The 57,671-nt window shown below is 37.2% G+C and carries 51 protein-coding genes, 1 tRNA gene and 1 pseudogene (1 of these 53 running past the window's edge); 37 read left to right on the forward strand and 16 right to left on the reverse strand.

From position 1 onward, the window contains the following. Positions 1–296 precede the first annotated feature (296 nt). From HLX49_RS04100 to HLX49_RS04140, 9 genes are all read left to right on the forward strand, one after another. On the forward strand, positions 297–1,331 hold the full coding sequence (locus HLX49_RS04100) for an NAD(P)H-dependent flavin oxidoreductase (protein WP_077702296.1): 1,035 nt from the start codon (positions 297–299) through the stop codon (positions 1,329–1,331). Positions 1,332–1,618: 287 nt separating this feature from the next. Further along, positions 1,619–2,620, forward strand: coding sequence for a TAXI family TRAP transporter solute-binding subunit (locus tag HLX49_RS04105; protein WP_077702297.1), 1,002 nt, complete (start codon positions 1,619–1,621; stop codon positions 2,618–2,620). A gap of 204 nt (positions 2,621–2,824) precedes the next feature. Further along, complete coding sequence (locus HLX49_RS04110) at positions 2,825–3,361, forward strand: DUF1850 domain-containing protein (protein ID WP_077702298.1); 537 nt, start codon at positions 2,825–2,827, stop codon at positions 3,359–3,361. Further along, positions 3,354–5,354, forward strand: a complete 2,001-nt coding sequence (locus HLX49_RS04115) for a TRAP transporter permease (RefSeq protein WP_077702299.1) — start codon at positions 3,354–3,356, stop codon at positions 5,352–5,354. Before HLX49_RS04110 ends, HLX49_RS04115 begins: the two co-directional genes overlap by 8 nt. Positions 5,355–5,763: 409 nt before the next feature. Further along, complete coding sequence (locus HLX49_RS04120) at positions 5,764–6,939, forward strand: amino acid deaminase/aldolase (protein WP_101933286.1); 1,176 nt, start codon at positions 5,764–5,766, stop codon at positions 6,937–6,939. Then, positions 6,939–8,282 carry a D-arabinono-1,4-lactone oxidase gene (locus HLX49_RS04125; protein ID WP_296360888.1) on the forward strand — a complete coding sequence of 448 codons (1,344 nt, stop codon included), beginning with the start codon at positions 6,939–6,941 and terminating at the stop codon, positions 8,280–8,282. The genes HLX49_RS04120 and HLX49_RS04125 overlap by 1 nt, the downstream gene beginning before the upstream one ends. A 107-nt stretch (positions 8,283–8,389) precedes the next feature. Then, positions 8,390–8,812: a hypothetical protein gene (locus tag HLX49_RS04130; RefSeq protein ID WP_296360889.1), complete on the forward strand. Its 423-nt coding sequence runs from the start codon at positions 8,390–8,392 to the stop codon at positions 8,810–8,812. A gap of 24 nt (positions 8,813–8,836) precedes the next feature. Next, on the forward strand, positions 8,837–9,445 hold the full coding sequence (locus HLX49_RS04135) for a lysozyme family protein (protein WP_296360890.1): 609 nt from the start codon (positions 8,837–8,839) through the stop codon (positions 9,443–9,445). Positions 9,446–9,482: 37 nt separating this feature from the next. Next, entirely contained in the window at positions 9,483–9,863 is a 381-nt protein-coding gene (locus HLX49_RS04140; RefSeq protein WP_101933289.1) for a RidA family protein, read from the forward strand. Between the two features lie 168 nt (positions 9,864–10,031). Here HLX49_RS04140 and HLX49_RS04145 read toward each other — a convergent pair whose 3' ends face one another. Then, the gene (locus HLX49_RS04145) at positions 10,032–10,277 is read right to left on the reverse strand and encodes a YuzB family protein (RefSeq protein WP_073006865.1); all 246 of its coding nucleotides are present in this window, start codon (positions 10,275–10,277) and stop codon (positions 10,032–10,034) included. A gap of 77 nt (positions 10,278–10,354) precedes the next feature. Beyond that, the gene (locus tag HLX49_RS04150) at positions 10,355–11,716 is read right to left on the reverse strand and encodes an MATE family efflux transporter (RefSeq protein WP_296360891.1); all 1,362 of its coding nucleotides are present in this window, start codon (positions 11,714–11,716) and stop codon (positions 10,355–10,357) included. A gap of 690 nt (positions 11,717–12,406) precedes the next feature. On the opposite strand from HLX49_RS04150, the gene dhaK reads away from it, so the two are divergent. The 3 genes from dhaK to dhaM are packed head-to-tail and all read left to right on the forward strand — an operon-like array spanning position 12,407 to position 14,418. Continuing rightward, on the forward strand, positions 12,407–13,402 hold the full coding sequence (dhaK, locus tag HLX49_RS04155) for a dihydroxyacetone kinase subunit DhaK (protein ID WP_077705603.1): 996 nt from the start codon (positions 12,407–12,409) through the stop codon (positions 13,400–13,402). Between the two features lie 12 nt (positions 13,403–13,414). Further along, positions 13,415–14,041 carry a dihydroxyacetone kinase subunit DhaL gene (dhaL, locus tag HLX49_RS04160; RefSeq protein WP_077705600.1) on the forward strand — a complete coding sequence of 209 codons (627 nt, stop codon included), beginning with the start codon at positions 13,415–13,417 and terminating at the stop codon, positions 14,039–14,041. Beyond that, positions 14,038–14,418, forward strand: a complete 381-nt coding sequence (gene dhaM / locus HLX49_RS04165) for a dihydroxyacetone kinase phosphoryl donor subunit DhaM (RefSeq protein WP_073012906.1) — start codon at positions 14,038–14,040, stop codon at positions 14,416–14,418. Before dhaL ends, dhaM begins: the two co-directional genes overlap by 4 nt. Before the next feature lie 152 nt (positions 14,419–14,570). Here dhaM and HLX49_RS04170 read toward each other — a convergent pair whose 3' ends face one another. The 4 genes from HLX49_RS04170 to HLX49_RS04185 all read right to left on the reverse strand — a co-directional run bounded on the left by HLX49_RS04170 (position 14,571) and on the right by HLX49_RS04185 (position 20,104). Continuing rightward, on the reverse strand, positions 14,571–16,025 hold the full coding sequence (locus HLX49_RS04170) for a carbon starvation CstA family protein (protein WP_101932435.1): 1,455 nt from the start codon (positions 16,023–16,025) through the stop codon (positions 14,571–14,573). Positions 16,026–16,536: 511 nt separating this feature from the next. Continuing rightward, positions 16,537–17,265, reverse strand: a complete 729-nt coding sequence (locus HLX49_RS04175) for a LytR/AlgR family response regulator transcription factor (RefSeq protein ID WP_077705594.1) — start codon at positions 17,263–17,265, stop codon at positions 16,537–16,539. A 473-nt stretch (positions 17,266–17,738) separates the two neighbouring features. Next, positions 17,739–19,484 carry a sensor histidine kinase gene (locus HLX49_RS04180; RefSeq protein WP_077705592.1) on the reverse strand — a complete coding sequence of 582 codons (1,746 nt, stop codon included), beginning with the start codon at positions 19,482–19,484 and terminating at the stop codon, positions 17,739–17,741. Between the two features lie 170 nt (positions 19,485–19,654). Further along, the gene (locus HLX49_RS04185) at positions 19,655–20,104 is read right to left on the reverse strand and encodes an Lrp/AsnC family transcriptional regulator (protein WP_296360892.1); all 450 of its coding nucleotides are present in this window, start codon (positions 20,102–20,104) and stop codon (positions 19,655–19,657) included. A gap of 464 nt (positions 20,105–20,568) precedes the next feature. Here HLX49_RS04185 and HLX49_RS04190 point away from each other — a divergent pair, with 464 nt between their 5' ends. The 3 genes from HLX49_RS04190 (at position 20,569) to HLX49_RS04200 (ending at position 23,511) form a co-directional block, all read left to right on the forward strand. After that, the gene (locus HLX49_RS04190) at positions 20,569–22,182 is read left to right on the forward strand and encodes a gamma-glutamyltransferase family protein (protein ID WP_077705586.1); all 1,614 of its coding nucleotides are present in this window, start codon (positions 20,569–20,571) and stop codon (positions 22,180–22,182) included. Positions 22,183–22,405: 223 nt separating this feature from the next. Continuing rightward, complete coding sequence (locus HLX49_RS04195) at positions 22,406–22,987, forward strand: chromate transporter (protein WP_077705585.1); 582 nt, start codon at positions 22,406–22,408, stop codon at positions 22,985–22,987. After that, the gene (locus tag HLX49_RS04200) at positions 22,984–23,511 is read left to right on the forward strand and encodes a chromate transporter (protein WP_296360893.1); all 528 of its coding nucleotides are present in this window, start codon (positions 22,984–22,986) and stop codon (positions 23,509–23,511) included. Before HLX49_RS04195 ends, HLX49_RS04200 begins: the two co-directional genes overlap by 4 nt. 451 nt (positions 23,512–23,962) lie before the next feature. Here the strand turns inward: HLX49_RS04200 and HLX49_RS04205 are convergent, their stop codons facing one another. Next, the gene (locus HLX49_RS04205; RefSeq protein WP_296360894.1) at positions 23,963–24,751 is read right to left on the reverse strand and encodes an HAD family hydrolase; all 789 of its coding nucleotides are present in this window, start codon (positions 24,749–24,751) and stop codon (positions 23,963–23,965) included. Positions 24,752–25,120: 369 nt separating this feature from the next. Here HLX49_RS04205 and HLX49_RS04210 point away from each other — a divergent pair, with 369 nt between their 5' ends. Further along, positions 25,121–25,405, forward strand: a complete 285-nt coding sequence (locus HLX49_RS04210) for a hypothetical protein (protein ID WP_296360895.1) — start codon at positions 25,121–25,123, stop codon at positions 25,403–25,405. 98 nt (positions 25,406–25,503) lie between these two features. Here HLX49_RS04210 and HLX49_RS04215 read toward each other — a convergent pair whose 3' ends face one another. After that, the gene (locus HLX49_RS04215) at positions 25,504–26,367 is read right to left on the reverse strand and encodes a CvfB family protein (RefSeq protein ID WP_101932432.1); all 864 of its coding nucleotides are present in this window, start codon (positions 26,365–26,367) and stop codon (positions 25,504–25,506) included. Positions 26,368–27,121: 754 nt separating this feature from the next. Here HLX49_RS04215 and HLX49_RS04220 point away from each other — a divergent pair. Further along, complete coding sequence (locus HLX49_RS04220; RefSeq protein ID WP_296360896.1) at positions 27,122–27,913, forward strand: SDR family oxidoreductase; 792 nt, start codon at positions 27,122–27,124, stop codon at positions 27,911–27,913. A 406-nt stretch (positions 27,914–28,319) separates the two neighbouring features. Here HLX49_RS04220 and ytaF read toward each other — a convergent pair whose 3' ends face one another. Next, positions 28,320–29,045 carry a sporulation membrane protein YtaF gene (gene ytaF, locus HLX49_RS04225; protein WP_367112723.1) on the reverse strand — a complete coding sequence of 242 codons (726 nt, stop codon included), beginning with the start codon at positions 29,043–29,045 and terminating at the stop codon, positions 28,320–28,322. A 245-nt stretch (positions 29,046–29,290) separates the two neighbouring features. Here ytaF and HLX49_RS04230 point away from each other — a divergent pair, with 245 nt between their 5' ends. The 3 genes from HLX49_RS04230 (at position 29,291) to HLX49_RS04240 (ending at position 33,504) form a co-directional block, all read left to right on the forward strand. After that, entirely contained in the window at positions 29,291–31,471 is a 2,181-nt protein-coding gene (locus HLX49_RS04230) for a DNA topoisomerase III (protein ID WP_077705566.1), read from the forward strand. 435 nt (positions 31,472–31,906) lie between these two features. Continuing rightward, positions 31,907–33,103 (forward strand): M20 metallopeptidase family protein, encoded by a 1,197-nt coding sequence (locus HLX49_RS04235; RefSeq protein ID WP_077705563.1) that lies wholly within the window; start codon positions 31,907–31,909, stop codon positions 33,101–33,103. Between the two features lie 161 nt (positions 33,104–33,264). Further along, positions 33,265–33,504 (forward strand): ferredoxin family protein, encoded by a 240-nt coding sequence (locus HLX49_RS04240; RefSeq protein ID WP_077705560.1) that lies wholly within the window; start codon positions 33,265–33,267, stop codon positions 33,502–33,504. A gap of 281 nt (positions 33,505–33,785) precedes the next feature. Here the strand turns inward: HLX49_RS04240 and HLX49_RS04245 are convergent. The 3 genes and pseudogenes from HLX49_RS04245 to HLX49_RS04255 all read right to left on the reverse strand — a co-directional run bounded on the left by HLX49_RS04245 (position 33,786) and on the right by HLX49_RS04255 (position 35,208). After that, positions 33,786–34,238 (reverse strand): annotated as a pseudogene (locus HLX49_RS04245) (ASCH domain-containing protein). Between the two features lie 105 nt (positions 34,239–34,343). Next, positions 34,344–34,490, reverse strand: a complete 147-nt coding sequence (locus HLX49_RS04250; RefSeq protein ID WP_164085266.1) for a hypothetical protein — start codon at positions 34,488–34,490, stop codon at positions 34,344–34,346. A 505-nt stretch (positions 34,491–34,995) separates the two neighbouring features. Then, positions 34,996–35,208, reverse strand: a complete 213-nt coding sequence (locus HLX49_RS04255) for a hypothetical protein (protein ID WP_101932430.1) — start codon at positions 35,206–35,208, stop codon at positions 34,996–34,998. A 246-nt stretch (positions 35,209–35,454) separates the two neighbouring features. On the opposite strand from HLX49_RS04255, the gene HLX49_RS04260 reads away from it, so the two are divergent. The 6 genes from HLX49_RS04260 (at position 35,455) to purU (ending at position 41,340) form a co-directional block, all read left to right on the forward strand. Then, positions 35,455–36,387 carry a phosphate/phosphite/phosphonate ABC transporter substrate-binding protein gene (locus HLX49_RS04260; RefSeq protein ID WP_077705554.1) on the forward strand — a complete coding sequence of 311 codons (933 nt, stop codon included), beginning with the start codon at positions 35,455–35,457 and terminating at the stop codon, positions 36,385–36,387. A gap of 100 nt (positions 36,388–36,487) precedes the next feature. Then, positions 36,488–37,258, forward strand: a complete 771-nt coding sequence (phnC, locus tag HLX49_RS04265) for a phosphonate ABC transporter ATP-binding protein (protein WP_296360897.1) — start codon at positions 36,488–36,490, stop codon at positions 37,256–37,258. After that, a complete protein-coding gene (phnE, locus tag HLX49_RS04270) occupies positions 37,255–38,055 on the forward strand; it encodes a phosphonate ABC transporter, permease protein PhnE (protein WP_101932429.1) in 801 nt (266 codons plus the stop codon). The genes phnC and phnE (HLX49_RS04270) overlap by 4 nt, the downstream gene beginning before the upstream one ends. Continuing rightward, entirely contained in the window at positions 38,052–38,819 is a 768-nt protein-coding gene (phnE, locus tag HLX49_RS04275) for a phosphonate ABC transporter, permease protein PhnE (RefSeq protein WP_077705546.1), read from the forward strand. Before phnE (HLX49_RS04270) ends, phnE (HLX49_RS04275) begins: the two co-directional genes overlap by 4 nt. A 529-nt stretch (positions 38,820–39,348) precedes the next feature. After that, on the forward strand, positions 39,349–40,065 hold the full coding sequence (locus HLX49_RS04280; RefSeq protein ID WP_296360898.1) for a gamma-glutamyl-gamma-aminobutyrate hydrolase family protein: 717 nt from the start codon (positions 39,349–39,351) through the stop codon (positions 40,063–40,065). Between the two features lie 375 nt (positions 40,066–40,440). Then, entirely contained in the window at positions 40,441–41,340 is a 900-nt protein-coding gene (purU, locus tag HLX49_RS04285; protein WP_296360909.1) for a formyltetrahydrofolate deformylase, read from the forward strand. 92 nt (positions 41,341–41,432) lie between these two features. Here the strand turns inward: purU and HLX49_RS04290 are convergent, their stop codons facing one another. Continuing rightward, positions 41,433–42,137 carry a hypothetical protein gene (locus HLX49_RS04290; protein WP_296360899.1) on the reverse strand — a complete coding sequence of 235 codons (705 nt, stop codon included), beginning with the start codon at positions 42,135–42,137 and terminating at the stop codon, positions 41,433–41,435. Positions 42,138–42,277: 140 nt separating this feature from the next. Between HLX49_RS04290 and HLX49_RS04295 the strand changes: the two genes are divergently transcribed. The 3 genes from HLX49_RS04295 (at position 42,278) to HLX49_RS04305 (ending at position 46,781) form a co-directional block, all read left to right on the forward strand. Further along, positions 42,278–42,478 carry a DUF6366 family protein gene (locus HLX49_RS04295; RefSeq protein ID WP_101932428.1) on the forward strand — a complete coding sequence of 67 codons (201 nt, stop codon included), beginning with the start codon at positions 42,278–42,280 and terminating at the stop codon, positions 42,476–42,478. A gap of 299 nt (positions 42,479–42,777) precedes the next feature. After that, positions 42,778–44,820, forward strand: coding sequence for a hydantoinase/oxoprolinase family protein (locus tag HLX49_RS04300; RefSeq protein WP_296360900.1), 2,043 nt, complete (start codon positions 42,778–42,780; stop codon positions 44,818–44,820). Further along, positions 44,820–46,781, forward strand: coding sequence for a hydantoinase B/oxoprolinase family protein (locus HLX49_RS04305; RefSeq protein ID WP_101932426.1), 1,962 nt, complete (start codon positions 44,820–44,822; stop codon positions 46,779–46,781). Before HLX49_RS04300 ends, HLX49_RS04305 begins: the two co-directional genes overlap by 1 nt. Positions 46,782–47,094: 313 nt before the next feature. Here HLX49_RS04305 and HLX49_RS04310 read toward each other — a convergent pair. Next, positions 47,095–47,167, reverse strand: a tRNA-Thr gene (locus tag HLX49_RS04310). Positions 47,168–47,265: 98 nt separating this feature from the next. On the opposite strand from HLX49_RS04310, the gene HLX49_RS04315 reads away from it, so the two are divergent. Genes HLX49_RS04315 through HLX49_RS04325 form a run of 3 tightly spaced genes read left to right on the forward strand, consistent with a single transcriptional unit; the run spans position 47,266 to position 47,857 of the window. Further along, positions 47,266–47,493, forward strand: coding sequence for a hypothetical protein (locus tag HLX49_RS04315; protein WP_296360901.1), 228 nt, complete (start codon positions 47,266–47,268; stop codon positions 47,491–47,493). Continuing rightward, positions 47,490–47,711 carry a hypothetical protein gene (locus HLX49_RS04320; protein ID WP_237342767.1) on the forward strand — a complete coding sequence of 74 codons (222 nt, stop codon included), beginning with the start codon at positions 47,490–47,492 and terminating at the stop codon, positions 47,709–47,711. Before HLX49_RS04315 ends, HLX49_RS04320 begins: the two co-directional genes overlap by 4 nt. 11 nt (positions 47,712–47,722) lie before the next feature. Further along, positions 47,723–47,857, forward strand: a complete 135-nt coding sequence (locus HLX49_RS04325; RefSeq protein WP_296360902.1) for a hypothetical protein — start codon at positions 47,723–47,725, stop codon at positions 47,855–47,857. 87 nt (positions 47,858–47,944) lie between these two features. Here the strand turns inward: HLX49_RS04325 and HLX49_RS04330 are convergent, their stop codons facing one another. Next, a complete protein-coding gene (locus HLX49_RS04330) occupies positions 47,945–49,726 on the reverse strand; it encodes a glycoside hydrolase family 13 protein (RefSeq protein WP_296360903.1) in 1,782 nt (593 codons plus the stop codon). 267 nt (positions 49,727–49,993) lie between these two features. Between HLX49_RS04330 and HLX49_RS04335 the strand changes: the two genes are divergently transcribed. The 5 genes from HLX49_RS04335 to HLX49_RS04355 all read left to right on the forward strand — a co-directional run bounded on the left by HLX49_RS04335 (position 49,994) and on the right by HLX49_RS04355 (position 56,998). Then, a complete protein-coding gene (locus HLX49_RS04335; protein ID WP_296360904.1) occupies positions 49,994–51,274 on the forward strand; it encodes a sugar ABC transporter substrate-binding protein in 1,281 nt (426 codons plus the stop codon). Between the two features lie 113 nt (positions 51,275–51,387). After that, complete coding sequence (locus tag HLX49_RS04340; RefSeq protein ID WP_296360905.1) at positions 51,388–52,686, forward strand: sugar ABC transporter permease; 1,299 nt, start codon at positions 51,388–51,390, stop codon at positions 52,684–52,686. A 5-nt stretch (positions 52,687–52,691) separates the two neighbouring features. Beyond that, positions 52,692–53,534 carry a sugar ABC transporter permease gene (locus HLX49_RS04345; protein WP_296360910.1) on the forward strand — a complete coding sequence of 281 codons (843 nt, stop codon included), beginning with the start codon at positions 52,692–52,694 and terminating at the stop codon, positions 53,532–53,534. Positions 53,535–53,581: 47 nt separating this feature from the next. Then, entirely contained in the window at positions 53,582–55,930 is a 2,349-nt protein-coding gene (locus HLX49_RS04350) for a glycoside hydrolase family 31 protein (RefSeq protein ID WP_101932422.1), read from the forward strand. A 51-nt stretch (positions 55,931–55,981) separates the two neighbouring features. Beyond that, positions 55,982–56,998, forward strand: coding sequence for a LacI family DNA-binding transcriptional regulator (locus HLX49_RS04355; RefSeq protein ID WP_101932421.1), 1,017 nt, complete (start codon positions 55,982–55,984; stop codon positions 56,996–56,998). Positions 56,999–57,119: 121 nt separating this feature from the next. Here HLX49_RS04355 and HLX49_RS04360 read toward each other — a convergent pair whose 3' ends face one another. After that, positions 57,120–57,671, reverse strand: the end of a protein-coding gene (locus tag HLX49_RS04360; protein ID WP_296360906.1) for a 6-phospho-beta-glucosidase. 765 nt of this gene lie beyond the right edge of the window; the window shows 552 of its 1,317 coding nt (coding positions 766–1,317); its start codon lies beyond the right edge, outside the window; its stop codon occupies positions 57,120–57,122.

The following is a 57,671-nucleotide window of genomic DNA, read 5'->3' on the forward strand; positions in this document are numbered from 1 at the left end:
TATAAAATTTTGCAGCTGTGGATAAACTAACTAAGTTATTTAGCCACGTCCGGCTCCAGCGCCCAGCAACTAGGCGACTTCACGAAATCGCCTTACGATAAGTCATCATCGGTTCGTTCCTCACCGTAATTCCTAAAACTTTAGTTGATTCGTTCCACTCGCTACGTTGCTAACCGGGCGCCCCGAGCCTTTGTTCTCCATAACTATGGTGCAAGAATTGGAGCACTATAGTATGCTTGATATAGTGCAAGCCAAGTTTTCGAATAAAAAAGGTATTTTATGGGAGGGAGTTAGGTATGAATCGTTTTTTAGAAAAGACGAAAGTGAAGCTACCGATAATACAAGCAGGGATGGCTGGCGGAATTACCACCCCTGAGCTTGTTGCAACCGTGGCTAACGAAGGGGCACTGGGGACGATAGGGGCAGGCTATATGAATCCAGAAGCATTGAAAAAGTCCATTCAGCAAGTAAAACAATTAACGAAGCAACCGTTTGCTGTCAATTTATTTGCAACGAATTTACAAGCTACATCAAATGACTTAGAGCCAATGCAATCAGCGTTAAATGTGTTTCGAAATCGTTTAGGAATAGAATCTGGAAGCAGTCAAGTTCAAGTAGATGATTACTTAGAGGAAAATATGGAGGTTTTGCTTGAAGAAAAAATTCCCATTATAAGTACTGCTTTTGGTATGCTTTCAGACGAGCATATTATGAAATTGAAAACGAATCCAGTTACGTTATTGGGAATGGCAACGAATGTGGAAGAAGCAAAACAGTTAGAGGAGGCTGGATACGATATTATCGTTGCCCAAGGAAGTGAAGCTGGCGGACATCGAGGCACATTTCAAATTGCCGACTATCCAGAGGGGTGTAATATTGGCTTAGTCGCTTTGCTAAGCTCTATAAAACAACAAATAAAACTCCCGGTTGTTGCTACAGGTGGAATTGCCAGTAAAGAACAAGTACAAGGACTATTCAAAATGGGAGCGGAAGCAGTGCAAATTGGCACACGTTTTCTCCTAGCTAAAGAAGCCGGGACAGCACCTTCTTATAAAGCAGCCCTTCTTTCTGCAAATGGAGAGGACACGATGATTACTACCTTTTTCTCTGGTAGACCAGCAAGAGGAGTTGCCAACACATTTACTAGAGAGTTAGAGAAAAAACAAATGAAAGCATTGCCGTTTCCGATTCAAAATGCGTGTACAAAGGATATACGAAAAGCGGCTAAAGAACAAAATAATGCCGCTTATCAGTCATTATGGGCTGGGCAAGGCGTTGGTCAATTGAACCAAGAAGAAACCGTGAAAGATATTTTGGTTTCTTTGCACTAAAGTAAAACATTTACGGTTCATTGTATAAGAAAAACTCCGGCTTTTGTCCTAAAAGTTTGGAAAAGCAGCGTTGTTTATTCAAACGAACTAGTGAAATAGAACAGAATAGATTGTTTCGTGCTCCCGCAGTTTTAAAATAGTGGGAGTTTTTATCGTTTCCATCTATTTTCTAAAACGAAACTTAAAAGTTAATTTTACTTTTATTAGTTCTATTGCTAATAGTTTGACAATAAATTGTATAAAAAGTTAAAATATATTTTATACAAGGTTTATAAGGGGGAGTATGTGTGAAACGTACAAAGTGGATTTTGTTAACGGTTACCTTATTTATCTTTGCATTATTACTAACTGCATGTGGAGGGGAAAGCGACAAAGATAATGCAAATGAAGGGGATAACGAAGATGGGGAAAAGCCAGAATTTTTAAGCTTACTTACAGGAGGAACAAGTGGCACATATTATCCTTTAGGTGGAGAGATGGCAACAATTATAAAGGCCGAGACGGGAATTCAAACAGATGCTCAATCGTCTAATGCTTCTGCTGATAATGTAGCTGCTTTAAGAGATGGCGATGCCCAACTAGGATTTGTCCAAACAGATGTGATTTCGAATGCTGTTGAAGGAATCAATTCATTTGAAGGAGAGCCTGTTGATAATGTGCAAGCAATCGGTTCTCTTTATCCAGAAACCATTCAAATTGTAACGACGAAGGATTCAGGTATTACTTCTGTCGAGGACTTAGCTGGGAAAGCAGTATCTGTTGGTGCGCCTGGATCTGGAACATTTGTAAATGCCGAGCAGATTTTAGAAGTTCATGGTATGTCAATGGATGATATTGAAGAACAAAATCTTGATTTTGGAGAGTCTACAGGTGGAATTCAAGACGGAAACATTGATGCAGCATTTATAACAGCGGGAACGCCGACTGGGGCTGTTGATGGATTAAAAGCTCAAGTAGATGTGAACATCGTTCCGATAGCTGAAGATAAAATAGATGCCTTAGTAGGAGACTATCCATATTATGCAAGTGATACGATCAAAGCTGGAACATACGGCTTAGAAGAAGATGTCCAGACAGTAGCCGTTTTAGCAATGCTTGCTGTAACAGATAGTCTTTCTGAAGATGTGGTTTACGATATTACAAAAGCAATTTATGAAAACACGGACAAAATTGCTCATGATAAGAGTGAGTTTATAACCAAAGAATCCGCTCTTGATGGTATTGGAATTGATTTACATCCAGGAGCTCAAAAATATTTTGACGAAGAAGGAATATCTGCTTCTGAATAGATTTGTGCGGGATAGGACCGGCAGTAAAATGAGTTTGCCGAATTTTGCTGCCGGTTTTTCTGTTTTTAGAGGATAGAAAATTAAAAAGACAGCACTTTTTCGCTGTGGATGCGTTGAGAATAGTCGATCGATTTTTCTATTGCTATAGGAAAAATTTAACAATATAACCATCGTAGCATTAAATAAAAATTAGGTGAATATCATATGAGTGCTTTAAACCGAAAACAATGGTGTTTTATAACCATTATAATTCTTAGTTTGTCCTGCTTAATTGCCTTTTTTGCCCCTTTTAAAACGGCACTTATTTTTTATAAAGAAAATACAGAGCAAATAGCCATGTTTCTTCCTTTGGATGAGGGAGATGCTTTTCAACATATTTTTACGCATTCTATTCATTTAACGGATGTCGTAGAAAAATATGAAGTTACACATAAGAACACCATACAGCAAACGGAAATAATCTATGAAGAATTCGCTATTGGTATGCCAGCTAATGCGCAGGAAGGGGAAGCATTTACGTATGAAGATGGCAAATATCATATAAAAAACATAAATCAAACGTTTGATCAAATTAAACTTCGGAATGGAAAGGTTGTTTCTGAAAATAGACTCGTTTGGGGAAACAACGCACAATATCAAGTTTATTTAAATGATTATGTGCAACCAGGAGCGTGGTTTACGTTACAAATTGACGACGTAACGCTGTGGCAATACTTGAAAGGAGTGAGAGTACATGAGTGATGAAAAAGATCAGCTAACGAAACAAGAACAAGAAGCATTACTGAAAAAGTACGATACAGAAGCGAATACGCGAAAGCTTGCAGGCATAGCTGCAGGAATTGTTTTTTTTGGCTTACTGGCGTTTTCCGTTTTTCAATTATACACAGGAGCATTTGGGCAAAAAACAGCCTACATTCAACGAACCGTTCACTTAGGGTTTGCACTCTCCTTAATATTTTTATTATTTCCAGCTAGAAGAACAGGAATCAAGTCTCGGGTTGCTTGGTATGATTATATTTTGGTCGTATTATCCATTATTGTTTGTGGGTACTGGCCTGTATATTATGAAACAGTTGTACAGCAAATTGGCGGTATTACAGAAGTGCAAATGGTTATTGGGGGAATTGCTATTTTACTTGTTATGGAAGCAACAAGAAGAGCAGTAGGGCTACCCATTACTATTATAGCTAGTCTGTTTTTAATTTATGCGCTATTTGGTAGGCAAATGCCTGGTATGTTGGCGCATCAGGGGTTAAGTTTGGAACAGCTTATCGACACCATGTTTTTTACAACAGAAGGGATTTTAGGTACACCATTGCAAGTTTCCTCTACTTATATTTTCCTCTTTTTATTGTTTGGTGCTTTTTTAGTACAAACAGGGGTTGGTAATTATTTTAACGATCTAGCTATCTCGCTTGCCGGAAAACGGACTGGAGGACCAGCGAAGGTAGCCATTTTTTCCAGTGCCTTAAATGGAACCATATCGGGAAGTTCTGTAGCAAATACGGTTACGACGGGTTCATATACCATACCGATGATGAAAAGATTAGGCTATAAACCAAATTTTGCTGGTGCTGTGGAAGCGGCTTCGTCCACAGGTGGGCAAATTATGCCCCCCATCATGGGTGCTGCAGCGTTTTTAATGATTGAATTTGCAGGGGTAGGCTATTGGCAAATTGCCCAAGCTGCGTTAATTCCAGCTATTTTATATTTTTCGGGTATTTGGATTATGACCCATTTAGAAGCAAAAAGAATGGGTTTGTACGGGCTACCCAAAGATCAAATCCCACCTAAGAAAGAAGTACTTAAAAAAATTCACTTACTTCTACCGATCATAGCGATTGTTTGGCTACTATTTGAAGGAGTTAGCATTGAGCGAACAGCGCTCTATGGCATTGGGATTACGATAGTTGTTAGTATATTTATGAAGGAAACACGTATAACACCACGTAAATTCATTACCGCTCTAACATCAGGTGCTCGTACCGCTTTAGGTGTAGCTGCAGCTACAGCGTGCGCCGGTATTATTGTAGGTGTTGTGACAAAGACAGGCCTAGGATTAAAGTTAGGAAATAGTTTGGTAGATATTGCTGGTTCTATAGCTACATCGGCGGATATGCAATTATTGTTAACGTTATTTTTCACCATGATTACGTCGATCATTCTAGGGATGGGTTCGCCTACGACAGCGAATTATATTATTACATCCACGATAGCCCTACCAGCTATTTTAGCCTTAAATGATCATTTAGATGTAGCTATTCCACTACTTGCGGGGCATATGTTTGTGTTTTATTTCGGTATTGTAGCTGATATTACCCCACCAGTTGCACTCGCTGCTTTTGCAGCTACAGGTATCTCAGGCGGTGAACCAATTCGCACGGGGATAAATGCTGCTAAGCTGGCTATTGCTGCTTTTATTATTCCGTATATGTTTGTATTACAGCCAGAACTCTTAATGATTGATACATCGATTGGTGAGGTCGGATGGATATTATTTACAGCCATTACGGGTATGATTGCAATTGGCGCAGGTTTGATTGGTTTTTGGTATGTAAAGCTTCACTGGTCTGTACGTATTTTAACAATAGCAATCGGGCTGTTATTAATTTATCCAGAAGGAAATACGGATGTATATGGATTGGCCGCCTTTATTCTTATGTTAGCTATCCAGTTGTATATGAATCGTGCAAAGGGATCGGGAGAGAAGATGGAAAAAACGGCAAGTGGGTAAGTAAAGTTGTTACTATAAAAAAATTAAATAGGGTTGTGGAACGACGAGGTGCTCGTTCATTATAGCTTGTTTTTTAGCATATAAGGTGCTGCAATATTCCCGCTTTCAAACAAAGCTAAGGCGGTGATAATAGCACCTAAATGGCTAATATAATTAAGAACTTCAGGTCACCCCTTACACTATAGGAAGGTATAAACGTTTAAAGGTTTATAGAATAAGAAAAAACTACGCCATTCGCCATAAGACTTGGCAACAAGCCGAGTTTTTCTAATGTTACTAGAAAATGAAGGAATAAATAACGTCTGTTGAAGAAGATTTACTTAGATAGTAAGGATAAGCTGAAAAAACTCTAACATGTGAATAAGGATGTCAGAGTTTTTTCATTATCCAAAGAAAGCGGGGGAATAAATTGCACAAGCAAGGTTCTCATTTAAAATCACAGCCGAGATTAGTTCTTCATTTAGATCAGTTTGACCATAATTGTAACGCTATTGCACGACAGGCAAATGACAAGACGATACGAATTGCCACGAAGTCTATTCGTTCTATCCCTGTGCTAAAGCGAATTTTAGCTTCAAGCAACGTATTTCAAGGTTTAATGTGCTATAACGCTCAAGAGGCTTTATTTTTACACAATAAAGGATTTGATAACATATTAATCGGCTATCCTTCGGTCGATAGAGAAGCGCTGAAACAGATAGCGGAAGTTAATAAAAATGGTGCGCATATTATTTGTATGGTTGATCATTTGCAACAAGTGGATATGGTACAGCAAATAGCTAAACAGGAAAAAGGTTTTATTCCTCTATGCTTGGATATCGATATGAGTACGAGATATGGTAGAAAGCTTCACTTCGGAGTGCGTCGTTCGCCGTTGCATAAACTTAGTGATGTATTAGCTATAGCTGATTATATTAAAAAACAATCTCATTTGCGACTAATAGGAGCAATGGGATATGAAGCACAAATTGCTGGCGTCCAAGATAACTTGCCCCATCATTTAGTAGTAAATAAATGGATGCAAGTTTTAAAGAAACAATCCACTCCTTCTGTGAAGAAGCGGCGAGGTGAGCTTGTTGCAGCTTTAAAAGCGCGTGGCTTCTCACTTCTGTTGGTTAATGGTGGAGGGACAGGGAGTCTCTCTACTACGGTGAAAGAAGATGCAGTTTCAGAAGTTACGGTTGGTTCAGGATTTTATTCCCCTCAGCTGTTTGACTATTATAAACAACCGTTAGGAACAAAGCCAGCGATGTTTTTTACGCTTCCCATTGTCCGCAAGGCGGCAAAAAATATTTATACATGTCATGGAGGGGGATATATCGCCTCTGGCAAATCAGGTGATGATAAAATGCCAGTGCCAGTTTACCCTGCTGGAAGTAGGTTGATATCAGTAGAGGGAGCAGGTGAAGTACAGACTCCTGTCTTCATCCCAAAACAATCTAAAGAGATAGGAGATATAATCGTTTTTCGGGCGGCAAAAGCTGGAGAAATCTGTGAACGTTTTAATGATATTCTCTGTATATCAGAGGGAAAAGTAGTCGGCTACATGCCAACCTATCGTGGGGAAGGGGAGTGCTTTTATTAATGAAAGAGGCATATTGGAAAAATTGGGCAGAGACTGTATACTTTGAACCACATCAAGTAGCCTACCCAACATCTATTAATGAAGTGTGTCAACTTGTTAAAAAAGCTAATGTAAAAAAGCAGCAAGTACGAGTAATTGGTGCAGGTCATTCGTTTACTCCTATTTTTGTGAGTGAAGATTATCTTCTTTCTTTGGACAAATTATCTGGCATAGTCTCTATGGATGGGCAGAAACAAACTGCCGTTGTATTAGCTGGGACACGTTTATATGATTTGGCAAAGCACCTTGCGGCTAAAGGTTTTTCACAGGAGAACTTAGGGGATATTAACATGCAAAGTTTAGCAGGTGCCATATTAACAGGGACCCATGGGACAGGCATTCAATTCGGTAGCCTTGCTACACAAGTAGTGGAATTAAAAATGGTTAACGCTGAGGGTGAACTCTTAACTATAAATGCAGAAAGTGAAGTACCATTACAGGCTGCTGCAGTTTCTTTAGGATTATTAGGTATAGTAGTCGAGGTGACCATTCGGATCATTCCTTCTCCTACGTATCGTTTCGAAAGCAAGAAAATGCATTTCCAAGATGTACTTCAAAACATGGATCATTTCATAGCAGAAAATAGGCATTTTGAATGTTACCTGTTTCCATATTCTGATACTGTCCAAATTAAAATGATGAATCTATCTGATCAAAAACCGCAATCAATTAGAAGGCATCAATTAGAGGCATTAGTAGTTGAAAACTATGTTTATCAGTTTCTTTCGGAAGTAGCAAGAGTAGTACCGCCAACAACATATTGGATTAGTCGTTTATCCGCCAAAGCTATTGGCTCTTCCGTCATTCATGCGAAAAGCTGTGATCTTTTCGCTACAGCTCGTAACGTCCGCTTTCGTGAAATGGAGTATAGTATTCCATTGGAAAATGTACGAGAAGCATTAATCGCTATACGAACGAAAATGGCGAAGGAAGGTTACCAAGTGCATTTTCCAATTGAGGTCAGGATGGTAAAAGGAGACGATTTATGGCTAAGTACGGCATACGAGAGGGATTCCGCTTATATTGCTATCCATATGTATCGTGGAATGCCGTATGAAAAGTATTTTCAAGATATGGATTCTGTTTTACAGGTGTACGAGGCAAGACCACATTGGGGAAAAATGCACAATATGAATATGGATCAATTACAGAGATTATATCCTAAACTGGAGGCGTTTTTACGGCTACGCGAGCAACTAGATCCGACAGGGCTGTTTTTAAATGCCTACATTGAAAAGTTGTTCGCAATAAGTAATAAAGGTAATGTGGAGAGGCTGCAAAACAGTGTGACTTTCACATCATAGATTTTTGTTTTAGAATAATAGATAGATATTTATCTAGCGCAATTAAAATTGGCCAGCAAAACAAATGGGAAATAACGGTAAAACATAATTTTCAAGGGGTTTAAGCAATGAGACGATTAAAAATAATATGGATTGGGGGTATCTCTGGTGTCGTTCTAGGTGTTTTTTTAAAGCTAACGGAGCAGATAACATCCAACCGAGTGTACACACTATTGCTCAACGTCGATTATATCCCAATACTAAAAGATTTGCCGTTAAATGAATTTGGTGAATTTATGCTGCATATGATTGTTTCGGTAATTCTAGTGCCAGTGATCTATGTAGCCTTAAAACAGATTGGGCACGAACAAAACCTTTTCGCCTATACGTTGCTTAGTAGTTTAATAGGTGCTGTTATTTATATAACGACAAGCTTTTCTGAACGTACACCAGACTTACTTGACGGAACCTCGTTTTTGCTTTGGGTTATCGGGCATGTATTATTTGGATGGGTGACAGGTTTCCTTATAGCAAAGATAGTAAAGGACTAGATGATGATGAAGAACAACAGGAGATTGTCAAAAGCAGTTAAACGAACGGTGTTTGTAGGAGTCGGCTTATTCCTTTTATTTATTGGTATATCATTGTTCTTTCAACGATTTATGTTAACACAACCTGATTCACAGACAGGTCCGATAATTAGTGAACAAGTTTTAGATTACCGCCCTTTAGTAGTAAAATATGCTAAAAAGTATGAAGTGGAAGAGCATGTTGATACGCTTCTCGCTATGATGATGCAAGAATCTAGCGGGCAAGGGGATGATCCAATGCAATCATCAGAAAGTTATTGCGGAGAACGTGGATGTATTCAAGATCCGGAAGTATCTATTAAACAAGGAGTCTATTATTTTTCACAAACATTGAAAGCAGCAGGTGGCGATGTATTAACGGCTATCCAATCGTACAATTTTGGAAAAGGATTCGTCGATTATATTCGCGAGCAAGGGGACGACTTTTCACAAGAAGCAGCCATTCAATTTTCGCAAAAAATGTATGCAGCAGATCCTGACAAAGAGAAATACCGCTGTTTACGTGACGGGGCGCAAGCACTTGATGCTTGCTATGGCGATATTTATTATGTTAAATCTGTGATGGCATATAAAGATAAATTAAAAGAAGATTAAATTTCTATGGTATGATGAAATGAAGGAGGAGATTCAAATGAATAAGGCAATTCATACAGAAAAGGCACCCGCTGCGTTAGGTCCATACTCACAGGCTATTGTAGCAGGTGATTTCCTTTATGTATCTGGGCAAATTGGGATTAATCCAGAAACAGGGGAGATGGCAGAAGGAATTCATGAGCAGACAAAACAAGTTTTAGAAAATATTCAAGCTATTTTACAAGAGGCGGGAACAGATTTAGCTAAAGCAGTTAAATTCTCCATTTATTTACAATCAATGCAAAATTTTGCTGCCGTCAATGAAATCTATGGAGGCTATTTACAAGAGCCATATCCGGCAAGATCAACAATGGAAGTGGGCAAATTACCAAAAGACGCGCTCGTTGAAATGGATGTTATTATCCATTTAAAAGCGTAAAAGTGGACTCTGAAAACATACATATAACAATTTGACTTCTTTTTAACTATGGGAAAGAGTAACTTTTAGGACGGAGAGTATTAGCAAGAGGACGGACTTTGCCATAAAGTTTTGGCGATAAACCAAGTTTTATGGAGTTAGCTTTGCAGAATAGAGAAGAGTTAGCTGTTATTCGTATACAGCTAGCTCTTCTTTAATGGCAGTTCTTATTTTCTCTAAGCATTCTTCTGGCGTGTTTCCGAAAATGCGTCGATTGTTAACGAGTGCATATGGTTTTACTCTGCATAATCCGCAAAAAGATAGACAATCATTCATGAGCACAGCTACTTCAGGAAATTCTTTTTCTAAGATTTCCTCTATATGAATAGAAGTGATTGCATTTCCGTCACAGACCTCGACTACGACAATACCCATTGCTATCACTTTCTTTCTTATTTTAATATCCTCATAAGGAGGTGCTTTGTTAGTTGTAGCATAGATTCACGAAGAAATCAATGATGTGATTTCGTTTCTGATTTTACAAAACTCATGGATACCCAATTACGGTTTCGCCAACGTCTTAGCATAAATAATCCTCGCATCCATTCATCAGCAATAAAGGAAATCCAAATACCAATAAGACCCAAATTTAAATAAATAGCGAAGAACCATGCAAAAGTAACTCCAATGCCCCACATCACAGCAACGCCAATATAAACTGGAAACTTTACATCGCCAGCTGCTCGTAAAGAGCTGATCATGATTAAATTAAATGCTCTTCCGGGTTCCAGTACAACTGTCATTAGCAATAAGCCTGCCCCTGTTTCCAATATCGTCGTATCATCTGTAAAAATCCCTAGTAACTGACTGGAGTAAAAATATACAACCGTAGCCATTGATAAGGAAATAACAATTGATATTTTTAGGCTTTTCATGACACGCTTATATGCTGCTTCTATGTCTCCTGCGCCAACTAAATGTCCAACTAAAATTTGTGTACCTTGACCAATAGCGATGGAAAATAAGAAAATAAACATCATAATATTTTGCGCATAAACCTTCGTCGTTATTGCAATTGTGCCAAGCTGGGCTACAAAATAAGTAATTACCATTTGGCTGGCGTTATAAGAGATTTGTTCACCTGCAGATGGAATGCCAATTTGCAATAATCGTTTTACATAGCTTTTCGGAAAACGGAAAAAGTATGCTACTTGAATTTCCCCTTGGTTTCGTTTTAGAAATAAGTAAAATAGGACAATAACACCTATAAAACGGCTAATCGCAGTAGAGTAGGCAACCCCTTCTACCCCTAAAACAGGAAAGCCGAATGGTCCAAAAATGACAAAATAATTTCCAATGACATTCAATATATTCATGCCGATGGTGACATTCATGGTATCTTTCGTATATCCGTAGCTACGTAAAATAGCGCCTAGAGTCATAATTAATGCTTGTATAAAGATGAGCCCACCTACAATTTGCATGTATCCAGATGCTTCGTTCATGATTTCTTGAGGGAGATCCATTAATTGAAGAATATATTGTGCACCGAAAAATAACACGACGCTTAAAAATAGGGAGAATAACAGGTTTAGATTAATAGATAAAACAGAAATCTCTCCAGCCTGTTGGTTGTTTCTAGCACCTAGGTTTTGCGCAATTAGAATGGCTGCTCCTTGTGCTACAAAGCCAAACATGACAATGACTACCGACAGTACTTGGTTAGAGACACCAACAGCTGCAACGGCCTTATCGGAATATTGACTTAACATTAATGTATCCGCATTTCCCATTAACATATGTAGGAAAATTTCAATGAAAATCGGCCATGTTAACCCAAACAATGTGATCTTTTTCACTTTTTCTGAAGCCATGGGATCCCAACTTTCTAATCAATCATAGAGTTAGTTTATCTTTTTTTATGAGGAAATGGAAGCAAGAAGAAGCCTTGTTTGCGTGATTGTCAAAAACTCCTGCTTAAAAGGAATGGTAAGACTTTTAAATGGAAAAATTCATTTTCAAATAGTAGAAAATTTTAGCTTAATCGTCCAATCTTTATGGCGAAAAACGATGTCTTTTACGATAAGCCCTGAAATTTTATACTTTTTTAAAAGATAAGAAAGTATAAAATTTGATGCTATGGCGTAACCAAATAACCGAATGGGCCCCGTCCGGCTCCAGCGCCCAGCAACTAGGCGACTTCACGAAATCGCCCTACGATAAGTCATCATCGGTTCGTGTTAAAAAGGAAGGCCGACTAAAAACGGGCTTGCCGCCCACCGTCGGCATACCCCTGTTGCAGGGGCATGATTCCTAAAACTTTAGTTGATTCGTTCCAGTCGCTACGTTGCTAACCGGGCGCTCCGATCCTTTGTTCGGGTTTATAGTATAAGAAAAACAAAGGCTTCGCCGTAAGACTTGGCGACAAACCAATTTTTCTAAGGCGCGAAAAGTAATACCTTTTAAGGGAAGTACTTATACACAAGATTGTTGAAAACAAAAATTCCAAAGCCTTCCAAGTGTAAAAAAATTTTACTACAATAGAGTTAAGGAGGAATGAAGCAATGAAAAAAATTATTAATAATCCAAATGAAGTTGTACAAGATATGGTGCAAGGTCTAGTTGCTGCTTATCCGTCCAAATTAAAAGTAATTCCTGAGACGCTTGTCATCGCTCGTAAAGATGCTCCTGTAGAAGATAAAGTTGGTTTAGTGAGTGGTGGGGGTAGCGGTCATGAACCAGCTCATGCTGGATATATTGGAAAAGGTATGTTAGATTGTGCAGTTGCAGGTGAAGTTTTTACATCGCCAACACCTGACCAGGTATTTGAAGGAATTAAAGCAGCAGACGGAGGAAAAGGCGTCTTTCTCGTTATTAAAAACTATACAGGGGATGTACTTAACTTTGAAATGGCTGCAGAGTTAGCTGAAGCAGAAGGTATTCAAGTAGAAAAAGTAATTGTAAATGATGATGTTGCTGTAGAAGATAGCTCGTTTACAACGGGGAGAAGGGGTATAGCTGGTACCGTACTCGTTCATAAAATAGCTGGGGCTATGGCTGAAAGTGGCGCTTCATTGCAAGAGGTAAAGCGTGTTGCTGATAAGGTTGTAGCCAATGTGCGCTCCATGGGAATGGCGTTAACTTCTGGCACTGTCCCAGCTGCTGGGAAGCCAAGTTTTCAGTTAGATGATAATGAAATGGAGATAGGAATAGGTATTCACGGAGAACCAGGAATTGAACGAAAGCAAATCGCTTCTGCTGATGACATTGCTACAGAATTAGTAGAACGAATTTTCGCTGATATAGACATACCAAAAAGACAAGAAGTAGCTGTAATGATTAATGGTTTAGGTGCTACTCCGGAAATGGAACTATTTATTGTTAATAAAAAGGTGCAAAGCCTGTTAAAAGATAAAGGTATTGAAGTATTTCAAACATTTGTAGGAGAATATATGACATCGTTGGAAATGGCGGGTTGTTCAGTTACTTTGCTAAAGCTAGATGACGAATTAAAATCTTTACTACAAGCTCCGTCTGAAGCACCTGCATTTCGCAATTAGGAGGAAATAAAAATGCAACTAAATGTAATGAATACAGTTCAATGGATGCAACGAGCAAATGAAAAAATGCAAACCAACAAAGATGAATTAACGGCTTTAGATCAGCCTATTGGAGACGGTGACCACGGAATAAATATGGCTAGAGGGTTTCAAGAAGTAGCTTCAAAATTGGAAGAAGCTACTTATACGAATGTATCTGAAGTTTTCAAAGATGTGGCGATGACGTTAATGTCGAAAGTAGGCGGCGCTTCAGGTCCCTTATTTGGAACTGCTTTCCTTAAACTATCAACGAAACTAAAAGGAGAAGAACTTGTAGACCAAACTAGTTTCAGCTCTGCATTAAATGAAGCAGTAAATGGGTTAAAACAACGTGGTAAAGCAGAAGAAGGCGAGAAAACTATGGTTGATATGTGGGCATCAATCGCACATTATTTTACAGATAATGAGCATTCGACACCTGATGGACTCATGGCCAGCGCGGATGCTGCACTTGAAAAAATTAAAGCAATGACCGCAACCAAGGGACGAGCAGCCTATTTTAAAGAAAAAACGATCGGACACCAAGATCCAGGTTCAGCTTCTACTTATTTTATTTTTGAAGCTCTAGCAGAAGTGTGGAAAGGAGATAGTAAAGCATGAGTTATGTAGGTATTGTGTTGATTTCTCATAGCCATAAAATTGCTGAAGGAGCTAAAGAATTGATTCGTCAAGTGATGAAAGAAGTTCCTATTGAAGTGGCTGGAGGAACGGAGGACAATGAGATAGGTACGAGTATTGAAAAAATTAACAGTGCCATAGAAAAAGCAAATAGCGGAAGCGGCGTACTATTATTTTATGATCTTGGTAGTGCAAAAATGAATGCTGAAATGGCTATGGAAATAGCTGATCAAGAAGACATTAAATTAGTCGAAGCGCCAATTGTAGAAGGAGCATATGTTGCCGCAGTAGAATCGGGTATGGGCAAAAACGTGGATGATGTCTATGAAGCTGTACGCAGTTCTTTCCCTGAAAAATAAATAAAATATTCTTTTAGCCCTCTTGCTTACTAAAGTAAAGAGGGCAATATTGTTTTCAAATTTCATAAGATGTTGGATTTTAAAAGTGTATCGTATTTAACAAAGAACCCGTACTATTTGGAAATACGGGTTCTAAAGTATTTATGAAGTTATTAAGCTGCTTTAGATGGAGAAACAGCAACGCTTTCTTCAATTTTCATCCCATTTCTTGCATTTTGCCGTGCATATTTATAAAATAAGCCAATTATTCCAATTGTGATTATTGCGCTTAGTATATAAGTTATATTCATTGGTATTCTAAATCCAATTGGAGCATTTAGGATGTATGCTGTAGTTACATAGGTCATGAAAATGCCTGGAATCATGGCTACGAAATAATTCTTTTTGGCAATAAATAAATACATGGATGCTACCCATAATGCAATAACCGCTAAAGATTGATTGGCCCAAGAGAAATATCTCCAAAGCAAGGTGAAATCCATATTTGTTAAAATAACGGATATTGAAAATAATGGTAGAGCGATGATTAAACGTTTCGTAATTTTCTTTTGTGATACATGAAAGTAGTCAGCAATGATCATGCGTGCACTGCGAAATGCCGTGTCACCAGATGAAAGTGGAAGAAAAATAATGGATAATACAAGAACAGATCCCAAGATGGATCCAAGCATCATCGTGCCAACTTCACTTACAATCCCACCCGTTCCGATGGTGTTAATGAGTTCATTTAAAGTAACGGTCCCACCGAATAAACTCATAGCTGCGGCGGCCCATACCATAGCAATAATTCCTTCTACGATCATCATGCCATAAAAGACACTTCTTGCTTCTTTTTCATTTTTTGTCGTTCTAGCAATAATTGGTGATTGTGTTGCATGAAATCCAGATAAAGCACCACATGAAATAACTAGAAACAATAACGGAAATATGGGTGTATTTTCAGGGTGTAAATTGGTTAAAGATACTTCTGGAATTGGCGCTTGATTGATAACAAGGCTAATACCTAACGCTAATGTTCCAATAAGTAAAAATGCACCAAATATCGGGAACAACTTCCCAATTAATTTATCGATCGGTAACATCGTGGATAGGATATAGTATCCAAAGATAATGACAATAAGTGCTACAAGCGCAATTGATCCATTTACTAAATCAAAAATTAGGCCAGCGGAAGAACTAACAAAAACGGTACCGACTAGTAGTAGAAGCAGAACGGAAAATATGTTAACAATATGTTTCATATATTTTCCTAAAAACTTTCCGGCCAGTTGTGGTAGATGTGCTCCGCCATTACGAATGGAAATCATCCCTGTTAAATAATCGTGCACTGCTCCTGCGAAAATACAACCTATAACGATCCAAAGAAATGCTACTGGTCCATATAAAGCTCCCATGATGGGCCCAAAAATGGGACCGACGCCTGCAATACTAATTAACTCTATCATGGCATTTTTGTTCCGTTTTAATGGCAAATAATCCACGCCATCTTGTTTCGTAATGGCTGGTGTTGGTCTGTCTGGTTGAACTCCAAAAACTTTTTCAATAAATTTACCATATGTGAAATAACCTATAATTAATAATATAATTCCTCCTATAAATGTAAACATATCACGTCATCCCTTTCTCGTTGAATTCGTTTACACTCCTAATGTAATATGAAACCGTTTTTAAAGGGGGAATTCAGGATAACATGCAAGTTTTCCTAGCTAACATGTTTTGATTTTAGATTAACGTGAAAGGGATGAACAGTTTAGGAAATACGTGAGATGGAATATGAGAAAATAGTATAATCAAGTAAACTATGTTAAGAGTAATAAAGAAGATATAGACGTTTTGTAGTAGCCAATCTTGCCTTAGTATAAGGGAATGTAAGATCCCGCAGGAAAAAAAGCGAACTGCTTTTTTTCACTATCGGAAAGTATAAGGTTTTTTTGTTTTATAGTATAAGAAAACCAAAGGCTGTCGCCATAAGACTTGGCGACAAGCCAAGCTTTTCCAACAAGGAGGCTGAGCGAGCCCATCAGCGGTTACTATCTACCTTCCTTGTGCGTTTATAAACAATTCTCCCTGCTGATTGAAGATTCACTTTCTATGAGAAGGTGACAAAAATAAAATTGTTTAAAGTTCTAATTGTTCGCGTAAGGATTTTACGTAATTTCTACTCACTGGTAAAGATTCATTTCTGCCGAAGACCTGTAAATTATAAGCGCCATTAAACCATGGAGTGAGTTTGCTTACATAATGAAGATTAATAACATAACTTTTATGAATGCGAAAAAAACGAAAGGTGCTTAATCTTTTTTCTAAATCCTTTAAAGTTTTTTTAGAAAAAAATATTTTAGATTTGGTCACGATCTTGACTTGTTTGTCTACGCTCTGCAAGTAGAGTATTTCAGTAGGGTCTACATATATAACGCCATCTTCATTTTCAATCCCCAATTTATTAGCAACCTCTTGTTCCTTTTCTTCTACATGAAATAACGTTTTTTCAATTCTAGAAATCGTTTGTTCTAAATGTTTTTCATCATACGGCTTTAATAAATAGTCAATGGCTTCATATCGAAAAGCTTGGACAGCAAACTGAGGGTACGCTGTAGCAAATACTAATAATGGAGGGTGTTTAAGTTCTTTTAGTGAAGCAGCTGTTTCCATTCCATCCATTTCTGGCATCTCTACATCAAGAAAAACAAGATCAGGTTTCTTTTTCATGGTTTCCATGATGCATGCTTCTCCAGAATTTGCTTGTCCCACAATTTCAATATTTGGGAAGTTATTTAGTAAATAAATAAGCTCTTCTCGATTTAATTTTTCATCATCTACAATTAAAGTTTTAATGGTGCGATTCATGAATATTCCTCCGTCTGTCTATTTCTTATTGTCCAGAAATTATAAAATGAGGCGCTTTGTGTATCGCAAAACAACCGAGTAGCCACGTCCGGCTTAAGCGCCCAGCAACTAGGCGACTTCACTCCATTGCCCTAAGCTAAGTCATCATCGGTTCGTGTTTAAGAGGAAGGCCGACTAAAAATCGGCTTGCTGTCTGACGTCTGCATACCCCTGTTTTAGTGGCATGATTCCTAAATCTTTCGTTGATTCGCTCCACTTGATACGTTGCTAAACGGGCACTTGCGCCTTTGTTCTCGTCTAGGAAATTATAAAATTTTGCAGCTGTGGATAAACTTACTAAGTTATTTAGCCACGTCCGGCTCCAGCGCCCAGCAACTAGGCGACTTCACGAAATCGCCCTACGATAAGTCATCATTGGTTCGTTCCTCACCGTGATTCCTTTATCTCGGTTGATTCGTCCAGTCGCTACGTTGCTAAACGGGCACTTGCGCCTTTGTTCTCGGAATTGAAAATTGCACGCATGTTCCTTCATGTGTTTTGCTAGTGATGACTAACTTCGCTGATGGGCCAAATTTCATGGTTAGTCTGCGATTAATATTATATAAAGCCATTCCTGTACCGGATTTAGATGGAACCACTTTTTGACCAATACGGTCCATTTCTTTATTCGGTATTCCTTTTCCGTTATCTGTAACAGATATATGTGTAGCATTATTCTTAATATAAATTTGTATAATAATATTTGCGTTTTCCTTTTTATCTTTTAAGCCGTGTTTCATTGCATTTTCAACAATTGGTTGCAAAATTAATGGAGGCACTGTTTCCTTTAAGCAATCGTCATCAATGTGATACCCCACGTGTAGGCGATCGTGAAAACGTGTTTGCTCAATATCTAAATAGGCTTGTACATGCTTTAATTCTTGATCGATGGTAACTTCTTGATCTGTCGTTACAGTTAAATTTTGTCTTAAAAAATGGGAAAGCGATACAAGTAATTTTCTTGCTTTCATCGGGTCAATTCGTACGAGAGACGTTATCGTATTTAACGTGTTAAATAAGAAGTGGGGTCTGATTTGTGCTTGTAACGCATTAATCTCTGATGCCTTTGCTAATTGCAACGCTTCTTCGGCACGGGCAATCTCTAATTGATTACTTAGCAGTTTTGCCAATCCGCTTACCATCTCTCTTACTAGACGGTTAATATCTTCTTTGGAATGATAGTAAAATTTTAACGTGCCAATGGTTTTTCCTCGTTGTTTTAATGGAGCTACAACGACGGCTTTTAACGGGCAATTATCATGGCTACAATGGATTTGTTGCCCGGAAGCAACGATTAATTCTCCAGAATGAATGGTATCCCTTGTGATTTGTGTTTGAATTTGATTCCCTTGTTTGTGATGATCATCAGCCAACCCTACATGAGCGAGAATTTCCTTATCATTCGTCATGGAAACAGCAATAGCGTTCATCTCTTGATAAAGGATGTTACAGGCTGCTTGCGCCGTTTGTTCATTTAGTCCTTTTCTTAAATGGGCAAGTGTTTTATCAGCAATACGCAAAGTTAATTGCGCTTGAACTGCACCAACTTTATCTTCTTCCTGAATGACCATTTGAATAATGAGCATGAATAAAGCACCGCCCAGGCCGTTTGCAATTACCATAGGCAAGCCAATAACTTCTACTAAAGGAATGTTCTGTTCAAATGACCCTGCCAAAAGCAGAATAAGCAACATTTGGATGATTTCTGCCGTTGCGGTAATTGTAAATACTTTTGGTAATGAATGGTGGCTTTGTTTTTTGTGAAAATATCCGGAGAAAAAACCTGCAATAATGGTAGCAATTCCACAGCTTAACGCCGTATAGCCTCCTAGTAGGAAACGATGAACACCAGCAATAACTCCTGCGCCTATGCCAATTCTATAACCACCTAGAAGTCCTGCTACAACGACGCCGATAACTCTAAAGTTCGCAATTGCTTCATCTGGCTCAATCCCAATTCGCCAACGTTCAATTTCAGAAGTACCTGTATTAAAAATTAATCCCGTGTATGTACCAATAATGCCAAATAAGCCAAAGAAAAGCATAGCCTTATATTGTTGGCTTTGACTTAATGTATGTTGTGAAATCATATTGCGAAAAAATTGTAGACGTGTAAGTAAAAAAGCGATCATGACAATAATACCCAGTCGCTCTAACATCATAACTAGTAGGTCAAACATGTTGTCCCTCTTTTCATTTGTAACGATATGTTGGAAATTTCACAAATAACTTTAAGCTTAAACAATGTGGTGATGTGTATTTTACTGCTTTTTAGATGGTTTTGGTTTCCTCTAAGTTTTGGAAGTGAAAGGTGAACTTCTTTTTATAATATAGGATATAATAAGCAAAACTACAGTTTGAATCCAGTTCGGCTTTTAAAACGCTTTAAAATAATCGAACTTTCTACGCGAGTGATTCCGCTTACAGAGTATAATTCTTTATTGATAAAAGCTTCTAATTTTTGAAAATCTTCAACTAGTACATGCATATGTAATGTACTAGGACCAGTCATTTGATAGATGCTTGCTACTTGAGGATTATCAGCTAAATTTTGAGCAACTTCTTGTAATTGCATAGGTTCTACATCTACTTCAAAAAAAGCTGAGACTTGCTTGCCAAATTTTTCGGAGTTAATAACAACCGAAAATTTTTCAATAACTCCTTTATCTTTTAGGTTTTGAATGCGGTCTTTTACGGCTACTCGTGATAGCCCGACTTTTTCTGCTAATTCAACGTAGGATAACCTACCATCTTCGGTTAAAGCTTCTAGTAATTTTTTATCTATATGATCCAATTTCATATCATAGCTCCTACTAATTTTTTGTATTCCTATTTATTTTAACAAAAATAACAACGTAAGAAAATTACGATGTGTAATGAGTTCCTATATATAGTGTTAAATGTAACGAAATGAAAGTTGTTTTTGCTATTTAGACCTTTTATGTTTGTAATTATAGTTAAAAAGTTTATTAATGAATGTAATTGGGTTGACAACGGGATTATTGTTTATTATTATTTAAATAATTTTAAAATTGCTCCATTCGTATAAAAGGAATCTTTCCGCTGATTGTTTAGCACCTTGATGGTATTACCTCAAGGTCTTAGGAATAAGTTTAAAACTGCTATCTTTCTCTTAGATTTGTCCAGCTCACATCTTCCATTTCTTGATGTGGAGTTTTATTGTACCTTATACCCTGGATGAAACTTCATTTTTTATCGATTTAGAAAGATTAAAAACGTTTATGAAAAAGGAGTCAAATAGTTATGGAATTTTTTCAAAGGCAAACTTATCCTTATGCTGTCCCACGTCAAGCTACATATGCAAAAAAAGGAATGGTAGCAACTTCGCAGCCGTTAGCCGCACAAGCAGGGCTTGAAATATTAAAACAAGGAGGCAATGCGATTGATGCTGCTATTGCAACGGCGGCATGTCTAACTGTAGTAGAACCGACATCGAATGGTATTGGAGGAGATGCGTTTGCATTAGTATGGACAAAAGGGAAGTTACATGGTTTAAATGCAAGTGGAAAATCACCTCAACATATCTCCGTGGATGCTGTCAAGGAGTTAGGTTATAAGGATATTCCAGAATATGGATGGATTCCAGTTACTGTTCCTGGAGCTCCAAGCGCTTGGGCAGAGTTATCTAAAAAGTTTGGTAAGCTTTCGTTGCAAGAAGTTTTAAAGCCTGCAATTCATTATGCATATGAAGGATTTCCGGTTTCGCCAATATTAAGTAGGTTTTGGAAAAAGGCCTATCAAGTTTATGAATGGAAACTGACAGACGATTTATTTAAAGAATGGTTTACAACTTTTGCACCTAAAGGAAAAGCACCTGCAGCAGGCGAAATATGGTACGCACCAAACCATGGAACGACATTACAGGAAATAGCAGATAGCTACGGGGAGTCTTTTTATCGTGGAGAATTAGCAGAGCGTATTCATCAATTCTCCAAGCAAAGTGGTGGTTTTCTAACAAATGATGATTTAGCTAGCTATTATCCGGAATGGGTGGAACCGATCCATGTGAAATACCGAGGTTACTCTATTTGGGAAATACCACCGAACGGCCAAGGGATTATTGCTCTTCAAGCATTGAACATTTTAAAAGGATTTCATTTTGAAGAGAAAGATCATGTTGAAACATATCATAAGCAAATCGAAGCTATGAAACTAGCATTTGCAGATGGACAGAAACATGTATCTGAACCATTATATATGAGGTATTCAGTAAGTGAGTTGCTAAGTGAAGAATATGGGGCGCTCCGCCGAGGGTTAATAGGAGATCATGCACTACAACCAGAAGCTGGAGAGCCTGCCTTAAGTGGTACTGTTTATTTAGCTACTGCCGATCAGGAAGGGAATATGGTATCATTTATACAAAGCAATTATATGGGATTTGGCTCTGGTATTGTAGTTCCTGGCACAGGGATTGCTTTGCAAAATAGAGGTCACAATTTTTCGATGGATCCTTCCCATGTAAATGTTCTTGCAGGTGGGAAAAGAACCTATCACACCATTATACCTGGCTTTATGACTAAAGATAATCAGCCTGTAGGACCATTTGGGGTGATGGGAGGATTTATGCAACCGCAAGGCCATGTGCAAGTGATTATGAATACGCTTGATTTTCAAATGAACCCACAAGTCGCACTAGATGCACCGCGGTGGCAGTGGATAAAAGATAAGCAAGTTGAAGTCGAAGATCGTTTTCCACATCATATTGCTTTGGAGTTAGCAGAAAAAGGACATCGTATTCAAGTACAGCTAGAACCAAATAACTTTGGAAGAGGGCAAATTATTTGGAGAAATCCAGACACTGGTGTGTTGATTGGTGGTACAGAATCGAGGGCGGATGGAACGATAGCTGCTTGGTAAAATAGAGGTAGAAAACATAGGTTCATATTATACTAATCTAAGTTGCTTTAAGACTTCGCTTAAAGAATGGGGAGCAACTTACTAACAGCACTCAAAGTTCTTATTCGTTTACCTAGCGGTTAGTAAGCGATGATTGATTCCGTAAGATATTTCAACCTTCTCATCATATAGTTTAGCTGGTTGTATGAGTCGGAGGTTAATTTTACAAAAAGGTACGTGACTTATGAAATTACAATGGAATATTTTTGTAGCTTTTTTCAGAGTAGGTATATTAGGTTATGGCGGTGGCCCTAGCTCCATTCCGCTCGTTCATAAAGAAGTGGTCGATAAATATAAGTGGATGAGTGATGAAGAATTTGGTGATTTATTAGCACTTGGCAATACATTACCTGGACCAATCGCAACGAAACTAGCAGGATATATTGGATATCGTGTTTCTGGCATTTTAGGAACCATAAATGCTGTACTAGCAACGATTTTGCCTACGATTTTTTTAATGATTTTATTACTATCTTCCCTTTCATCTATTAAAGGTTATGATTGGGTACAAGGGATGACAGCAGCTGTAATTCCAGTAGTTGGAGTAATGCTTGCAGTATTAACCTGGCATTTCATTCAGAAAGCTGGAAAAGGTATGGGGTGGGTTCCCACAGGATCTATGCTCGTTGGCGTTTTTGTCCTATTAGAATTCGTCAATATCCATCCTGGTATTCTTATTGGAGTTTTATTATTCTTAGCGATTGTAAAAAAAGATCGTAAAAGAGAGAAAACGCACCTATCGGAAAGAGAAGGTGATTCATCATGATATATTGGGAGATATTTCTTGCTTTCTTTATTCCAGGGATTTTAGGGTACGGTGGAGGTCCTGCTTCTATACCACTTGTCGAAAATGAGGTCGTCTCTCGTTACGGTTGGATGGATGTCCAACAGTTTAGTGAAGTTTTAGCACTTGGCAATTCGTTACCTGGACCTATCGCTACAAAAATGGCAGGTTATATAGGATATGAAGTAGGTGGACCGCTGGGTGCATTTGTTGGAGTGTTTGCAACTGTAGCGCCTTCCTTGATTTTGGTTATTATTTTATTAAGCATTCTATATAAATATAAAGACTCTCCGAAAGTAAAACGGATGACCTTATATGTTAGACCAGTTATCGGTATCCTGCTTGGTGTTATGGCCTGGCGTTTTTTTAGTGAATCTTACGTTAACATAGGTTTGCTCCAAACAGCACTGTTGAGCTTAATTAGTTATCTATTAATGGAAAAATTTAAATTGCATCCCGCATTTGTTATTGGTGGTGCATTGGTTTATGGAGGCTTTTTGTTATAAAAGCATAGCATGAGTTTGTGTTGCAAGCTATGCATGATGGACAGAGCGTTAGCGTCAGTATAAGGTGTTTCTACTTTAAGAACTGGGAGCTAACAGTACCTAAACGTCTTATATGGAAGATTCACTTCTTTAACATATAAGCACAGCGAAGGGTTTTGTTAAAAGGTAAGAAAGTATAAAATGAGTTGCTTGTGTATAACGAAATAAGCTCCATCGCCCAGCAAAAAAGCAACTTCATGAAATTGCCCTACGATAAGTCATCATCGGTTCGTCGCTAAGAGGAAGGTCGACTAAAAAGGGCTTGCCGCCCGACGTCGGCATACCCCTGTTTTAGTGACATGATTCCTAAATATTTCGTTGATTCGTTCCATTCGCTACGTTGCTAAACGTGCGCCCCGATCCTTTGTTCTGAATGCTTGGGGATATCCGAGTTCTTAGCTAGAGCTTCCTTCTATCGCACAAGTTGCAGTTGTTTAAGCCCGTTGTATATACCTGATTCTTCTACAGAAGTAGTTCTGTACTTGGCATAAGCAAATAGCTCAGGGTTACTGTTTTCCATCGCGAACCCTTCCCCTACGACTTGTAACATTTCCTTATCGTTCATTCCATCACCAAAAGCGATTGCTTGACGTGGCTCTATATCTAAATGCTGCAGCACGCTTTTTATCGCTTCTCCCTTATTAACTTGTTGACGAATGATATCATAGCAATTTGATATATTATTTACGGTTACTTCTGACAAGTGGATGTCTGTATCTAATTCTTCATAAGCCTGTACTTGACTTGGTAAAACATTAATTATAGAGGAACCTAGGATTTGATCGTGTACATCTGTAGTTAAAAGTTGGTTGTTTCTAAGTTGAAAAACGTCTACAAAATTCTTGATGACAGGATGTGACAGTGAAGTGTAATAGTTTTTATCTTTTGTATAACAAACTAATTCATGGTGATTTTGCTTTGCTAAAGCTAAAAACTGTTCTAATATTTGTTTATCCATTGGTTTATTAACAAGTATGTGGTTTTCATAAATTGCATAAGCTCCATTGTAGCCTATGTACCCTTCTACTCCCAATTCTTCACCTAATTCTTTTACTTCATGTAAAGGTCTTCCCGTACAAATAAAGACGAGTATACCTTGTTGCTGTACTTGTTTAATTGCGTCTTTTGTACAGGCAGTGTAAGTATGGTTTGGGGTTAAAATAGTTCCATCAATGTCCAAGAATAGCGTTTTGTATGTCATGATTGGTTCATTTCTCCTTTATTAATTTTTGAAGGTATCATCCTATCTATTATTGAAATGATTGTATTATTTGTCAACGATACATAAGCTTTGTACTGGAAAATGGTACGTACACAGTGCTTTAAATAATTAATATAATTGTTCCATAAGCTTTTTATTCTCATACATGAATTTACTTAATTAGAATGAAAACGAAACTACTCTTGTATTATAATAGATGTAACTTCCGTTAATTGTGTTAGAAAACTTGACTGAATGAAGACGTCCTTTATATGGAAACGCATTCTAAAAAAGAGTTAGACTTATTGACTTTATACCTGTTCAATTGTAGACTATATTCAGTAGCTATTTATGTATGAGGTGAGAGAAATGTTTCAATCGGTGCTTACAATTGGTGCAATATTAGTAGTTGCAGTAGTTGCAGTTAGTCTGATACTACTAAAAGCGACTTCAAAGGAAAGCTATACAGGTTACTTCCCAGGTATTTTAATAGGTTTAACTGGGTTGGTGTTTCTTATGTTAGCTTCCGTAATCGGAAAAGTAGAAATCATGGGCGCTGGTTTAGGGGGATGGGGCATTGCATCATTATTTGCTGCAGCGATTGGCCTCATTATTACAGCGTTAACTGACACGTATGCAAATGTAAAAGCGTAACAAAAAAGAGCGATACTTTTTCGCTCTTTTTTGTTTGTACTAAAGAAAAGTATGCTCTTAGGGTTTAGTGTGTAGGTTTCACCGTAAAGCAAGTTTATCTATACTTTTTTTTGGACCAAATAAGTGTAGCCATTATGTTGTTCGACTTTGTGTTCCTTCATTAGCCTACCGAGTGCCCGTTTAAAAGCTGCCTTACTAATGTGAAAAGTAGCTCGTATATCTTCTGGGTCACTTTTGTCATCAAATGGAATAGAGCCATTATTTGCTTGAAGATGGTCTAAAATTTGTTTTGCATCTTCCTCCATGCTTTCTTTTTTCTTTGGACGAAGGGAGATATTTAACGTTCCATCGGTCTTTACTTCAATTACTCTTCCTGTGACAAGCTCTCCTAATCGAGGTTCTTGCTTGCGTTCGGTGTAATGAATGAAACCTCGGTAATGTTCAGATGTAATTATTGCCGAACCTTCTTTGCTAGTGAAATACACTGTACCAGAGATAGGAGTATTCCATAATTCTTCTGGAGCAGATTCTATGTCTTGTAAAATTACGGATTCTGTAGCAGGAAAAGCAAGTAACCTTCCTTTTTTATCTCGTCCCAACGTTACATATAAGCAATCATCGATTTGTGGCCATACGTTTTCGTATAGAGGGAGGTCATCTTTAGAAACAAGTATTTCTTTCGTTGTTCCAATATCCAAGAATACGCCAAGATTAGGTATTACTTCTTTGACAGTCGCCCATCCATAGCTATCCATTTGTATGTGAGGAAGTTGTGTAGAAGCTACAACCTTCCCTTTCTTATCTGTATATAAAAATACTTCTATTTCTTCCCCAGGCGTTAATTCCTTATTTGTTTCTTGATGATGTAATAAAACCTCATTCTGTTTGTGGCTTAATACATAACCAGTATCAATCATTCTTTCAACTAGCAAGTTCTGAATAGTTCCAGTTAAATGATGCATCATTTTAACTCCTTTTTTCCACTATAATATAAATTTGTAGGGTTTATCGTATTAGCTTCGCCGTAAAGATTTGCCATAAGGCAAGTTATTGTGATATGTATTGGAAAAGGGGTACCCATCTTAGAGTACCCCTTATATTACAAAGTAACACATAAGTCTTATAATAACTCGATAGGAATCGAGTGAGAAATTCATCATTAATTTCAGTACGTTTGAAATAGTCATCAGATGTTACGTACGAAGGTAACTATCCAACTAAAAGATGCGATAGTTGAAGTAATGTGTTCATGGATGCCAATTCTAAACAACTATTACGTTACTCATTTAAAATATGATTCATGCTAATTTCATCTATAACCGCGGTAATCTTTCCACTGGATGTTCTCTAACTTAAGCAACGTAAGCCCTACCTGCTCTTACGTCCTTGCGACCCCGAAGTCGCGCCAGTGTGAATAAGCATGGTCAAAAACATAGTAGAATGCCAATGCTTATATGCCACTTCATTACAATTAATAAATACTATCATATTATTATTGTTTTGTCAATTATGAATTTCTGAAAAAGATTTTGCATGTGATCTAGAAGAGGAAAAGTAGCTTCATATTAGGTATACTATAATTTAGAAATTTTGTAGCTTACTTTTATATAAACAGTTTCTTCGTGTACTGAAAGAGAAAAACTTGTATAAGTAACCCATTGTTGTGGGGAAATTAGGATTAATACTTAAAAGCCATGATAAAAAGGAGCATGATTAATGGATATGCAATTACAACACAAAACCGTGCTAGTTACTGCTGGAAGTAAAGGGTTAGGAAATGCGATTGCTACAGAGTTTGCAAAAGAAGGAGCAACTGTGTTTATTAGTAGCCGAAATGAAGAAAACTTAAAGAGGGCTGTAAAAGAAATAAAAGAAGCTACGGCTAATCCAAACGTGGAATACTACGTATGCAATATGAAAGATGCGGATGCAATTAAGCAAATGATTCTCTCTATTGTAGAAAGAGAAGGGAAGGTAGATGTTCTCATTAATAATGCTGGAGGTCCGCCAGCAGGAAGTTTTCTCGAAATGGATGATGAAAGCTGGTATCATGCATTTGAATTAAATTTACTTAGTTTTGTAAGAACGATTCGTGAAGTAGTTCCGCATATGAAACAGCATGGAGGTGGGAAGATTGTCAATATCGCTTCCTCTTCTATTAAGCAAGCACTTGACAATCTAGTTTTATCTAATACAATGCGACCAGGTATAGTTGGTCTTTCCAAAACGTTAGCTCAAGAACTAAGTGCAGACAATATATTAATTAATACGGTGGGTCCAGGTTCTGTGAAAACAGATCGGGTTCTTGATTTAAACAAGAAAAAAGCAGATAAATTGCAAACATCGCCAGAAGATATCATGGCTAAAGCTGAACAAAATATTCCCATGAAGCGCTATGGTAAGCCAGAGGAATTTGCCAAAGCAATTGTATTTTTAGCTTCCGGAGCAAATACGTATATTACAGGTCAAGCTTTAATCGTAGATGGCGGGCTTGTAAAAGCATTGTAGATAAAATAAATGTATGGTTTCCCTAAATTCAAACTAAACTGTATGAAAAGCATTTGAGAGGAAGTGGATGATATTACGAAATCAAGCAGGTCATTACTAAGCAAGTGAATAAGTACACGTATGGCTTAAATTTATAAAAAAGTACACTTAAGTTTGGATTTGCAGAGATATTCATAGAAAAGAATAGCTACAGTGTGACGGTTTAGGTTTATTAACCTCAGAGGTGATTGGCCGATGTGATAACATAGGTAGACTTCTATAGGCGGCGGTGAGACCCAACAATGCGATTAGAATGAACTGGGTCACCCGCCACTCGTGTAAAAGTGACATATATTTTCCGTGAGGGATGAATTCATCACAATGCCAGTGTTTAAATAGATAAACGGCTTTCGACTTCATCTTAAAGTTAATGAACTAAATTTGTTATGCCAAGTGTAATGAGTAATAGCGGGGGAAGAAAGGTGAGTCGTTGCATATGCCTATTTTTCGTTAGTATTCTGCCTGCTGTTAAACCTAGGTATAAGAAAGCGCCACTCATGCAAGCAATTAACAAAGCGGTTAGAATAGGGGCATATCCTAGCATGGATGCACCAATCCCAGCGCCGAATGCATCTAGAGCTAAAGCAAAGCCAAGCAATACCGCTTCACTTGGTGAAATGATACCAGAACGATCCAAGTCAGCTTTATCAGGTGTAGATAAAACAGTTGTTAAAATATTTTGTTTCCGCTTCTGGTTTTGATTCGACGTGTCCGATTTTGAACGTAAACAGTTAATAAAAGCAAAGCAACCTAGTACAATTAAGATACTTCCTCCGAGCATACTTGCAATATCTGGTGTAAGGACAGTAAGAAACATACTACCAATAGTCATAGATACAAATACGATAACTCCAGAGCATACCATAATAATGAAAAGAGCATTAAAAGGGACACAAATGTTACGCATACCATAAACAACTCCTGCACTAAAGCTGTCTAAACTTACCGCAATTACTAATAGAATTAACCCTGTATAAAATAGCATAGCATCAATTCCTTTGCATTGTTCTAAAAATATTGTATGTACGATGTTATTTGTTGTGCGTATCCAACTTCTGAATGCCTCGTGATAAATCATACGCTTTATATTCACTGCATATTCTGTTTGCGCTACAGGTAAGTATAAAAATTTTAGGATTTATAGGTTAAGCAAAAATTAGGCTTTCTCCATAAAAATTTGGAGATAAATCAAGTTTTTCTAAGACGAATAACTTTTCTCCTCACTAGCTGTGCAAGTACACATTTTTCCGAAGCCTATGCCTTTAAGGGTTGGAGTGTCAAAGAAACTCGCTTTTATGTTATGATGAAAAATAGGTAACGTTAGAGAGGATTTTAAATATGAGTAAAATAGTAGTATTAGCAGAAAAGCCTTCTGTAGGACGGGACATTGCCCGTGTATTGCAATGCAATAAAAAAGGAAATGGTTTTATGGAAGGTTCAAAATATATCGTCACATGGGCGCTAGGGCATCTTGTGACGTTAGCAGATCCTGAGGCTTATGATGCAAAATATAAAACATGGAAATTAGAAGACCTTCCGATGCTGCCGAAAGAATTAAAATTGACGGTAATTAAAAAAACAGGGAAGCAATTCCAAGCTGTAAAAACACAACTTCATCGAAAAGATGTTCATGAAATTGTTATTGCTACAGATGCTGGAAGAGAAGGAGAGTTAGTAGCTCGCTGGGTGTTGGAAAAAGCAAATGTGAAAAAACCTGTTAAGCGCCTATGGATTTCTTCTGTAACGGATAAAGCAATTAAAGATGGATTTAAACAGTTAAAACCGGGGAAACAATTCGAAAATCTATATGCTTCAGCCGTCGCAAGATCTGAAGCGGATTGGTATGTTGGTCTTAACGCTACAAGAGCTTTAACAACAAAATTTAATGCCCAACTATCCACTGGTCGTGTGCAAACACCAACCTTAGCGATGGTAGCCTCAAGAGAAAAGGAAATAAAAACGTTTCAACCGAAAACATACTATGGAATAGAAGCAAAAACGAACAAAGAGTTTTCGCTTCTTTGGCAAGATGAAAAAAATAATAAACGACTTTTCTCTAAACAAACAGCTGAAAAAATAATTCAGAAAATAACCAATGAAGCGCTACAAATTGTGCATGTTGAGAAAAATTATAAGAAAAAATCTGCACCACAATTGTATGATTTAACAGAATTACAACGTGATGCTAACCGAATGTTTCAATTTTCTGGTAAGCAAACTTTGTCTATTATGCAAAAACTATACGAACAGCATAAAGTATTGACCTATCCTAGAACAGATTCACGTGTGATTTCAACAGATATCGTTTTTACATTAAAAGATCGCGTAAAAGCGTGTGGCGTAGATGCTTACGCTCGTCATGCTAACAAGATTTTGCGTAAAGATTTAAAATTACCAAAATCAGTTGTAAATAATGCGAAGGTAACAGATCACCATGCGATTATTCCTACCGAACAATCTGTTATGCTTTCGGATCTTGATGATAAAGAACGAAAAATTTATGATTTAGTTGTAAAGCGGTTTTTGGCAGTTTTATCAGATCCTCATGAATATGAACAAACGACAATTATCGCTGAAGCAAAGGGTGAAAAGTTTGTTGCACGAGGGAAAATGGTTAAGAAACAAGGCTGGAAGGAATTATATCAGCGCAACTTCTCGGATGATATAGAAGAAGATGAACAACAATTACCGACTATAGAAAAGGGACAGCAACTTCACCCTGTTCGTTATACGTTAACACAAGGAGAGACGAAACCACCAGAACGATTCACAGAAGGTACATTATTACAAGCAATGGAAAACCCTGTTCGTTACATGAATACGTATGATACAAAGGTAGCCCATACGTTAAAAGATACGGGTGGGATTGGTACGGTCGCCACACGCGCAGATATTATTGAAAAATTATTTCATAACATGTACATGGAGTTGAAAGGAAAGTATATCTATTTAACTTCAACTGGCAAACAACTGCTTGAATTAGTACCAGAAGATTTACGTTCCCCGGCATTGACAGCCGAATGGGAGCAAAAGCTTAGTCAAATTGCAGAAGGAAAAGCGAAGAAAGAGCAGTTTATTTCTGAAATTAAAGGCTACACAAAACAAGTTGTTCGGCAAATTAAATCCAGTCAGGAAAAATTCAAACATGACAATATGACGGGAACAAAATGTCCAGATTGTGGAAAACTCATGCTGGAAATATCCAATAAAAAAGGGAGAATGTTAGTCTGTCAAGATCGCTCATGTGGACATAGAAAGAATATTGCCAAGCAGACAAACGCTCGTTGCCCTAACTGCCATAAACGTCTGGAACTTCGTGGAGAAGGAGAAGGGCAAATTTTCACTTGTAAATGTGGGCATAGAGAAAAATTATCTACTTTCCAGACAAGAAAAGAACGAGAGAAAAAGCATAATGTTTCGAGAAAAGAAGTTAATAAATACTTGAAAAAGCAGGATGATGATGGATTTGCTAATAATGCATTAGCAGAACAGCTGGCAAAACTAAAGTTGAAGAAATAAATGAGCTATAACAACCTTGTGATAGCTTTTATCACAAGGTTGTTGTTCTTAAATGCTTATTTATACCGCTTTTCATCTAGTGCTTGATGGGATTTTTCGAGTGTTTTCACCTTGCTAGGTCGCTTCTCATTTGCCATTTGTTTTGTAGCTTCAATGGGATCATCTTTTGCTCTTTATAATTTTCAGCGCTACATCCTCACATCTAGTTGCATTAACATTTGGTAGCTATATGTTCGCATAATAAAAACTTCTTTTGAGTTGTCATCATGCTATTGTTGAATTGAACTACTTCAATAGTCAACATCCAGCATGCTCTAAACGTAATAAACAGCTGTTAAACCATCTATAAAATATCACTCAAAATGAAATTTTTTAAAAAAGAGAAATTATACTAAAATAAAGTATTATCACAATGTTTGTATGATGGAGGGAATAATGAAAAAATCGAATATAGCTTATGAGGTGAAAAAGATAGAGAAAGAAGTGGAATTCATACGTAGATATTTCCATCAATATCCGGAGTTAAGCAACGAAGAAATTGGAACTTCAGCTTTTATTCAAGAAAAATTACGGCAGTTTGAAATCCCTTTTGAAACCGGATACGCAACACATGGTGTATTAGGTATTATTCATGGTAAGTCATCAGGAAAAACCGTGGCGCTTCGTGCTGATATGGATGCATTGCCTATTCAGGAATTAGTCGACCACGCTTACCGTTCAACATACAAAAATAAAATGCATGCTTGTGGTCATGATGCGCATATGGCTATGTTGTTAGGAGCGGGTTATGTGTTGCAACAATTACGTCATGAATTTAATGGAACGGTATTGCTCGTATTTCAGCCCGCTGAAGAAGATGCGCCAGAAGGAGGAGCCCAGCGATTAATGGATGAGGGTATTTTCTCTGAATATGTTCCAGATGTAATTTACGGTCAACATGTATGGCCGGATTTGCCTGTTGGGCAAATTGGTGTAAGAAATAAAGAAATGATGGGCGCTTCGGATAAATTTGAAATCACGCTTACTGGGGTTGGCGGGCATGCAAGCATGCCTCATCAAACCACGGACGTGATGGTAACTTTAGGCCATGTTATCACCAGTTTGCAAACCATTGTTAGTAGAAGTCTAGATCCTTTGGAGGCATCCGTTGTAACGATAAGCAAAATAACGGGAGGCGAGGCAGCGAATATTATTCCAAATCAAGTAAAAGCGGAAGGTTCTATTCGTACCTATGAGCCTTTTATACGAGCTCGCCTGAAGGAACGTTTTTTCACTATTACGAAACAAATTGCAGAAGCTTTTGAAGTGAAAGTAGATATTACGTATCAAGATGGTTATCCTGCTACGATTAATATACCAAAATGGGCCAGTCTAGCAAGGGAAACAGCTAACGAATTAAATCTAGATACACCAGAAATAAATCCGTCTTTAGCTGGTGAAGATTTTAGTCGCTTTTTAGAAAGTTATCCTGGTGCATTTATTTGGTTAGGTACTCAATTAGACGAAACTAATAAACAAGCTTCCCTACATGATGCGCGCTTTCAAATAAATGAACGTGCTTTACCTATCGGAACATCCTTTTTAGCGCAGTTAGCGATAGATACGTTGCATGCTTTTGAAAAAGAAACATAAAAATAGGAAACAATAATGGGGTGTGCAATTGGAGTAGGTTGATCCGTTTTACGTATTGAATTTAAAGTTTTTTTTCAAAGCTGTTTACTTGCAATCATGTTCTCATGTATCATTAAATAAGAAGTAAGCTTGGTTTAATGATATAAGGGAGGTTAATATAGATGGCTTTTGTTATTTTAGATCCTTGCCGAGGCGAGAAGTCAGGGGAATGTGTTAGCGTTTGCCCTGTTGATTGTATAGAAGAAGGTCCTGATCAATTTTATATTGATCCAGATATTTGCATTGATTGTGGCGCTTGTAAAGCAGTATGCCCTGTAGATGCCATTGAAGAAGAATACGATCTAACTGCTGATCAAGAAGTCTTTCTAGAAAAAGCAGAAGAATTTTTTGCGAATAAATGACGTTGTAATTTAAAGAAGAAAACGAAAAATACATTTGTATACTACCTTTTAAATAAAAGAAATGTCTTTTAGGTGGTAAAAATACTTGTCTATAGATTGCACCTCCCATCGTTGAACATCAGTTAACAATTGGAGGTGCGTTTCGTTTTTTCTACTATAGGAAAGTATTAAATTTCTAGTTAATAGCATAAGCAAAACGATGGCGCTCCATCGCCATAAAGACTGGGTGATGCTAAGTTTTTTTAAAACGATTAAAAGCAAGCTAAGTTTTCTAGAGCCTTTTACTTCTGCTTGACATCATTTAATGTAAAACGTTCACATACCAACATCATATCTTCTGAATATGCAAGACCTACATTCCTAAGTTCCTGTTTTAAGAACTTTTCATTGCGTATCTTTCCAGTATTGATATGTTCTATTTCCTTCTTCGTCTGCGATAGCGAAATCTTCTGGAACTTCATTCATAGGCATTATTTGTACGTCGATGGTTTTAATAATTGCTAGTGGCTCCTCATTGCTATTTAAAATAATGCTATAGTCTTGGACAGTATGAATTGGTTCATTTTCCAATTCATAAAATATTTGCCCAGAGCTGTTTTTAGACCATCGATAACCAGTTGAGCCAAATAGTCGTCTGGGTCATCGTCAAATTGCCAAGCGGTTACAGCTGTTGGTTTTTCTTCACGTCTAGCATTCCAAAAATTATCCCAATAGGTTTTCGATATGTTGTTCATTCCTTTTCCCTCCAGCAACAAAATCACAGATTGGTTTTCTAATTATTAGTGGGGGGTGAAAGAAAGCCACCCAGTGATGAAAATTTCACTTTATTATATTAAATCCTATCGCTTAACTGATTGATCTTCTGCCTTTTCAGCTAATTTACTGGCAATCCAACGCTTCGCTGTTTCGTCATCTACGTCGTATACTTTTCCTGCACGTAGTAAGTCTCCGTGGTAGGCAGTTTGAACGTTCATTTTCACCTTCATTAATTTATAACTCCTTTTTATCCATGATGTATAAGTGTATTATCCATTATATCATGAATATAAAAGGAAAAAGTAAATGAGGCGCAAATTAGCAGTGATGCAGGAGGAGTAATGAGGAAGAGAAATGTGCTGGAAGTGTTCGCGAAGAAGTGATTAAAAGTATCATTTCATGAAAAATATTAACATTCATTCAAGTAGTCCTTCTATCCAATTATTTTCATCTTTATATATTTTGAACATGAAATACATAAGAATGGTGAGTGCGAATAAAGGACTATTTTCTTCCACAGTGTCCTCAAACTGAAAGGTTGTTTTCAAGCTAAGGGATGCAACTTTAATCTTGGCAACTTTATTATGATTAAACTTTATTTCTAAATCTCCAGCCCAATTTTCCTCGATTAGAATTTGATGATTTTTCTACCTCCCCCATAACACAAAAATAAAGTATGTTACTCCCTAATTTATCTTTGAAATGATACTTTTTAGAATTAGTTTGTAGCTGATACTAGGTTAATACGAGGCGTTTCCAACCATTTTTCTTTATTCCAAGAACATAATATTTTTCCTCATCATAGCTTGTATAGGTAAAAACACGATCTTTTTCAAGTGTATTAGCAGTTGTTTTGCGAATGTATCCGACCTCTTCTTGATCAATGGTTATAGGTATGGATTTTTTTGCTGAAAAATAAATAGGAGCTTGTAAATGGTAGGTTTTCATTTGTGTTCCCCCTTATTTATAAATATACGAATTAGCATAGTTAAGGTTTCGAATTATTATATGGCTTTAAAGAAATTACGTAAAGTTTACATGTAATTAATACTAGCCAAATAATTGTTTTGTAGAATAGGGGAAGAGTGCTCAGCGAAATCAAAACTTTATACATAACAATCATTAGAAAGGAAAGAGAAGTGGTTTTTTCGGTGAAAAGCACTTGAAGATTACATCTATTAGGAGGGAACGGGCTTGAAAAAAGCAAAATACGTAGGACTATCTTTATTACTTTCAATTGGATTTCTCTCTGCTTGTGGGGATGATGCGGATAATGCACAAGCAAAAAAAGGTGAAGAAAAATTAGACGAGCTCTCTGTGCAATTTGTTCCTTCACAAAATGCAGATACACTAGAGGCGAAAGCAAAGCCTTTGGAAGAATTACTTAGTGAAGAATTAGATATTCCTGTTGAAGTAAGTGTATCTACGGATTATAACACGATCATAGAGGCTATGGATTCAGAACAAGTGGATGTTGGATTTTTACCACCAACCGCCTATGTACTTGCACAAGAAAAAGGTTCAGGCGATGTCATGTTGCAAGCGCAGCGTTATGGTGTAAATGATGATGGTTCCCCAACAGAAGAATTAGTGGATTCATATAATTCTATCTTTATTGTCAATGAAGATTCTGATATTGAGTCTGTTGAAGATTTAAAAGGAAAGAAAATTGGTTATCAAAATGTAACATCTTCAGCAGGCTTCGTTTGGCCAGCAGCTACATTACTAGAGGCTGGTATTCATCCTTTGAACGATGTGGAGCCAGTAACATTAAAAGGGCATGACCAAGCGGTGATTTCTTTGTTAAATGGTGACATAGACGCAGCTGTAACGTTTCAAGATGCTCGTAATGTCGTTGCTAGTGACTATGAAGATGTTTTTGAAGAAACACGAATTATTGAATTTACGGAACCAATTCCGAATGATACCGTAGCGATTCGTCCTGAAATTAATGATGAAATGAAGAAAGCTATTACGGATGCTTTTATTGCTATCGGAAAAGACGAGGAAGGTCAGCAAATCATTCGTGATATTTATTCTCATGAAGGATACGTAGAATCACAAGATAGCAATTTTGATATTGTGAGAGAATATGAAGAAAAGGTAAGTAAAGAAGTAGAAAAATAATCTTACAGACTGCGTTTCTGTGACTACAATAAATTACAAAGAAGGCTGCTCGCCAATCGCGAACAGCCTCCTTTTACTTCAATAGAAAGTAGGGGAATCCTTGATAGAATTAAGAAATGTTTCTAAAGTATATTCCAATGGTACAAAAGGATTAGATGATATTGATTTACAAATTAAGGAGGGGGAATTTGTCGTTATAGTAGGGTTATCTGGTGCAGGGAAATCTACGCTCCTCCGTTCCATTAATCGTCTGCATGAAATAAGTGAAGGAGAAATAACAGTTAACGGAAATTCGATTTCTGAAGCAAAAGGAAACGAATTGTATCGAATTCGACGAGACATTGGGATGATCTTTCAAAACTTTAACCTCGTACGTCGATCCAGCGTCATGAGAAATGTTTTATCTGGGCGAGTCGGTTATCATTCGACATTAAAAATGATACTAGGTTTATTCTCTAAGCAAGATAAAGAACTTGCTATGAATGCATTAAACCGTGTAAATATAGCAGAAAAAGCCTATATTCGTGCGGATCAACTATCTGGAGGACAGCGGCAAAGGGTTTCCATTGCTCGTGCGTTAGCGCAAGAGGCTAAAGTTATTTTAGCGGATGAACCAGTAGCTTCTTTAGATCCAATTACAACGAAGCAAGTAATGGATGACTTGCTGCGAATTAATCAAGAATTAAATATTACAATGGTAGTTAATTTGCATTCTGTTGATCTGGCTAGAAAATATGCTAGTCGAATTATTGGTTTAAATAAAGGGAAAATAGTATTTGATGGAAAAGCTAATGAAGCAACAGAAGAAGTTTTTGCAACTATTTATGGAAACCATGAATTAGTGGCAGAACAGATAGGAGTTGCAAAATGAAAGAATCACAGTTTAACCAGTCGCTAGCAATACCTGTTCCTCCATCTAAGCTAAAGCCTTTTTTTACAACAGTCTTCATAGCAGTGTTACTGCTTTGGGGAGGTTGGCAAATTGAATTTTCATTTACAGAGTTACTTCGTGGATTGCCGAATATGTGGGATCTTATTGTTCAATTGGTGCCGCCGAATTGGGATTATTTTTCGGTTATCACACAGCCGATTTTAGAAACCATTCGTATGGCGGTAGTTGGAACAACGCTTGGTGGTTTAATCGCATTCCCGTTATCAATTTTGGCAGCGCGGAATGTTTTCAGCTCTGCATGGATTACAACATCAGCCAGGTTTGTTTTAAATTTAATTCGTACGATACCTGAGTTGTTATTAGCTGCTTTATTTGTTGCCGTGTTTGGTATTGGACCTATACCAGGTATTTTTGCGCTCATGTTTTTTTCTATTGGTATTATTGCTAAGCTTTTTTATGAATCGATTGAAGCAATAGACCCTGGACCACTGGAGGCAATGACCGCAGTTGGTGCAAATAAATTAAAATGGATTTTTTATGGTGTCGTCCCGCAAATAATGGCATCATTTATGTCGTTCTTTCTATACACATTCGAAATTAATATCCGTGCGGCAGCAGTGCTTGGTTTGGTGGGAGCTGGGGGTATTGGTCTATATTATGAACAAACACTTGGATTTCTTGACTATGGGAAAACAGCTTCCATTATTATTTATACATTAGTAGTTGTTTTAATTATTGATTATTTGTCAACAAGAATAAGGGAGAAATTAACATGAAGCGAATTCGTTTGATTGCAATTGTTGCCATCGTTTCAGCTATATACATCTGGGCTTTTGTTGGTCTACCGAAATTAGAATGGAAGGATACATCTGTTGAAGTGGTTTCTGCTATTGTTTCTGGTCTGTTTCAACCTGATTGGGGTTATGTGTATGACCCCGATGGAGAGGATTTACTTCGTGGGTTGTTAGATACACTAGCTATTGCTTTGCTAGGAACATTTATTGCTGGTATTCTTTGTATTCCATTTGCTTTTTTAGCTTCAAAAAATGTTATTAAGTCTAAGGCTACTGTTGGAACAAGTAAGTTTATGTTAAGTTTTATTCGTGTGTTCCCTGATATTGTACTTGCCTTATTATTTATTAAAGCAGTAGGACCAGGAGCCTTTGCAGGTGTTCTAGCTTTAGGTATTGGTGCTGTTGGTATGTTAGGAAAGCTAATTTCAGAAAGTATGGATCATGTAGATTTAAGTGCCAAAGAAGCATTAATATCCTCTGGAGCAAATCCAGTAAAGACCTTTATTTTTGCCATTGTACCACAAGTATTACCAAACTTTTTCTCGTTCATATTGTATCGCTTTGAAGTAAATGTACGTGCCGCGGCAGTTTTAGGTGTCATTGGCGCTGGAGGAATAGGAACACCGCTTATTTTCGCTTTAAGTGTTAGAGATTGGGAAAGAGTAGGGATTATTTTGTTAGGGATTATTTTGATGGTAACGGTAATTGATATGATTTCAGGAAAATTAAGAGCACGTTTCATTTAAATGTCTTGAACAAAGGCGCAAGCGCCCGTTTAGCAATGTAGCAACTGGAACGAAGCGACTGAGATAAAGGAACCACGGTGAGGTACGAACCGATGGTGACTTATCGTAGGGCGATTTCGTGAAGTTGCCTAGTTGCTGGCAATGGAACCGGACGTCGCTATTACGTTATTTCTTTGTCCTATAGTAGCAAATTTTTATACTTTCCTATTTCTCTAAAAAGGTCGCTTTGTGGCTATGTCTTTATTCTGGATATAAGGTGATGTTAGCATTAGAAAAGATGTGTACTAGGAAAGTATAAGAGGGAGATAATGGCTTTAGAACATATGTAACAATTCGTGGGGGGATGAAAGCCCCCTCACTGATTGAAGCTTCATTTTATGCAGTTGAACGAAAAATACATAGAAATATTTCTTTTTATAAGGAATAAGAAATATTTTTATTAACATGTGGCAACTTGCTCAAATTATCCGTATACTAATTAGAAGTCAGGTTTATAGACAGAAAATTCTCTCTAGGGAGTGTGTTTTCAATGAAGCCAGTTATTGGAGTAACGCCATCTGTAGAAAACGCATCGAATATGCATTTTGTAAGTATTGCTAATATTACAGCAATTGAGGGAGCGGGAGGCACCCCAATAATTCTTCCTTTTGTACCTTCAGAAACGCAAATAAGACAAATTGCCAGTTTAATTGACGGGTTATATTTAACAGGGGGCAATAGTATCGACCCTACATTATTTGTTGAAGAACCGCATCCGAAGTTAGGGGAAATTAATCCGATACGTGATCAATACGAAGTTGCATTAATACAAGAAATACAAAAGCACCAAAAACCCATATTAGGAGTTTGTAGAGGGTGTCAGATTTTAAATATTGCCTTAGGCGGCGATATGTACCAAGACATTTATGCACAAATGGAAGGGGGATTGTTACAGCATAAGCAACATGCTCCCGATGGTCATGCTTCTCATTATGTTCACGTGAAAGAGGACTCCGTATTACGAGAAATTGCCGGTATGGAAAAAATAAAAGTGAATAGTAGGCATCATCAGGCTAACCGAAAGCTTGGAGAGGGTATGCAAATTTGTGGTATGGCAAGTGATGGCGTCGTTGAAGCAATAGAAAGCAGAGAAGAGTCTTTCTTATTAGGAGTTCAGTGGCATCCGGAAAACTTAGCGATAGAAGAAGATGCTGTCTCTAAAAATATTTTTCATGCGTTTATAGAAGCTTGCAGGGAAAGAAGCTAACATCATTCATGCATTTTGGTAAGCTTAATGGCTATTGTAGAAATAGGACTTAAAAGAAGGAGGGAAGCTCATCTCGATGGAGGTAGTATATATGCAACTTAACAAATAATTGTTGGTATTTTTAACATGTGAATATCAAACGGAGAAGGTGGGATTTGAACCAACAAGGCGCATACACGCTCTAGCGCATTTCGCCCCCTTCAGCCAGACTTGGGTACTTCTCCATATATAAGAACAATAAATATTGTAAAAGATCTTTTCAATAGTGACAAGTTATTTGCATGAAATCTATAAGTGATAGAAAGAAATAGTATTGACTCATTTCTTAAAATAGCATATTGTATTATGTAAAAATAAATGATTGAGGTATTAACTATGAATCACTTCATGAAGAAAAGTATTGAACATTTTAAAATTGAAAATGAAAACAAGGCACGTCTGTTAATTAAATGCCCAGATCAGCCTGGAATAGTAGCCACTGTTTCTGATTTTTTATATCGAAACGGAGCAAATATTATTACTTCTGATCAATATACATTGAATCCTGACGGCGGTCAGTTTTTTATGCGTATTGAATTTTATTGTCCGCAATTAGGTGAAAAAGCAGAGCAAATCGAGCAGGCATTTCAACCTATTGGCGAACAATTTGCGATGAATTGGCAATTCGTTTATGTTAGTCAATTGAAAAATATAGCGATTTTTGTCTCTAATGAACCGCATTGTTTAATGGAATTGTTGTGGGAATATCAAAGCGGTAGTCTTATGGCGAATATCGCTCTTGTTATTAGCAATCATGAAACGGCTAGAGAAACCGTAGAGTCGGTGGGAATTCCTTTTTATTACATTCCAGCAAATAAAGATATTCGCAAGCAAGTAGAGGAAAGGCAACTTCAATTGCTGAAAGATTACGAGGTCGATGTTATTGTGCTTGCGCGCTATATGCAAATATTAACAAGTGACTTTGTTAAAAATTATGAGAACAGAATCATTAATATCCATCATTCTTTTTTACCAGCTTTTGTTGGTGCAAAGCCATATGAACGTGCTTATGAACGCGGTGTAAAAATGATTGGAGCGACCTCTCATTATGTAACCAATGATCTAGATGAAGGTCCGATTATTGAGCAAGATATCGGTAGAGTAGACCATAGAGATGATATTGCGAAAATGAAGAAGATTGGACAAGCGATCGAGAGGGTTGTTCTATCACGTGCTGTCAAATGGCATCTGGAGGATCGGATCATTGTGCATCAAAATAAAACGATCGTGTTTTAGTGAAAGGAAACTTGTCTCCTTTCACTATAGAAAAAAATAATATAAGAAAAGCTTAGCTATCGTCATAAGATTTTGCCGATAGCTAGGTTTTTCTAATATCCAATTTTGGCGTTATGTAGTTTCCAATGCATATTTTGTTTCGGGTCACCGCTGGACATCAATGTACCTTTTATTGTTACTTTATCCCCAGGCTTCAATGCTTTCTTTGGAGTACTTCTTCCAAAATCGGCAAGAAACACTTGGTAAGCCTCATTTTTCTTACTTGATTTAACTTTAGACCATTTTTGCCCGTTGTATCTGTTTCCTCCCCAAACGTATACCTTTTTTCCTTTGGCTTCCATCACGTAACCTTTCCAAGTTACTTTTTTTCCAGATAAATGCTTATCCCATGTTTTCTTTTGTGTACTACGGCTTAATTTTTTGTATTCTTTCGTAAAAGTAGGGAAATTTTGTACTGCTTTTATCGTTTTTTTCTGTTGAGAAGAAAGCGCGTTGGTTTTCTTTTTGCGTTTATCATCGTCGTATTCGTCGTCATCTTCTTCGTCATCGTAATCATCATCAATTACTCGTTTATCTTTATCCGGGGTTTCGGCTTTGCTTTGTTCTTGGTTTGCATACTTTTCTTTCAACTCGTCAGGCATCATAAAGGATGCTATGCTAAATAAAACGATGGAAACGAGTGTTATCAAGCCGCCTCTGTATTTTTTCTTTTTAATAGCACCCACGATTAGTAAGATAATGCCAGCAATGATCCCCAATGATGCGATTGTACCTAATAATGTACTGATTATAGCCATATGAATTCCTCCTCCACGTAATAGTACCATAAAAAAGGAAGCGGTTGTATCTAATATGATCAGCAAAAAATACTTCTTTCCATTGGCTTAGAGAAGATTCTACCTTGTACATGTTGAATTAGGAAGGGAGGAAGTACGTAATGAAAAAAGACGGAGAGGGTAAGGGAACTCCTGAAAGAAAAAGGGAAAGAATGAGACAAGAGGAATTAAATAATCCTTCAAGTAGTATTCATGGAAGTGTTTTGTCAGATTTAGTAGGTGCTTTAGGGTGGAAAGGTAGTTTACTATTCGTTATTGCGATAGCAATAGGCTTATTCATCGTGTCTGTCTTTATATTTTAAACAGACATCTTTAGGAAGCACATATTTTAAGCCAATTAAAAAAACGTGACAATTGCAAGATTATTTGTTAAAATATTTTTTAAATAAAGAATAATTAGTATTTTAAGTACCTAAATTTAATTAACTGCCAAATCTAATTGACTCTCTTTTTTCGGTTGAGCAAACCCTAGATTAAAACCAGTTATATTGATGGATTTTCTCTGTCTGTATAACTGGTTTTAAATATTTTAGGGAAATGTGAGTTTTTTGGTTTATAGGATAAGAAAAACAAAGGCTTTCTAAAGCATTGGAGGAGAAATATGGGGAATTTAAGAGTTGCTGTTGATGTGGGTGGGACGTTCACAGATGTGTTTGTATTTGATGAAATTAATAAGAAGATTTCTGTAGAGAAAATCTCATCTACTCCTGCAAATCCTGATATTGGTGTCATACAAGGGCTGAAAAAGGTTAATATACCTTTTGAAGAGATCAAGGTTTTTTCGCACGGTACGACTGCAGGGACTAATGCTTTAATAGAACGGAAACTTCCTAATACGGCACTAATTACTACGAAAGGATTTCGTGATGCAATAGAAATACGTAGAGGTACAAAATTGGATTTATGGGATGCGTATAACGATGTTGCCCAGCCATATATCAAAAGAAGAGATCGTTTTGAAATTACAGAAAGAACGGATTACGCTGGTGATATCCTTGTTGATGTAAATGAGCAGGAAGTAAAAGCATTAGCACACAAGCTGAAAAAAAGAGGGGTAGAAGCCATTGCCGTTTGTTTTTTAAATGCTTATATCAATGGGGAAAATGAACGTGTAACAAAGGAAATATTACAAGAGCAACTACTAGATGTTTTCATCACTATTTCAAGTGATATTCTTCCAGAAATTTTTGAACATGAGCGGATGAGTACAACAGTAATTAATGCTGTTCTTGGCCCAAAAATAACCAATTATATGAAGACATTGGAAAGTAAATTAGGTGAAAAGGGGTATAAAGGAGAAATTTTAATTATGCATTCTGGAGGTGGTGTGATTACTTCGGAAAATGTACCAAAATACGCGGGACGACTTGCGAGTTCGGGTATTGCTGCTGGAGCAATTGCAACTAAGCATATTGCAAGTTTATGCGGGTATAAGAATGCCATTGGATTAGATATGGGCGGAACAAGTACGGATATTTCTTTAGTTTATGATGGAAATTTGAAAATGACAAAAGAATGGTATATCGAGTATGGGTATCCAATAGGATTTCCAAGTATTGAACTGATGACGATTGGTGCAGGGGGAGGGAGTTTAGCTTGGATTGATGCAGGTGGTTCTCTGAGAAATGGTCCAGAGAGTGCTGGTTCATTTCCTGGCCCTGCAAGTTATGGGAAAGGTGGAACACAGCCTACAAACACCGATGCGAATTTGATATTAGGTCGGCTCAGCAACTCCCTATTAAATGGCGAGATGCAGTTAAAAAAAGAACAAGCGCTTCAATCGCTGCAACCAATATGTGAAACGTTTGGCTATACTTCTCTGGAAGCCGCAGACGCGATATTAAATGTAGCTAATGCTAACATGAGTGATGCGCTTCGTCTTATTTCGGTTAGAAAGGGCTATGACCCAAGAGACTTCGTATTAGTTGCTTTTGGTGGAGCAGGAGGATTGCATAGCGCTTATCTAGCAAAAGAACTGCATATTCCTCATGTTATTATACCCACCTATCCTGGTGTTGCAGCTGCATACGGCTGTTTACTTGTTGATTACCGCCACGATATAACCCAAACTTATGTAGCCAATATGGAAGATGTGGATCAAGAAGATTTAAATAAGGCATTTGCTAAATTAGAGCAAAAGGGAATAGAGTTATTAAAAAAGGAAAAGGTCTCCGTACAAAACATGCAATTGATTCGGCATTTGGAAATGCGTTACTCCGGTCAATGGAGGTCGCTAGCTGTCACTGTCAATCGTCCAATCGTTTCTTTAAGTAGTGCTTTAGACAAGTTTCACCAAGAACATGAGCGGGCATTCGCCTTCTCGAATCCAGATCAAAAGGTAGAAATTTATGGATTACGTGTTGAGGCTATTGGGACAGTACCTAAACCAGAACTAGCAAAAGAGGAGCCTTCAGGGAATTTAGAAAATGCTTTAAAGAAATATCGTCATGTTTATTTTAAGGAAGAAGATGGTTTAGTTCGTACACCAATATATAAACGGTCACTTCTCCCAGTAGATAGCTTTATACATGGACCTGCAATTGTCGAACAGTTAGATACGACAATTATTATTCCGCCACAGTTTACCGCTACCGTTGATGAGTATAAAAATATAATTATTCATGTGAATATAGGGGGAGCGTGATGGAAGTGATGAAAAACAATTCTTTAGATCCAGTAACATTTGAAGTGTTAAAGAATAGTTTTATTAATTTAGTTGATCAGATGTCGGAACAGATAATACGAACGTGTTATTCGTTTGTTATATATAATCGAGATTTTAGTTCTGCATTATGTGACGCTAATGGGAATATTGTAATGCAAGGTACGCAGGATATCGCTGTTCATGTAGGCACTTTACATTTAACTGCAAAAGCAATTATTGAATATTTTCAAGAGGATATTCACCCCGGGGACGTATTTCTCATTAATGATCCTTATCGTGGGGGGACTCATTTTAGTGATGTTAGGGTGATAAGACCGGTTTTCTACCGGAAAACACTGATTGCATTTATCCAGTCAAATGGTCACTGGGCTGATGTTGGTGGAGGTATGCCTGGATCTTTTGATGTTAGCTCTAAGGCTCATTTTGGAGAAGGTGTTCGCATACCTCCAACTCGAATTTGGAGTAAGGGTAACTATTTGAAAGATGTAGCTAATCTTATTGTGAGCAATATGCGGGTGCCAGAAGAACGGTTTGGAGATTTACGTTCTCAGGTAGAAGCAACAAAAGTAGCGGAAAAAGAGCTTCTCAGATTAATAGATAAATATACAATAGATAAAGTATTATTAGCATTTGCTGAAGTTCAAAACTATGTAGAACGATTAACCAGAGAGAAATTAAAGCAGCTTCCAAACGGAACATGGGAAACAATAGATTATATTGATATGGATCCAGATTTTGGAGACGGAATGATTCCTATTAAAGTAAAATTATCTATTAAAGATGATCAAATTGTTTATGATTTGGATGGGACACATTCCACTATTGGTTGTTTTTTGAATGCAACTTTTGGTTCCTCACTTTCGGGTCTATATGCTGGGACGAAAACGTTTTTTCCTGATATACCATTAAACTCTGGCTTCTATCGCGTTATAGAAGCAAGTTTACCAAAAGGTTCCGTTGTTCATGCAGATTGGCCAGTGGCTGTATCTGGTTTTTGTTCAGGACCATTTGAGAAAATTATGAATGCTTGCTTTGAGTTGTGGTCACATATTATGCCGGAAAAAGCGCTAGCATGTTCTTTTAATTTAGAGTATTTATTAATTGGAGGATGGGATCAAAGAGAAGGATATAATCAATTTTTTATGTGGTATGACTGGATGGTCGGTGGCCACGGTGGTCGTATAAGTAAAGATGGGGCGAATGCTATGTCACCAGTCTTTGGAGCGGGGTTGAGTGTGCAACCTTGTGAAGGTCAAGAGCGTTTAACCCCTGTGATTACATCTTATCATAAAATTATGACTGATTCTGGAGGACCCGGTGAATATCGCGGAGGGTGTGGAGTTGAGAAAGGGGGAACACTAACGGCGATTCAAGACGCTGTTATGTCTGTATGTTGTGACCGTTCAAGATCAGTTACATGGGGGATCTTTGGCGGTTTGCCGTCAAACCCGCACGGAAATTGGTTAAATCCTCAAACAGATAAAGAAGAATTTTTAGGTGCTTTTTTTTCTAATGTTTCATTAAAAGAAGGGGATAGATTTACAAGACCATCAGCTGGAGGAGGCGGACTTGGCGACCCACTAAAACGTAATCCACAATCGGTATTAGAAGATGTTAAAGATGGCTACGTTTCTATTGCTCGTGCAGAAAAAGATTATGGCGTGGTTATCAAGGCAATTGATCCTGATGTTGATCATTATGAAATTTTACAAGAAGAAACCAGCAGTATGCGCAATTATATAAGAGAAAATAGAAAGGTGTGGCTAACAGAAGACCCACAAAATGTAATTATAAAGTATAGAGATGGGATAATAGGGAAATTAGACTTAATTCGTCAATATGGCGTAATTATTGATTTTTCAACAAACACTGTTTTGGAAAAAACAACGCAACAGTTTCGAGAGATGCTTCACAAGCGCTCAGTAGCTTATTGGGAATAGAGAAATCATCTGTGGTGGGATTTTTATAAGTATTATCTATATCAGCTAAGTTAGGAAAAAATGAGACATAGCAAATTACAAAGGCTAATATGCTATGTCTTGTTTGCGGAAAATATGCTTTACACACATGTTTTTTAATCAGTCTTAGCTTAAAATATTTAATTATTACAGTAAAAGGGCTTATCTAATAAATCCAATATTACCATAAGAGTATAGATTTAAATGGCAGATTGGTCGGCAAAAAAATGATTGAAAATAAAAATGCTGCTCTTGAATTTATCAAGAACAGCATTGTATCAATACTTGCCAAATATGCTGGTGAGAGGATTCGAACCTCCGACCCCTTCATTACGAGTGAAGTGCACTACCAACTGTGCTACACCAGCAAAGGTATTACATAAAATATAATACTCCTATCATTTTTATTCATCAACCCTTTTCCTCATAGAAATAATAATCCCAAAAGAAGGAATTTTGTGTAAATTTGGAGAATATGTATGATGCTGATGGTTTACCTATACAAAATACAAAAAATTATATCGAATTATTTGGGGAGTGGGGAGGAAGAACGATGGAAAGTACGAAAGCGTTAGTTCATGCATTTGCTGCATGCAATAATTGGGTAAGTGAACGAACCAAAGTGCCAGAAAATGACATGATTCAAGCAATGCAAAAGGAAAATGGTCAGCAGCAGAGATTATTAGTCATATGACTTTTTGGGATAGGTACATTCTTGAAGAAATGCTTCCAAAAATGAAGCAAGATGCTACTATTCAGAGCGTGGACTTTAAAATAATCAACACGCCAGCCTCTGTGTATGCAAGGAGTGGTGTATTTGCCCAACGTGTAATTGAGCAAAAACTAATTGCGCGTGAAAAATTAGTGTTTGCTGTAAAACAGAAGCTGAATTTTTTGCAAACTTCACATTAAACGGCGAGAAAATGGATCAATATTCTGGTTATCCACACACATTATTTAATTATATTGCCGCATTTATTTGGCATGATAATCACCACAAACAACAAATTCATTCATTTCTGTTGCATAAAGCAGGTGGACAAATCGAGTTATCTTAAGATACTATCAGCCATATACGAAACATGGAAGCCATCCTATAGTACGAAAAAGCCTTTTGAGAAACCACATCAAAAGGCTTTGCGATATTATTTTTTAGATTCGAAAACACGATAGGCAAGAGCTGGTACAGTTAGTGGTTCTGATATATTTATACATTCTTTCTTTACACCATTTGAAAGGGAAGAAATGCTCCATTCATTCACTTGTTCTGTTGCTTTAAAAATACAAGTATTTGAGACGTTAGCTTCTTTTTCGCCTGCATTTAACAGAAAGATAAGACGTTTTTGTTCATCATATTTTTCATAGGCAATCGTGTTGGTGTTATCATCGGCATATAAAAAACGAAATGAAGCGTCATTTCCGAATAAAGGCTCCGTTTTACGTAAACGAATGAGGGTTTGTACATAGGTGAATAGCTCTCGATTTTGATTTTCTTCATCCCATTCCATACAAGCACGGCAACCTGGATCATGCCCTCCGCTCATACCAATTTCATCTCCGTAATAGATGCATGGAGTTCCTGAGAAGGAAAACTGGAACAGGTAAAGCAATTTAATACGGTCGATATTTTCGTTAGCTATCGTTAAAATTCTTGGTGTATCATGACTATCTAATAAATTAAATGCCACTTCATTTACATTCCTTGGGTACATATGCAATACTTTTGTAATCGCATTTTTAAATGTGGTTGCAGCCATTGTATTTTTGGCAATGAAGTCAATAATCCCATTCGTAAATGGATAATTCATAACAGCATCAAACTGGTCGCCTTGCAGCCAAGGCATGGAATCATGCCAAATTTCACCCAATATATAAGCATCTGGCTTTGCTTCTTTAACGGTGCGATGAAAATCGCGCCAAAAACTGTGATCTACTTCATTAGCGACATCTAGTCTCCAACCATCAATATCAAATTCCTCTATCCAGTAACGTGCCACTTGTATTAAATAGTCTTTTACTTCCTGATTTTCCGTATTTAGTTTAGGCATCGATGCGACAAATCCAAATGTGTCGTAGTTTGGTTGTGGCTCAGTAACGACTGGGAAATTCCAAATATGAAACCAATCCTTGTACTTAGATTGCGCTTGGTTTTCCAATACATCTTGAAACGGTGGGAAGTAATAGCCGCTATGATTAAAGACGGCATCAAGCATTACTTTAATCCCTCGGTCGTGGCAAGCTTGAACGAGCTTTTTGAAAGTGTGTTTATCGCCAAACTGCGGATCGATTTCCATATAATCCATGGTATCGTATTTATGATTGGAGTAGGCTTTAAATATTGGCGTGAAATAAATTCCTGTTATTCCTAAACTTTCAAGGTGATCTAAATGATTCATAACCCCTTGAAAGTCCCCGCCAAAAAAGTTTGTTGTTGAAGGATTGGTAGATCCCCAAGGTAAAGCGCCTTCAGGATTTAGAGATTCATCCCCGTTTGCAAATCGTTCAGGGAAAATTTGATACCAAACCGTATCTTTCACCCAATCTGGTGGTTGAAATACATCGGCTGCATTTAAAAACGGAAAGCAAAAATAGTTAGCAATATTTTTCGGAGCGCTTGCAAAAATGCCACTTTCCCCATAAAAGCACGTTTCTGATTCATCACTGCAAATAAAAGCATAACGTAATCGTTTATATGGTGGGCGAATGGCAATAAACCAATAATCATGGAAATCCGTAGAACCTGTTTTAACCATTGAATTCGTTTCACTTTGCCACTCGTCATTTTTCCAGTTGTATGGGTCGCCAAATACAAGCTGTACTGTTTTCATATCGTCTTTCTTTGTTTGTAGAACAATGTGTAGTGTTTCTTTGTCGTAGGCATAAGCGAAGTTATTTTTAGGCCTATGATAGATTGCTTCTTTGATCAATATAATTCCTCCTTGATTAAAACGTTTGCGCTAAAAATGATCAAAAATAATTTTTTTAACTAAAATACAGATAACTATAAATAAATAGTATCATATAAAGCACAGTTATGAAAACGTTATCTATACTAAAATAAAAGTTTTTTTGATGAAAAAATTTGTTGCAATTTAATAGCTTTGTTGTATAATGAAATCACAGTACTGGTGCAAACGATTTCATTAAATTGTACAGTATTGCAGATTATATTACATCCTTTAGGAGGGTTAAATATGAAAAAAGGTTTATTTTATTTACTTGCAATGATCTTATTTGTTAGCGTTTTAGCTGCCTGTGGTCCAGATGATGCTCAAAAATCTGAAGGAGAAAAGGAAGCTACTGAATCAGGAGAGATGCCAGAGAAGCCTGAAAAACTGAAACTTTGGGTAAATGCGGAAGAAAAACAAGAAGAAGCATTAAAAGAAATGACAGCAGGCTACACAGAAGAAACAGGAATAGAAATAGAAATGGTGCCTGTAGATATGCTAGAGCAAATTGAAAAATTAGATGTTGAAGGCCCAGCCGGAAATGGTCCAGACGTCATTTTTCAGCCGCACGATAGAATTGGTGATTTAGTACTTAGGGGATTAGTAGACCCAGTAGATTTGGGAGATATTGAAAAAGAATATACAGATACAGCTTTGGAAGCGATGCAATACGATGGAGAATATTGGGGATATCCAGCTGTAGCTGAGACGTATGCTATGTATTACAATAAATCTCGCGTTGAAGAAACACCGGAAACAATGGAGCAAATTATGGAAATAGCTGAAAGAGACACGGATTCTGATAAAGATGAATTTGGCTTTTTAATGGAAGCGGCTAACTTATATTTTGTATACCCTTTCTTCTCAGGAAACGGAGCATATGTGTTTGCGAATGAAGATGGAAACTATGATATTACAGATATTGGTTTAAATAATGAAGGCGCTTTAAAAGGTGGAGAATTAGTTTCTGAATGGTTTGATAAAGAATACATCCCTCAGGATTTAACTCCAGATATAATGAATGGACTGTTCCAAGAAGGAAAAGTATCAACGATTATTAACGGACCTTGGACGGTACGTGATTACTCGGAAGCACTTGGAGAAGATTTAGCTACGGTTCCGCTACCTAAATTGGAAAATGGAGAAAATCCAAAATCATTTGTAGGCGTGAAATCGTATATGCTTTCCTACTACTCAGAAAATAAAGAATGGGCTCAGGATTTAATGGCTTATTTGACAAACTTTGAAAGTTCTATGACATATTACGATATTGCTGGAGAACTTCCTGCTCGTAAAGATGCAATGGAAGATCCAATTATTGCCGATGACCCAATTTATTCTGCATTTGCAGAACAAACACAATACGGTGAGCCGATGCCTAGTGTTCCTGCCATGCAGCAAGTATGGGAGCCGTTCAATGATGGTCTAAACTTCATTTCAAAAGGTGAACCTGTGAAAGAAGTGTTGGATGAAGCAGTTGAAACAATTAAAGAACAAATAGAGGCTTCAGGAGTCAAGGAGAAATAAGTTATATAGGGGCATAGTCCCCTATATAACGTAATTTAGAATTTATTAAAAAAGAGTGAAAAGGAAGCGAACCAGCTTTATAGTTGGTAGTTTGTGATTGGAGGAGAAACGGGATGGCTACTGAAAAAAATGACACCAACGCCCGAAGAATACAGCCTCGTACATTAGCAATGATATTATCTATTATCATACCTGGATTAGGACAAATGTATAATAGAAGGTTTTTAAAAGGATGCATATTTTTAATTGTAACGATTTCCTTTTTAGTAACCACATGGAATTTTATTGATATTGGGATATGGGGGCTATTCACGCTTGGAACGATTCCGCGTGAGCACCATTCGATCCAACTGCTTATACAGGGTTTAATTTCGTTAATTATTCTCTCATTTGGAATAGCGATCTATGTTTATAATATAAAAGACGCTCGTGCTGATGCTATAGCTAGAGAGCATAATCGTCCTAATCCCACATTATTACAAGGTGTGAAAAACTTTTACAATAATGGTTTTCCATATTTTATGATTTTGCCTGGTCTATTAATGCTCTTATTTATTGTGGTTGTACCTTTATTGTTTATGCTCGCATTAGCCTTTACAGATTATAACCAATATAATGCGCCTCCGCGTAATTTATTAAGTTGGGTCGGCTTCGAGAACTTTGTTAACCTAACAAAAATAGATATATGGAAAGACACATTCTTAAGCGTTTTCACATGGACAGTCGTTTGGACAGTTGTTGCTACAACATTCCAAATTGTATTGGGACTATTTTTAGCATTGTTAGTGAACGATCCGAGAATTAAATTCAAACGAACAATACGGACATTTTTAATATTACCTTGGGCAGTCCCAGCGTTTGTGTCGATTTTAATTTTTTCCGCACTATTTAACCCCACCTTTGGGGCGATCAATAGGGATATTTTAAGCCAATTTAATGTGATAATTCCCTGGTTATCAGATCCGTTTTGGGCAAAAATTGCTTTAATTATGATTCAAACGTGGCTAGGATTTCCGTTTGTGTTTGCCTTATTTACAGGTGTATTGCAAAGTGTTCCTCGAGATATGTATGAAGCTGCAGATGTAGATGGAGGTACACGTTGGCAAAAATTACGTCATATTACATTACCACATATTTTATTTGCGACAGCTCCATTGTTAATTATGCAGTATGCAGGAAACTTTAATAACTTTAATATTATTTATTTATTTAATGAAGGTAACCCAGCTGTGCGAGGACAAAATGCTGGGGGTACAGATATTTTAATATCCTGGGTGTATAAACTAACGTTTGAGTCTAATAACTACAATATGGCTGCTGCTATTACCATTATAATGGGATTAATTATCTCTGTATTTGCCTTTTTCCAATTTAGAAAGACAGCTTCATTTAAAGAGGAGGGACGTTACTAATGGCTATGTCACGTAAGACAAAAACGAGGATGGAAGTAACGTTTATCTATATCTTTTTTCTAATTATGTTTGTAATTATTGGCTATCCATTATTTTGGGCTTTAATGATGAGTTTAAATGAAGGTTCCAATATGCTCGTAACGGATTTATTTCCAAAGAACCCAACGTTAGAACATTATAAATGGTTGTTTACTGATCCAAACAGTGATTATGTAATTTGGTATAAGAACAGCCTTTATGTTGCAGTTATTAATTCTATAGGGTCTGTTGTAATTACATCTTTGATTGCTTATGCTTTTTCTAGATACAAATTTGTTGGTAGAAAATATGGTTTGTATATGTTTTTATTGTTACAAATGTTTCCTGCTTTAATGGGTATGGTTGCTTTGTACATTCTATTAAATACAATTGGCCTAACCGATTCTCTCTATGGTTTGATGTTAATCTATTTAGGTGGGCAAATTCCTTTTAACGCATGGTTGGTGAAAGGGTACTTTGATACGATACCTAAAGAATTGGACGAAGCGGCAAAAATAGATGGTGCAGGTCATTTGAAAATATTTTGGACGATTATGTTACCATTGGCAAAGCCTATTTTAGCCGTTGTCGCATTATTTAATTTTATGGCGCCCTTTATGGACTTTTTATTGCCAAGGATTGTTCTAACAAGTCCTGAAAAATACACATTGGCACTAGGATTATATAATTTTATCAATGACCAGTTTTCCACGAATTTCACTAGATTTGCTGCTGGTTCCATCCTTATTGCCGTGCCAATTGCGCTTGTGTTCTTATTATTGCAACGTTACTTAATTTCTGGTTTAACCTCAGGAGCGACGAAAGGGTAGCAACACATCTTTTTTCGGTTCGAAAATCGACAGTAGGAGGTATTACCATGCTAGAGGATACTAGTTTTGCTATTCATCCAGGAAAAAATACAGAGACAGAAGCAATTCGGTTCTGCGATATTGGGAATGTAATAGATGTTGAGAAAAATTCCCAAGGCTACTCCTTTCAGTGTGAAAAAGGGCATGTCATCGTTTGTTTTTATCATCCTTCCATTGTTAGGATTGTAATGAATCCTACAGGGAAAGTTGATCTAAATGGCTCGAAATCAGTGGTAGTAGAGCCCGAAAGCATGCCAATTACTGAAAAAGAAATATCAGATACGTTTTTGTTACAAACAGAGGAGCTTGAAGTTACTATTCGTAAACAGCCATTTCGTGTTTCTATTCATGAAATCAACGGACGCGTTATTGTTCGAGAAAAAGAACGTGGTATGGCTTTTAGAGAAAACGGAGAAGTAATTGTATGTAAAGAGAAATTCACTACAGAACATTACTATGGATTCGGAGAAAAAAGTGGTTTTTTAGATAAACGCGGAGAAAAATATGAGATGTGGAATAGTGATGTGTATGCACCGCATAATCCAGAAACAGATCCCTTGTATCAATCTATTCCTTTCTTTATGACACTACGCCAAGGAACAGCACACGGCATCTTTTTTGATAATACTTTTAGAACGACCTTTGATATGAAAAGCTATGATAATATGTATACCTTTCATGCAGAAGGAGGGCAAGTCGATTATTATGTCATGGCAGGGCCCACTCCGAAAGAAGTTTTAGAACAATATACTTTCATAACTGGAAGAATGCCTCTTCCAGCAAAATGGGCATTAGGCTATCATCAGTCACGGTATAGCTATGAATCGGAAGAAGAAGTTCGTGCTTTAGCGGAAAAATTTGTGGAGCGAGATATTCCTGTTGATGTCATCCATTTAGATATTCATTATATGAATGGTTATCGTGTATTTACGTTTGATAAAAATCGCTTCCCTGATCCTGAAAAATTAATAGCGGATCTTCGAGATATGGGCATTCGTGTTGTGCCAATCGTTGACCCAGGTGTGAAAAAAGATCCTGAATATACCATTTACCAAGAAGGGGTAAGAGATGACAACTTTTGTAAATATCTTGAAGATGATATTTATATTGGGGAAGTTTGGCCAGGTAAAAGCGCCTTTCCTGACTTTACCGAGGAACGTGTAAGGAAATGGTGGGGCGATAAGCACGTGTTTTACAGCAGTATGGGTGTAGAAGGTGTCTGGAATGATATGAATGAGCCAGCTGTATTTAATGAAACAAAAACAATGGATACGGCTGTCATGCATCGGAATGATGGCAATCCTACAACACATCGTGAATTGCATAATGTCTACGGTTTATTAATGGGGAAAGCAACCTACGAAGGGTTAAAAGGGCAATTAAATGGTAAACGTCCATTTTTGCTTACTCGTTCCGGTTACGCTGGTGTACAACGGTTTGCTACAGTATGGACGGGCGATAATCGGAGCTTTTGGGAACATTTACAAATGAGTCTGCCAATGGTAATGAACCTAGGGTTATCTGGTGTTGCTTTTGCGGGCCCTGATGTAGGTGGATTTGCCCATGATACAAATCCAGAACTATTGGTTCGTTGGACGCAAGTTGGCGCGTTTACGCCTTTTTTTCGAAATCATTCTGCGATTGGAACAATGTATCAAGAACCATGGCAGTTTGGGGAAAGGTACGAAAATATAATAAGAAGGTACATCAAAATGCGTTATGAGTGGATGCCGCAATTGTATACATTGTTTCGTCAAGCAAGTGAACGAGGCTTGCCAGTTATGCGTCCGTTATTCATGGAGTATCCTACTGATGAAAAGACCTATAATTTAAACGATCAATTTATGGTTGGGGATAATGTCATGATCGCACCAATTTTAGTTCCAGCAATTACAGATCGTGCTGTATACTTTCCAGAAGGTGATTGGGTCAATTTCTTTGTGGGAGAAGAATATGAAGGTGGTAAAGTACACCTTGTTCATGCAGAACTGGATCAATTACCAATCTTTATTAAAAAAGGAACGGCAGTACTGCAAAATTCTTATATCTCTAACGAGAAAAAACAAGGCAACGATATGGCAATGCATATTTTTGCAAGCCAGCAAAATGCAACATATACATGTATGCTTTATGATGATGACGGAGAAACATTTGCTTTTGAAAATGGTACTTATCTTAAACTCGACATAGAGATCATTTCGACAAAGGATCAAGTAGTTGTTGAAGTGAAACGCAAAGAGGGTACGTATCAGCCAAGTTATCAGAACATAAAAGTGAATGTAATTGGTCTTAGCGAAGGGCAGCATGTTATAATAAATGGAGCGAAAAGTGGAAAGCAAACAACGATAAATCTATAACATATACTAACTAATGATACAAATGATGGAGTAGAGGGTGAGATATTAAAAATGGTAACAATAAAAGATGTAGCAAAGGCGACAGGTGTATCACCTTCTACTGTGTCTAGAGTAATTGCAGATAATCCAAGAATCAGTCTGGATACGAAAAAGAAGGTTCGAAAGGCAATGAAGGAATTAGGATATCACCCTAACGTAAATGCTAGAAATTTAGTCGCCAAGTCTACCAAAACAATTGGCGTTGTGATGCCTTCATCTGCTGATAAGTCTTTACAAAATCCGTTCTTCCCGGAAGTGTTGCGAGGTATCGGAACGGTTACCCATGATATGCAATATTCGATGATGTTATCGAGTGGTGGAACAGAAGAAGAGATGTTTGCTGAAGTAGAACGTATGGTTTATGGCAGTTATGTAGACGGAATCATTTTACTTTACTCACGTATGAATGATCGAATAACAAATTTTTTGCGTGAAAAAGAATTTCCATTTGTAATTGTAGGAAAACCGTATGATTATGTAAGTGAAATTACACATGTCGATAATGATAACTATAAAGCTGGAAAAGAAATAACAAATTATTTAATTGACCAAGGACATGAGCACATTGCTTTTATTGGTGGTTCCAGAGATCTTATTGTAACGATGGATCGAGAAAACGGATATAAAGCGGCTTTAAATGAAGCGGAGCTACCAGTTTGTGAAGCTTATCGTATTCATAGTGAATTCCTTCAATCAGGAGGGAGAGAAGCAATAGAGAAATTGTTGCAATTAGAGTATTCGCCAACAGGAATTGTTGTAAGTGATGATTTAATGAGCCTAGGGGTGCTAAGTGCTTTAGAAGAGTTAGGGTATGATGTCCCTACTGACATTTCATTGGTAAGCTTTAACAATGTATACCTATCCGAGCTGACAAGTCCAGCTTTAACAACTGTTGACATTCAAATATATCAACTGGGTGTACAATCTGCGAAAGCTTTAATTGAAAAAACACAATCGGATTTTGTCCCTGAAAAACGTATCATTATTCCACACGAAATTGTGTATCGGGATTCTGTGGGGGAAAGATAAAAATAAAAACCATGCGCCAGAATGTAGCTTTTATTTTTGACGTATGGTTTTTTTATGGTTTAAGAAAAACTACAGCATTCGCCATAGGACATGGTGACAAGCCAAGTTTTTCTATTAAGTATTAATGAAATTGTGGTAAATATTCTTTATGTGCTTCAAGTAATTCATCAAGAATTACTTTTGCTTTTCCATCGTCTGTAATTAAAGGGTTAATACATAATGCCAACAATGCTATTTCATATGAACCTGTTACAGCTGCTTCCATCGCAGCTAGCTCAAAAGACTTGATCTGTTGAATAAGTCCATTAATAGGAGATGGTAAAGCACCGACAGCTAAAGGTATTGGTCCTTTATTTGTTACAGTACAGTTCACTTCGACTACAGTGTTATCAGGAAGACTGGAAATTGCTCCGTTATTCACAACATTAAGCGTTTGGATATCTCCTGTATTGTTATATATAGAGGAAATTAGATCACAAGCGACATTACTATAGTATGCGCCACCTCTTTCAGCAAGTTGGGGTGGTTTAATATTTAGGTTTGGATCTTTATAAAGTTCAAATAACTTACTTTCCAGCTCTTTGACTGTTTCCGCTCTTGTTTTTCCTTCTTGGTATTCTTTTTGCTCATTAGCTAAAATTTCCTTCGTCTTATAATAATAACGATGATAAGG

This window comes from Virgibacillus sp. (assembly GCF_013393565.1).
Taxonomy (GTDB): domain Bacteria; phylum Bacillota; class Bacilli; order Bacillales; family Amphibacillaceae; genus Virgibacillus; species Virgibacillus dokdonensis.

Coding starts and splice junctions, on each gene's coding strand:
- HLX49_RS04185 (WP_296360892.1), bottom strand. CDS start 20,104: ATGAAATTGGATCATATAGATAAAAAATTACTAGAAGCTTTAACCGAA.
- HLX49_RS04100 (WP_077702296.1), top strand. CDS start 297: ATGAATCGTTTTTTAGAAAAGACGAAAGTGAAGCTACCGATAATACAA.
- HLX49_RS04110 (WP_077702298.1), top strand. CDS start 2,825: ATGAGTGCTTTAAACCGAAAACAATGGTGTTTTATAACCATTATAATT.
- HLX49_RS04325 (WP_296360902.1), top strand. CDS start 47,723: ATGGATCAATATTCTGGTTATCCACACACATTATTTAATTATATTGCC.
- HLX49_RS04300 (WP_296360900.1), top strand. CDS start 42,778: ATGGGGAATTTAAGAGTTGCTGTTGATGTGGGTGGGACGTTCACAGAT.
- HLX49_RS04130 (WP_296360889.1), top strand. CDS start 8,390: ATGAGACGATTAAAAATAATATGGATTGGGGGTATCTCTGGTGTCGTT.
- HLX49_RS04355 (WP_101932421.1), top strand. CDS start 55,982: ATGGTAACAATAAAAGATGTAGCAAAGGCGACAGGTGTATCACCTTCT.
- HLX49_RS04150 (WP_296360891.1), bottom strand. CDS start 11,716: ATGGCTTCAGAAAAAGTGAAAAAGATCACATTGTTTGGGTTAACATGG.
- HLX49_RS04240 (WP_077705560.1), top strand. CDS start 33,265: ATGGCTTTTGTTATTTTAGATCCTTGCCGAGGCGAGAAGTCAGGGGAA.
- HLX49_RS04255 (WP_101932430.1), bottom strand. CDS start 35,208: ATGAAAACCTACCATTTACAAGCTCCTATTTATTTTTCAGCAAAAAAA.
- purU (WP_296360909.1), top strand. CDS start 40,441: ATGAATCACTTCATGAAGAAAAGTATTGAACATTTTAAAATTGAAAAT.
- HLX49_RS04215 (WP_101932432.1), bottom strand. CDS start 26,367: ATGCATCATTTAACTGGAACTATTCAGAACTTGCTAGTTGAAAGAATG.
- HLX49_RS04340 (WP_296360905.1), top strand. CDS start 51,388: ATGGCTACTGAAAAAAATGACACCAACGCCCGAAGAATACAGCCTCGT.
- HLX49_RS04230 (WP_077705566.1), top strand. CDS start 29,291: ATGAGTAAAATAGTAGTATTAGCAGAAAAGCCTTCTGTAGGACGGGAC.
- dhaK (WP_077705603.1), top strand. CDS start 12,407: ATGAAAAAAATTATTAATAATCCAAATGAAGTTGTACAAGATATGGTG.
- HLX49_RS04345 (WP_296360910.1), top strand. CDS start 52,692: ATGTCACGTAAGACAAAAACGAGGATGGAAGTAACGTTTATCTATATC.
- HLX49_RS04250 (WP_164085266.1), bottom strand. CDS start 34,490: ATGAAGGTGAAAATGAACGTTCAAACTGCCTACCACGGAGACTTACTA.
- HLX49_RS04125 (WP_296360888.1), top strand. CDS start 6,939: ATGAAAGAGGCATATTGGAAAAATTGGGCAGAGACTGTATACTTTGAA.
- HLX49_RS04145 (WP_073006865.1), bottom strand. CDS start 10,277: ATGGGTATTGTCGTAGTCGAGGTCTGTGACGGAAATGCAATCACTTCT.
- HLX49_RS04175 (WP_077705594.1), bottom strand. CDS start 17,265: ATGAATCGCACCATTAAAACTTTAATTGTAGATGATGAAAAATTAAAT.
- HLX49_RS04280 (WP_296360898.1), top strand. CDS start 39,349: ATGAAGCCAGTTATTGGAGTAACGCCATCTGTAGAAAACGCATCGAAT.
- HLX49_RS04220 (WP_296360896.1), top strand. CDS start 27,122: ATGGATATGCAATTACAACACAAAACCGTGCTAGTTACTGCTGGAAGT.
- HLX49_RS04290 (WP_296360899.1), bottom strand. CDS start 42,137: ATGGCTATAATCAGTACATTATTAGGTACAATCGCATCATTGGGGATC.
- HLX49_RS04210 (WP_296360895.1), top strand. CDS start 25,121: ATGTTTCAATCGGTGCTTACAATTGGTGCAATATTAGTAGTTGCAGTA.
- dhaL (WP_077705600.1), top strand. CDS start 13,415: ATGCAACTAAATGTAATGAATACAGTTCAATGGATGCAACGAGCAAAT.
- HLX49_RS04170 (WP_101932435.1), bottom strand. CDS start 16,025: ATGTTTACATTTATAGGAGGAATTATATTATTAATTATAGGTTATTTC.
- HLX49_RS04350 (WP_101932422.1), top strand. CDS start 53,582: ATGCTAGAGGATACTAGTTTTGCTATTCATCCAGGAAAAAATACAGAG.
- HLX49_RS04195 (WP_077705585.1), top strand. CDS start 22,406: ATGAAATTACAATGGAATATTTTTGTAGCTTTTTTCAGAGTAGGTATA.
- phnE (WP_101932429.1), top strand. CDS start 37,255: ATGAAAGAATCACAGTTTAACCAGTCGCTAGCAATACCTGTTCCTCCA.
- HLX49_RS04205 (WP_296360894.1), bottom strand. CDS start 24,751: ATGACATACAAAACGCTATTCTTGGACATTGATGGAACTATTTTAACC.
- HLX49_RS04305 (WP_101932426.1), top strand. CDS start 44,820: ATGGAAGTGATGAAAAACAATTCTTTAGATCCAGTAACATTTGAAGTG.
- dhaM (WP_073012906.1), top strand. CDS start 14,038: ATGAGTTATGTAGGTATTGTGTTGATTTCTCATAGCCATAAAATTGCT.
- HLX49_RS04200 (WP_296360893.1), top strand. CDS start 22,984: ATGATATATTGGGAGATATTTCTTGCTTTCTTTATTCCAGGGATTTTA.
- HLX49_RS04335 (WP_296360904.1), top strand. CDS start 49,994: ATGAAAAAAGGTTTATTTTATTTACTTGCAATGATCTTATTTGTTAGC.
- HLX49_RS04295 (WP_101932428.1), top strand. CDS start 42,278: ATGAAAAAAGACGGAGAGGGTAAGGGAACTCCTGAAAGAAAAAGGGAA.
- HLX49_RS04180 (WP_077705592.1), bottom strand. CDS start 19,484: ATGTTTGACCTACTAGTTATGATGTTAGAGCGACTGGGTATTATTGTC.
- HLX49_RS04320 (WP_237342767.1), top strand. CDS start 47,490: ATGACTTTTTGGGATAGGTACATTCTTGAAGAAATGCTTCCAAAAATG.
- HLX49_RS04235 (WP_077705563.1), top strand. CDS start 31,907: ATGAAAAAATCGAATATAGCTTATGAGGTGAAAAAGATAGAGAAAGAA.
- HLX49_RS04115 (WP_077702299.1), top strand. CDS start 3,354: ATGAGTGATGAAAAAGATCAGCTAACGAAACAAGAACAAGAAGCATTA.
- phnE (WP_077705546.1), top strand. CDS start 38,052: ATGAAGCGAATTCGTTTGATTGCAATTGTTGCCATCGTTTCAGCTATA.
- HLX49_RS04140 (WP_101933289.1), top strand. CDS start 9,483: ATGAATAAGGCAATTCATACAGAAAAGGCACCCGCTGCGTTAGGTCCA.
- HLX49_RS04190 (WP_077705586.1), top strand. CDS start 20,569: ATGGAATTTTTTCAAAGGCAAACTTATCCTTATGCTGTCCCACGTCAA.